This is a genomic window from Vibrio iocasae, from assembly GCF_042245395.1.
Taxonomy (GTDB): domain Bacteria; phylum Pseudomonadota; class Gammaproteobacteria; order Enterobacterales; family Vibrionaceae; genus Vibrio; species Vibrio iocasae.
In genome coordinates, this window is sequence record NZ_CP145311.1 from 402,079 (window position 1) to 459,142 (window position 57,064).

Genomic DNA, 57,064 nt, shown 5'->3' on the forward strand with positions numbered 1-57,064 from the left:
GAGCAAACTTTAACTCTATAGATATCTATATGCTTAATAGAATTAACCTCAATCTTTTGCGATCTTTACATGTGCTGCTTGAAGAGTGCCATGTCAGCAAAGCTGCCCAAAGATTGAATGTTACTCAGTCAGCAGTCAGCAGACAGCTTTCTCAGTTAAGGGACTTATTTGGGGATCCTCTCTTATTAAGAGAGGGGAATAGGTTAATTCCAACTTCGAAAGCGCTAGAGATTAAAACAAAGCTGGATTCACTTTTTGAAGAGTTTGATCACCTTCTTGAAGATCAAGCTTTTGATCCTTTTGAGTGGGAAGGCGAAATGGTCTTTTCTTCTAGTGATTATGTTGCCCAGTATATTTTCCCTGGGCTCGTAGCTGAGAGCTCTAAGCTTGCTCCAAAGGCTAACTTTAGGTATGTCATGTGGGAGAGAGATTTTTTAGCTGACCTGTCCAAGTCCGATATTCATCTGGCATCTACCATGATGCCTGAAGAGCCAGAAGGCTTATCCAGTATTTTGCTGGGTGAAGATAAATCTGTGGTTGTCATGAGGGAGCAGCATCCTCTGGCAGATAAACAGACTCTAACTCCAGAAGATATTCTGAGTTTTCCTCATGTTCTGATCACCGGTGGGGGAGACAAAAACTCCCACATTGAAAAAGTACTCACTGAATATGGAGCAAAAAGGCGAATAGGACTGAAGGTTCCGTTTTTTTCAGCTGCATTCGATACACTAACCGTTTGTGACTATCTTCTGGTTATTCCGGAGCATGTTGCAAAAAAAGTGTCTGAATCCGTCGATATTACTTACCGAAAATTCCCACTAGAGTTAGAGAGCCATAAGTATTGGCTTATTTGGCATCCTAAATATGACAGAGACCCTGCACACCGCTGGATGAGAGCTCAGGCAAGCAGAGCGATTAGAGGTTCGATGTATTCAATTGCTTATGATCTAGAATCATAGTCTTGATGAGTTTATTTGATTTCAATTGATGTCTTTTAGTTGATATTCTGATCTCATTGAACGGGAGATATTATGACTTTAACTGTATGGCTTTCACTTTTTACTATTTGCCTTTTAGGAGCAATGTCTCCTGGGCCTAGCCTGGCAATAGTCGCTAAACATAGTTTGGCTGGTGGACGAATGAATGGTATTGCAACGGCCTGGGCGCACGCGACGGGTATTGCGATTTATGCACTTATCACTTTGGTTGGATTAGCGGCAATTCTTCAGCAGTCACCTTTATTATTTAAAGGTATTAGCATTATTGGTGCAGTTTATCTGGCCTATCTCGGTGTCAATGCATTGCGCTCTAAAGGCGGAATTGCTGCAAAGCTGGAATCGGGTGAAAAAGTCAGTGTTTTTCATTCTGCAAAAGAGGGATTTTTGATCTCTTTGACCAGCCCTAAAATCATGATGTTTTTTACGGCGTTGTTTAGCCAGTTTATTACAACAGGCAATGAAGTGAGTACGAAAGCGATCATTGTAGCCACGCCTTATATTATTGATGGGCTTTGGTACACCTTAATTACCATCATGCTTTCTTCCCCGATTTTCATTGCTCGATTGCGTTCTAAAGCGAAGTTGATTGATCAACTATCTGGACTTGTTCTTATTGCACTGGCATGTAGAGTGATTTGGACTATCTGATTTGCGAGAGGGGATAATAAATCCCCTCTATATTGCCAACTAGTATATGTTGATGACTTTCAACTGATACCATCTATCGTGATACACGCCTTTATTTTTAAGCATAATTTTAGCTGAATCTGTTCCTGGCTCTACCAACCCTATATCAAGATAGTAACTGCCATCTTCAATGTCTGAAGGTATGGTTATGCTGTTTTTCTCAGTAAATACCTCTGGAGTGTCATATAGCTCATCCGATGGCATCCATTTCTTTATATCTACATTGGTAGGGTAGGTGGCGAGAATATTGCCCTCAGAATCCCGAATTCTATAACTTATTGGATAATCCAAATAAGAAGGAGCAACACCTTTGTTTATCCAGTGTGTTTTAATTTCGTATGTTTGGCCTTTCGCGAGATCTGCTTCCATGTCCAGGCCAACAATTTCAAACTGGTAGCCAAGCTTGTTCAATACATCCTGAATCAGAGACTGGTAAGTATCTGGTATCGGAGCAGATTTGGCATTAATTAATGAGGCGTGGTGCTCTAATGCCCATTCAAAAGTTTCAACAACTTCATCATAGTGCAGTTGATCCTGTAGTTGCTCCATGCTTTGCCAGCAGATTTCAAAATCTACAGGTTCTGTTTTCCAACGTTCATCAAATTCAGGATCAGGGTATTCGTTCTCGTATGGGCCTAATCCCTTCGCGTGCTCAATTGCATCAGGGTATCCGTGCCTCATATGACTCCACTTTCCGTGCCAGTCTCCCAAACAGTCTGCACGCCAGCCCATTCCTTTAGATGTTGCGTAGCTGAGCATGTCGTCCAAGGTTGAACCTATTAACATTGTCTTCTGAGTAGTAGGAAATGCGTTATCTACCATATCGACATATGGTTTGAGGTCATCATTGTTCAAGTCAATCTCTTTTGAACCGAGGTTGGAGCTTCGATAGTCCCAACCAGACATATGCCACTCTCCCCATGAGCCAACCATTCCGACATCGACCCGCAAAAGTTCCTCTTGTTCATCGTATCTCCGGCCCATCTCGTTGATGAAGTTTTCTGCGAGTTGCCTGAACAACGGATCTTTGTACATATCTCTAGCAGTCCGGGAGTCCATGTCGCATGAGGATGAGTTGTTATTATATTGGTCAGAGTCCACTTTTACTTTTGCCCAGCAAGGAGTGCCGTTACGGTTAGAGTAACTATCAGCAAGTGTCATAAATCTCAAAACGACTTTTTTATCCAGCGCTCTTGCTTGTTCAAATACTTCATCAATTTTGGATGTATCAAAAACACCGGGAGAGGTTTCAATATCTTCCCAGTAAAATCGAAAATAAATGACGCTGGTTTTTGGGTATGACGTGTGTCGATAGTATTGGTCATTATTGACTTCATAAGTATGAAAATCAGTAAAGCCCATACCAGGGTTCACAATTTGATTGGTTTGATCCCAGTGATTGTATTCTGTTTTATTCGTTGTAGCGCTGCTTTCAAAGCTAGCGGTTAATGCTGTGGTTATCAGAGATGATGTAAATATGGTACGTAATACTCGAGCTAACAAAGCCTGTCTCCTTTAAAAATATCAGCTTGAGTATAGGTGTTCTTGCTCATGACCCAACTAGGGTGGATTGGTATTGACTAACTTATTACAACTAGTCAACTTAAACGTAAATTCTCTGACTGTTTATCCAAACTCTCCTTGATTTCTATTGATTTTTTGCTGTCCAGGTCGTATTCCCTATTTCTATAGAATCAAACTTGATCTCTTAAGCTTTCCCGAATACAACTCTTACCTTATAATTTGATGTTATCTATATTTATGGCGAATGAGGTTCTGTTTCGTTGCAGTATGCGATGATGAGTACGAACGCTTGTTTGTTCAATCGAAAGAGCATGATTTAAGGGTAAAGTGGCTAGTATCAAGATTACTGTAGACAGAATCAGACCGGGGCTTCACGTTCGTCTACCAGTAAAGTGGAATGAGCACCCGTTTCTTTTCAATAGCTTCAAACTAAAATCTCAGGAGCAGATCAATCTGATCAAGCACCTTGGGATTCAGCACGTCTATATTGATCCTAATCAGAGTGATACCACACCTTTGCCTGTAGCAGAATCTATTGGAGTTCAGGAAACTAAAGAAGAATCCGCAGCTATAGATAAAGAAGCTCAAAAAATGTGGGATGAAAAACAAGCCCGCATAGATAAGCTGAATAACTATAGAAGAAGAGTGATTGCGTGCGAGAAAGAGTTCGAACGTTCACTCTCTCAGTTGCGCTCAGTTATGAGTAAGATTCGTAATCGTCCTGATACTGCTGTGGAAGAAGCATCAGCAATGGTTGATGATATCGTAGAGAAACTGCTATCTGATGATAACGTTACGCTCCACCTGATGAATGGTAAGAGCGAATTTGAGGATATTTACTTCCATTCTCTAAACGTTTCTATATTGGCGATGATGATAGCTAAGAGCAAAGGCTTGTCGAGTCGGCAGATTAAAGAAGTCGCATTTGGTGCGTTGTTCCATGATATTGGGAAGATAAAAATTCCTACTGCGATTTTACGAAAGACAACACCATTATCTGAACCTGAAAGCAATTATCTTAAGCTCCATACCAAATATGGGTTTGATATGGCCGAAGGTATCGATGGTTTCCCGGCAAGTGCAAAAAACATTATTACCCAGCACCATGAGCTTACAGATGGCTCTGGCTACCCAGATGGTAAAAAAGAGAAAGATATAGATGAGTTGGCTCAAATAGTTGCTGTCGCCAATGCGTATGACAACCTATGTCATACTAACATTATCGCTGAACAAAAAGTGCCGTATACCGCGTTATCTCACTTATATAAGAACTGTCAGCATCAATATAACTCTGAGAACTTAAATATCTTAATTAAGTTCATGGGCGTATACCCACCAGGAACGGTTGTTCACTTATCTAATAAAATGGTGGGCTTGGTCATTTCGGTTAATGCAACCAATATTCTTTGCCCGAATGTTCTTCTATACGATCAGAACGTACCACGTACTCAAGCTCCTATTGTCGATCTGGCCGATAAAGATATAAAGATAGAAGGGGCGATTGTTCCTGCTAAGCTGCCAGATAATGTCCGGGAGTACCTGAACCCAAGATCTCGCATCTCTTATTTCTTTGATAGTGATGATTAATCAAAATGAGCAGTTATCCACAAGTATTTGTGAATAACTTGTTCCTTTTTAGTGCTTAAGTCTGTATATGACGAAAACCCTAAAAAAATTCATTTTTTTTAAATAAAAGTGTTGCCAAAGAGAATTAGCTCCCTATAATGCGCTCCTCGTTGGCACGGAGAACTTCGAAAAAGAAACTTCTTCTACCAGCAGGCGGAAATGAGAAATAAAAAACTTAAAAAAGTGTTTGACACATTAAGTTATCTCGCTAAAATGGCCGCCCACTTCAACGGAAAAGCTGAAAGGCTTAAAACTGAAAGTTTTAGTTGAAGTTGCTCTTTAACAATTTAAACCTATCAATCTGTGTGGGCACTCGTTGATGATAATCTAAAAGATTTATCAATGAACTGAGTGACCAAACGAAATAACTTTATGTTATTCGGCACAGTCAATTCAACATTACATGTAATGTTATCAGTATTCATTGAGCCGTTTCTTCGGAAACACAAAAACTTTAATTGAAGAGTTTGATCATGGCTCAGATTGAACGCTGGCGGCAGGCCTAACACATGCAAGTCGAGCGGAAACGACTTAACTGAACCTTCGGGGAACGTTAAGGGCGTCGAGCGGCGGACGGGTGAGTAATGCTTAGGAAGTTGCCCGGTAGAGGGGGATAACCATTGGAAACGATGGCTAATACCGCATACTCTCTTCGGAGCAAAGTGGGGGACCTTCGGGCCTCACGCTATCGGATACGCCTAAGTGAGATTAGCTAGTTGGTGAGGTAAGAGCTCACCAAGGCGACGATCTCTAGCTGGTCTGAGAGGATGATCAGCCACACTGGAACTGAGACACGGTCCAGACTCCTACGGGAGGCAGCAGTGGGGAATATTGCACAATGGGCGCAAGCCTGATGCAGCCATGCCGCGTGTGTGAAGAAGGCCTTCGGGTTGTAAAGCACTTTCAGCAGTGAGGAAGGTGGTGAGTTTAATACGCTCATCATTTGACGTTAGCTGCAGAAGAAGCACCGGCTAACTCCGTGCCAGCAGCCGCGGTAATACGGAGGGTGCGAGCGTTAATCGGAATTACTGGGCGTAAAGCGCATGCAGGTGGTTAATTAAGTCAGATGTGAAAGCCCGGGGCTCAACCTCGGAAGGCCATTTGAAACTGGTTAACTAGAGTACTGTAGAGGGGGGTAGAATTTCAGGTGTAGCGGTGAAATGCGTAGAGATCTGAAGGAATACCGGTGGCGAAGGCGGCCCCCTGGACAGATACTGACACTCAGATGCGAAAGCGTGGGGAGCAAACAGGATTAGATACCCTGGTAGTCCACGCCGTAAACGATGTCTACTTGGAGGTTGTTCCCTTGAGGAGTGGCTTTCGGAGCTAACGCGTTAAGTAGACCGCCTGGGGAGTACGGTCGCAAGATTAAAACTCAAATGAATTGACGGGGGCCCGCACAAGCGGTGGAGCATGTGGTTTAATTCGATGCAACGCGAAGAACCTTACCTACTCTTGACATCTACAGAAGCCAGCGGAGACGCAGGTGTGCCTTCGGGAACTGTAAGACAGGTGCTGCATGGCTGTCGTCAGCTCGTGTTGTGAAATGTTGGGTTAAGTCCCGCAACGAGCGCAACCCTTATCCTTAATTGCCAGCACTTCGGGTGGGAACTTTGGGGAGACTGCCGGTGATAAACCGGAGGAAGGTGGGGACGACGTCAAGTCATCATGGCCCTTACGAGTAGGGCTACACACGTGCTACAATGGCGCATACAGAGGGCTGCTAGCTTGCGAGAGTCAGCGAATCCCAAAAAGTGCGTCGTAGTCCGGATTGGAGTCTGCAACTCGACTCCATGAAGTCGGAATCGCTAGTAATCGTAGATCAGAATGCTACGGTGAATACGTTCCCGGGCCTTGTACACACCGCCCGTCACACCATGGGAGTGGGCTGCAAAAGAAGTAGGTAGTTTAACCTTCGGGGGGACGCTTACCACTTTGTGGTTCATGACTGGGGTGAAGTCGTAACAAGGTAGCCCTAGGGGAACCTGGGGCTGGATCACCTCCTTAACGATATAGATTGTGCATTGATGAGTGTTCACACAGATTGATTAGGTTTAATAAAAAGAGTATCTTAGGAGTTCTTCAACAAACTCCTATCTGGATTGCTCTCGTTGAGCAGTCACCTATAGTGGGGCTATAGCTCAGCTGGGAGAGCGCTTCGCTGGCAGCGAAGAGGTCATCGGTTCGATCCCGATTAGCTCCACCATTATTTCTCTGAAATAAAAAACAAACATCATTAAAGGTTTCTCTAACGAGAAGTTTTTCATGATGTTTTTTACATCTAGCTCTTTAACAATTTGGAAAGCTGACGAATAACAACAATCCCCATATCTTTAGATATGCGTTGTTATTCAATTAAAAGTTCTCAAATCCTAAAACTTTGTTTTAGGTACCAACACACATTCAAGTGTTCTTGGAATTTGAGTCCGGCAAAATCGAGTCTGCATCATGTATAAAAATTGCAGACAACTTTGGTTGTTTGATTAAACAATCTTAAAGGTTTCTTGGAAACTCTTTGGGGTTGTATGGTTAAGTGACTAAGCGTACACGGTGGATGCCTTGGCAGTCAGAGGCGATGAAGGACGTATTAACTTGCGATAAGCGTAGATAAGGCAGTAAAAGCCACTTGAGTCTACGATTTCCGAATGGGGAAACCCAATTGCATAAGCAATTATCATTAACTGAATACATAGGTTAATGAGGCGAACCGGGGGAACTGAAACATCTAAGTACCCCGAGGAAAAGAAATCAACCGAGATTCCGAAAGTAGCGGCGAGCGAAATTGGATTAGCCCTTAAGCTTTTAATGGTTCAGGTGAACATGCTGGAAAGCATGGCAATAAAGGGTGATAGCCCCGTAACCGACAAACCATTTTCAGTGAAATCGAGTAAGGCGGGACACGTGATATCCTGTCTGAATATGGGGGGACCATCCTCCAAGGCTAAATACTCCTGACTGACCGATAGTGAACCAGTACCGTGAGGGAAAGGCGAAAAGAACCCCTGTGAGGGGAGTGAAATAGAACCTGAAACCGTGTACGTACAAGCAGTAGGAGCCTCCTTTGTGGGGTGACTGCGTACCTTTTGTATAATGGGTCAGCGACTTATATTCAGTGGCAAGGTTAACCGTTTAGGGGAGCCGTAGGGAAACCGAGTCTTAACTGGGCGTTCAGTCTCTGGATATAGACCCGAAACCAGGTGATCTAGCCATGGGCAGGTTGAAGGTTGAGTAACATCAACTGGAGGACCGAACCGACTAATGTTGAAAAATTAGCGGATGACTTGTGGCTAGGGGTGAAAGGCCAATCAAACCTGGAGATAGCTGGTTCTCCCCGAAAGCTATTTAGGTAGCGCCTCGGACGAATACTACTGGGGGTAGAGCACTGTTAAGGCTAGGGGGTCATCCCGACTTACCAACCCTTTGCAAACTCCGAATACCAGTAAGTACTATCCGGGAGACACACGGCGGGTGCTAACGTCCGTCGTGGAGAGGGAAACAACCCAGACCGCCAGCTAAGGTCCCAAATTATTACTAAGTGGGAAACGATGTGGGAAGGCTAAAACAGCTAGGATGTTGGCTTAGAAGCAGCCATCATTTAAAGAAAGCGTAATAGCTCACTAGTCGAGTCGGCCTGCGCGGAAGATGTAACGGGGCTAAGTAATAAACCGAAGCTGCGGCTGCAATCTTTGATTGCGGGGTAGGGGAGCGTTCTGTAAGCCGTTGAAGGTGAATCGTAAGGTTTGCTGGAGGTATCAGAAGTGCGAATGCTGACATGAGTAACGATAATGGGGGTGAAAAACCTCCACGCCGGAAGACCAAGGGTTCCTGTCCAACGTTAATCGGGGCAGGGTAAGTCGACCCCTAAGGCGAGGCCGAAAGGCGTAGTCGATGGGAAACGGGTTAATATTCCCGTACTTCTTACAATTGCGATGGGGGGACGGAGAAGGCTAGGTGGGCCTGGCGACGGTTGTCCAGGTTCAAGTGCGTAGGCTTAAGAGTTAGGTAAATCCGGCTCTTTTTAAGGCTGAGACACGATGTCGAGCTACTACGGTAGTGAAGTCATTGATGCCATGCTTCCAGGAAAAGCCTCTAAGCTTCAGATTGTAAGGAATCGTACCCCAAACCGACACAGGTGGTCGGGTAGAGAATACCAAGGCGCTTGAGAGAACTCGGGTGAAGGAACTAGGCAAAATGGTACCGTAACTTCGGGAGAAGGTACGCTCTTATTGGTGAAGTCCCTTGCGGATGGAGCTGACGAGAGTCGCAGATACCAGGTGGCTGCAACTGTTTATTAAAAACACAGCACTGTGCAAAATCGTAAGATGACGTATACGGTGTGACGCCTGCCCGGTGCCGGAAGGTTAATTGATGGGGTTAGACTTAGGTCGAAGCTCTTGATCGAAGCCCCGGTAAACGGCGGCCGTAACTATAACGGTCCTAAGGTAGCGAAATTCCTTGTCGGGTAAGTTCCGACCTGCACGAATGGCGTAATGATGGCCACGCTGTCTCCACCCGAGACTCAGTGAAATTGAAATCGCTGTGAAGATGCAGTGTACCCGCGGCTAGACGGAAAGACCCCGTGAACCTTTACTACAGCTTGGCACTGAACATTGAGCCTACATGTGTAGGATAGGTGGGAGGCTTTGAAGTGTGTACGCCAGTATGCATGGAGCCATCCTTGAAATACCACCCTTGTATGTTTGATGTTCTAACTTAGCCCCATTATCTGGGGTGAGGACAGTGCCTGGTGGGTAGTTTGACTGGGGCGGTCTCCTCCCAAAGAGTAACGGAGGAGCACGAAGGTGGGCTAAACACGGTTGGACATCGTGTGGTTAGTGCAATGGCATAAGCCCGCTTGACTGCGAGAATGACAATTCGAGCAGGTGCGAAAGCAGGTCATAGTGATCCGGTGGTTCTGAATGGAAGGGCCATCGCTCAACGGATAAAAGGTACTCCGGGGATAACAGGCTGATACCGCCCAAGAGTTCATATCGACGGCGGTGTTTGGCACCTCGATGTCGGCTCATCACATCCTGGGGCTGAAGTCGGTCCCAAGGGTATGGCTGTTCGCCATTTAAAGTGGTACGCGAGCTGGGTTTAGAACGTCGTGAGACAGTTCGGTCCCTATCTGCCGTGGGCGTTGGAGAATTGAAAGGGGCTGCTCCTAGTACGAGAGGACCGGAGTGGACGAACCTCTGGTGTTCGGGTTGTCATGCCAATGGCATTGCCCGGTAGCTAAGTTCGGAATCGATAACCGCTGAAAGCATCTAAGCGGGAAGCGAGCCTTGAGATGAGTTCTCCCTGGCACTTTAAGTGTCCTAAAGGGTTGTCGTAGACTACGACGTTGATAGGCAGGGTGTGTAAGCGTTGTGAGGCGTTGAGCTAACCTGTACTAATTGCCCGTGAGGCTTAACCATACAACACCCAAAGGGTTTTGTGGACTCGAATAAGAACGTTGAATGTGTATAGAACAGTTAATTAACATCAGTTTTCCGAATTAAAGAATTTGCTTGGCGACCATAGCGTTGTGGACCCACCTGATTCCATGCCGAACTCAGAAGTGAAACGCAATAGCGCCGATGGTAGTGTGGGGCTTCCCCATGTGAGAGTAGGACATCGCCAGGCTTTAAATTTAGACTTAAGGTCTAACCAGTGCGGAGCGGTAGTTCAGTTGGTTAGAATACCGGCCTGTCACGCCGGGGGTCGCGGGTTCGAGTCCCGTCCGCTCCGCCACTTCTTCTGAAGCCTTGTCTTACGACAAGGCTTTTTTAATGCCCGTCATTTACGTCCTTTAATTAATACCAATTCCATTAATTTTGTGATCTAATGAAGGCTCTTAAAGGAGCCCTCATGAAGCACGATTTCCCCAGCCTTATCAACTCCACGTCTAACGCTCGGCTTAGAATACGTTACCTTGCTGTTTCCCACTTTGTTGATGGTAATACCAATTCCATTAATTTTGTGATCTAATGAAGGCTCTTAAAGGAGCCCTCATGAAGCACGATTTCCCCAGCCTTATCAACTCCACATCTAACGCTCGGCTTAGAATACGTTACCTTGCTGTTTCCCACTTTGTTGATGGTAAAAGCCGTACAGAGATCGCTCAGTTCCTCAAAGTCAGCAGAGTTAGCGTTAACAAATGGGTTAAGGCCTATCTCGATCACGGCCTTGAAGGACTGCAAGAAAAGCGTCATTCAGGGAGGCCTCACCGCTTAACCGAAGAGCAAAGGCAACAGCTCAAAGAGTATGTCACCGAACACGCTGTTAATGCTGATGGGGGCCGCCTTCAGGCAAGGGAGATCGGCCTCTTTATAGAAAGCAATTTTGGTATTACCTATCAACAGTCAGGGATATATCGCCTGCTACACGATATTGGCTTGAGTTGGATTACGACTCGCTCCAAGCATCCTAAGCAATCAATAGAAGCCCAAGAAACTTTTAAAAAAATTCCCAATAGAAACGATCCTTAAGATCCCCGGGCATGTCGCACTAAAAGATGTTCAGATATGGTTCCAGGATGAGGCCAGGTTTGGTCAGCGCAACACGACAACCCGAATATGGGCTCCCAAGGGCACTCGTCCGAGGGCGGTACAACAGCAGCAATTTGAATATGCATACTTGTTTGGAGCCGTATGCGTTACCACTGGTGATGCGGAAGCCATTGTTGTGCCTGTTAGTAATATGGAGGCAATGAAGGAACAACTTCGGCTTATCTCACATGCCACACCAACAGGTAAGCACTCTGTTGTCATTATGGATCAAGCGAGTTGGCACCAAAGCTATCTTGCAGATGATTTTGACAACCTCAGTATCATTCATATACCGCCATATTCCCCGGAACTGAACCCAATAGAGCAGGTGTGGAGTTGGCTTCGTCAAAACGAACTCGCAAATCGATGTTTTGAAAACTATGGCGATATTGTCGACAAGCTTTGTCGTGCCTGGAATAAGTTCTGTTCAGAGAAAAGCAGAGTTATCTCACTCTGCTTTAGAGATTGGGTTAACCTGATAACTTAATTAATGGAATTGGTATAAAAGCCGTACAGAGATCGCTAAGTTCCTCAAAGTCAGCAGAGTTAGCGTTAATAAATGGGTTAAGGCCTATCTCGATCACGGCCTTGAAGGACTGCAAGAAAAGCGTCATTCAGGGAGGCCTCACCGCTTAACCGAAGAGCAAAGGCAACAACTCAAAGAGTATGTCACCGAACATGCTGTTAATGCTGATGGTGGCCGCCTCCAGGCAAGGGATATCGGCCTCTTTATAGAAAGCAATTTTGGTATTACCTATCAACAGTCAGGGATATATCGCCTGCTACATGATATTGGCTTGAGTTGGATTACGACTCGCTCCAAGCACCCTAAGCAAGCAATAGAAGCTCAAGAAGCTTTTAAAAAAATTCCCAATAGAAACGATCCTTAAGATCCCCGGGCATGTCGCACTAAAAGATGTTCAAATATGGTTCCAGGATGAGGCCAGGTTTGGTCAGCGCAACACGACAACCCGAATATGGGCTCCCAAGGGCACTCGTCCGAGGGCGGTACAACAGCAGCAATTTGAATATGCATACTTGTTTGGAGCCGTATGCGTTACCACTGGTGATGCGGAAGCCATTGTTGTGCCTGTTAGCAATATGGAGGCAATGAAGGAACAACTTCGGCTTATCTCACATGCCACACCATCAGGTAAGCACTCTGTTGTCATTATGGATCAAGCGAGTTGGCACCAAAGCTATCTTGCAGATGATTTTGACAACCTCAGTATCATTCATATACCGCCATATTCCCCGGAACTGAACCCCATAGAGCAGGTATGGAGCTGGCTTCGTCAAAACGAACTCGCAAATCGATGTTTTGAAAACTATGGTGATATTGTCGACAAGCTTTGTCGTGCCTGGAATAAGTTCTGCTCAGAGAAAAGCAGAGTTATCTCACTCTGCTTTAGAGATTGGGTTAACCTGATAACTTAATTAATGGAATTGGTATGAGGAGTTTAAGGTTAGATATTCAAGCCCTGAGAGCCATACTCAAGGCTTGAATAGGAATAACTAAGGTCGGTACTCTGCCCACGTTTTAGGGGTCTCAGAAACGGCTACAGCAGCGATCTCTGGCCAGCGTGACTTACACCATTCGTAAAGATGTTTAGCAATCCTTTCAGCAGTGGTGTTATCTTCTCCCAGAACATCATTTAGATGCCTGTGATCCAGAGTCCCATCGATATACTCTTTAAGCTCAGAAAGCTCGCGATAGTCTCTTACAAAGCCGGTTTGGTTCAGTGTTTCTGAGGCAAGTTCGACAATAACTTCATAGTTGTGGCCATGCAGGCGTGTACATGGATGATCGTCTGGTAATCCCATTAATTGGTGAGAAGCAGAGAACTGAAAAGATTTACGGATTCGGTACATAGCGCATTGTCCTATGGGTATTTATATACAATGCAGCACTACATCCCCATTATTTCTGGAGACGGTGTTTTTTACCTGGTGCTACGACAGGGCACAAAGAGTTTGTGCGGCGCGAAGTTTATCATTTATTCGCGTTTAAAACGAAAAAAGCTGCAGCAAATGCTACAGCTTTTTTCTTAAAGATGGCTCCCCCTGCGGGACTCGAACCTGCGACATACGGATTAACAGTCCGCCGTTCTACCAACTGAACTAAGGGGGAACAAATTTTTGTCTCTTACGAGAAATAAGTGGTGCCGACTACCGGAATCGAACTGGTGACCTACTGATTACAAGTCAGTTGCTCTACCTACTGAGCTAAGTCGGCACACTAAATAGTGGCTCCCCCTGCGGGACTCGAACCTGCGACATACGGATTAACAGTCCGCCGTTCTACCAACTGAACTAAGGGGGAACAAATTTTTGTCTCTTACGAGAAATAAATGGTGCCGACTACCGGAATCGAACTGGTGACCTACTGATTACAAGTCAGTTGCTCTACCTACTGAGCTAAGTCGGCACACTGTATTTTGTAATCTGATGTCTAAAAGCTTTGAACACCAAATATAAAATATGGTGCCCGGAGGCGGAATCGAACCACCGACACGAGGATTTTCAATCCTCTGCTCTACCGACTGAGCTATCCGGGCGTGGGGTGTATTAAACGGTTTTTCTGGCTGGAGGTCAATAGAAAAAATAGAAAAAAATGCCTGTTTGATGCTTTTCTATACTCAACGGATGATTTCTGATAGTTAATAGTGTCAGAGCCAACTCTGACAACGTATAGAAGATAGAGGGATTTGAGTTATGGAACTGTTAATAAGCCCTATTGGGTTATAGAAACAGAAGAAAAAGGTAAATTAAGTGCTACTTAAAAGAGTTTAGTGATGAAGTAATCGATTGCAGCTTAGCATGAGACTCAGCCTCTTACTAAGTATTCAAAAGAGCGGCTTTTCTAAAACCAAAAAAGCCAAGTCTTGCGACCTGGCTTTTGTAAAAGTGGCTCCCCCTGCGGGACTCGGACGGGGACGCCTAGTTCTGAGACATTTGCTTGGAACAAGCAAGTCGCAGCTAAAACGAAAAACGCTGCAGCAAATGCTACAGCTTTTTTCTTAATGATGGCTCCCCCTGCGGGACTCGAACCTGCGACATACGGATTAACAGTCCGCCGTTCTACCAACTGAACTAAGGGGGAACAATTTTTTGTCTCTTTCGAGAAATAGTGGTGCCTCGAGGCGGAATCGAACCACCGACACGAGGATTTTCAATCCTCTGCTCTACCGACTGAGCTATCGAGGCAAAAGAATGGTGCCGACTACCGGAATCGAACTGGTGACCTACTGATTACAAGTCAGTTGCTCTACCTACTGAGCTAAGTCGGCACACTTTATTCTTTTACTATTGTTCGTGACAAGCACCAACAACAAGAAATTGTGGTGCCCGGAGGCGGAATCGAACCACCGACACGAGGATTTTCAATCCTCTGCTCTACCGACTGAGCTATCCGGGCGACGGAGCGCTATTAAACGGATTTTCAGGCTTCCCGTCAACTTGTTTTTGAAAAAAATAGCAAATTTGTGACTGTTTGGTGCGAATTTAGCCACTTTGACTAAATTCAGCTCTTTCCGTTATTAAAATCCTTCTTATATCGAGTTACTTTTTTAAGATAGTTCCTCGCTTCGGCATTGGAGTGTTTATTGGTTAAAGCCCAATAAACCTGATTTGGTTGCAGAGAGTTCAGCTTCCTCATCGCATTTGAACGGCTATTTCTGTCAAAGGTGTTCAATACTCCACCAGTACCACCGTTGTAAGCAGAGATCATGCTGTACTCTAATGAAAGAGAATGGTTTACATCTTTTAGGTAGCGATTTTTTAGGATATAGAAGTATGCAGTACCAGTATCTATATTGTTTTCAGGGTTAAAAAGATACTCAGGTGTCGGTATTCCAGAACGTTTTTTCACCAGCTTAAACACATCGGCTCCGGCAGTTTTAGGAACAACCTGCATCAGCCCATAGGCGTTAGCCCAACTTACGGCATAGGGGTTAAAGCTACTTTCAGTTTTAATGATGGCGTAGATTAAATCTTCTGGAATGTCATAGCGCTTCGAAGCTCTTCTTACGATATCTGCATATTTGTAACTACGAAGTTCGTAGTGTTCTTTAACCATAGGTATCTGAACATAATAGGCTTTTTTATAGTCTACAGTTTTAGTCTTTAACTTATTCGCTATCAGGTAGTCGGCATATCTATTTGCTCGCCAAGACCATTGAATGGCTTTGTTATCCTGATCGACCACCTGTTGATAGAGAAATGGCTCACCCTCTAACTTAATATCTTTGGACGAAAACAAGTCTACGTGAGCTGGATCGTCCGGCGTTAGAAGTGTCGTGACAATCGCTGTTTTTAGGTGTCCTTTAGGATCTGTTGGCGAAACGGTTTCGATGGTAATCATACCGTTCGAGAAGTTGACTTCGGCTCGGCTGAGATAGTTGTCTATGTACTTAACGTAGTTGGACTTACCTGCAATGCGGATTTCACCTCGGCCCCATTTTTTCTCGATAGAGCCTGAAAAACTGTTGATAAGCGCGTCGAGAGCAGCGGTGTCTTTTTGAAATTGGCCCGGTAGTTGTGCAAGATTCTTTGCGAATCGGTTTGTTGGTTCGTAATCGGGGCTGTAGATATGCTCTTCTATAAACTCACGACTGCATCCAGTGAGAATTAAAGGAAGAAAAATATAGATAAGTTTTTTCATAGTACGGCTATAAACAGAAAAGATGGCACTAATGCCATCTTTTATAAGGAGAATTACTCAGAAGGAGGTGTGTAACCATCGATAATAACGTCCTTTCCTTCAAACAAAAACTGCTCCATCTCAGTTTCTAATAGTTTGCGGTGTTCAGGGTCCATCATGTTTAGTTTCTTTTCATTAATAAGCATTGTTTGCTTGCTTTGCCACTGAGCCCAGGCTTCTTTAGAGATATTGTCAAAAATCTTTTTGCCTAATTCACCTGGATATAGTTGAAAATCCAGACCTTCTGCTTCTTTTTGAAGGCGTGCACAAAATACGCTGCGGCTCATAATTATTCCTTTAGTTCAATTCAAAGGGTAGGGCTTCAATTAACTGCTTCACGGGAGCAGCTAAACCTATTGTTTTTGGCTGAGATAAGTTATACCAGAGACCTTCCGTTCCTTCCATTATCATATTGGGCTGTTTGTGGAGTTTGACCAAAACAGGTGTGATATCCAGGTGATAATGACTAAAGGTGTGTCTGAAAGTGATAAGTGTTTGAATAGACTCAACACCATTATCTGGTATTAAACGCTTATCCAGCTGAGTTTGAATGTTGTTGTCTTCATTTTGAGGAAAACAAAACAAACCTCCCCAAATGCCTGACTGTGGTCTTTGCTCCAACCAAACCTGATTCTCGTGATAGAGCATTACAAACCAGGTTTCGCGAACAGGCTTCTCTTTTTTGGGCTTCTTACCGGGGAAGTCCAGTTGTCTATCCTGTTTTTTAGCATCACACGATGCTTCAATTGGACAAAGCCCGCATTTAGGTTTGCTTCGAGTGCAAACCATAGCCCCCATATCCATCATAGCTTGATTGTACTTATCTACATCCGTATCAGGAGTATGTTCTTCAGCTAGTTCCCAAAGCCTGTTTTCGACAGTTTTTTTTCCAGGCCAACCTTCGACCGCAAATGCTCGGGAGAGAGTCCTTTTTACGTTTCCATCTAAAATGGCGTGAGGTTGCCTGAGTACCGATGAAAGTACAGCCGCTGCGGTAGAACGTCCAACACCGGGTAAAGCATTCACCTCTTCAATTGTGGTTGGAAAGTTGCCTTGATGTTGATCTCGGACGACCTGAGCTGCCTTGTGAAGGTTTCTCGCTCTGGCGTAGTAACCCAGCCCAGTCCAAAGGTGAAGAACCTCATCCTGATGAGCATTGGCAAGATCTGAAATAGTCGGGAATCTTTTCAGAAACCTCTCAAAGTAAGGAATTACAGTGGCTACTTGAGTTTGCTGGAGCATGATTTCAGATAGCCATACTTTGTATAGCGTTTTATCTTTTTGCCACGGGAGCTCTTTACGACCGTAGTCTTCATACCAGGTTAGTATTGCCTTTGAGAATGGTGTCACGACTTACTCTGTATTGGTTTTATTTTGGTTGGAAATTGCACCACAATTATCTCGCTGTGTAAAACCGATAAACTATAAGGGTATTAAGAGCGATTAAAGCTTGCACAGAAAGCAGATCTTTGGATAATTCCCGCTCTGACTAAAATCTCACTCAATTAAACAGGCAAAATTCATGAGCGAAGTGACCACAAACGAATATAACGAAGATGGCAAATTAATACGTAAGGTGCGTAGTTTTGTACGTCGGGAAGGACGTTTAACCAAAGGTCAGGAAAAAGCGATGAATGATTGCTGGCCAACAATGGGTATTGATTACAAAGAAGAGCTACTGGACTGGAAAGAAGTGTTCGGTAACGATAACCCGGTAGTTCTTGAGATTGGCTTTGGTATGGGCGCATCTCTGGTTGAAATGGCAAAGAACGCTCCGGAGAAAAACTTCATCGGTATTGAAGTTCACAGTCCGGGTGTTGGTGCTTGTCTAAGCTCTGCACAGGAAGCAGGTGTGACGAACCTAAGGGTGATGTGTCACGATGCGGTTGAAGTATTCGCAAATATGATTCCAGAAAGCAGCCTTGCAACACTGCAACTGTTCTTCCCTGACCCGTGGCATAAGAAGCGTCACCACAAGCGCCGTATTGTCCAGCTTGAGTTTGCTGAGATGGTTCGTACTAAGCTTATTCCTGAGAGCGGTATCTTCCATATGGCTACTGACTGGGAGAACTACGCTGAGCACATGATTGAAATTATGAATCAGGCGCCGGGTTTTGAAAATATCGCGGAAGACGGGGATTACATCCCTCGTCCTGAAGAACGTCCGCTAACCAAGTTTGAGGCGAGAGGGCACAGACTTGGACATGGTGTCTGGGATATAAAGTTCAAACGCACAGCTTAAGTTTCCAGAGGGCCAACGATTGTTGGCTCTTTTTATTTAGGGAGGTCCTTCGGGATGCCTACTCATGAAATGTTGTCGGAAATTCTGGATGAAGTTCGACCGTTAATTGGACAAGGAAAGGTTGCAGATTATATTCCTGCATTAGCTAAAGTCTCCGGCAATAAGCTCGCGATGGCGATTTATACCAATGATGGAACAATATATAAGGCAGGTGACGCTGATGAGGCTTTTTCTATTCAATCGATTTCAAAGGTACTCAGTCTTACGCTAGCTATGGTGGTTTATGAGTCTGATGAAATTTGGAGCCGAGTTGGTAAAGAACCGTCTGGTCAGGCATTCAATTCACTAATCCAGCTAGAAATGGAGAAGGGCATACCACGCAATCCTTTTATTAATGCTGGCGCAATTGTAATTGCAGATATGCTGCAAAGCCGCTTCTCTGCGCCTAAACAGAGGTTGTTGGAGTTTGTAAGGAATCTTTCTGGTGATACGCATATTGTCTACGACAAGATAGTTGCTGCGTCTGAAATGATGCACAGCGACAGAAATGCGGCCATTGCTTATCTGATGAGGTCATTTGGTAATTTTGATAATGATGTTATCCCTGTTCTGAATAACTACTTTCATGCCTGTGCGCTAAAGATGAGTTGTGTTGATTTAGCTAAAACTTTTAGCTACCTGGCAAATCAGGGAGTTTCTGTGGAAACTGGTCGTCAGATTATTACTGCGCAGCAAAGTAAGCAGTTAAATGCATTATTGGCTACCTGTGGCCTTTATGATGGGGCTGGTGAGTTTGCTTACAGAGTTGGTATGCCGGGCAAATCTGGTGTTGGCGGTGGCATTATTGCAGTGATACCGGGAGAGATGACCATTGCTGTCTGGTCCCCAGAGCTAGATCAATCGGGGAACTCTCTTGCAGGAACCGCTGCGTTAGAGTTGTTGACGACTAAGCTAGGCCGTTCGATCTTTTGATATGTAAGGGGCTCTCCCCTTACATAAACCCTTCAAGCAGATCATTGAGGAATAATTTACCTTTTTGGGTGATCAGCCATTCTGTGTCATTTTCTTCAAGATAACCTTTGCTAAAGGCCCAGTTTAACTGCTCTTCAATTGCCTCAAAACCAAGCCCAGTTCGTTCGATAAACTCCTGTTTAGGACACGCTTCCATTAGCCTAAAACGGTTCATAAAGAACTCGAAAGGACGATCTTCTGCAGTTACGTCTGTTTCAGTATCGAGGTAGGGTTTTAATAGATTCAGATAGCCTCGCGGGTGTTTTACCTTGGTGGTCCGGATTATTCGACCATCTTCGAAACTAAGTTTCCCAGCTGAACCGCAACCAATGCCCAAGTAGTCTCCAAAGCGCCAATAGTTCAGGTTGTGCTGACATTGATATCCCGGTTTGCTGTAGCCAGATATTTCATACTGTACATAACCTGCTTCTGCGAGTTTCTCATGGCCTTTATCGAAGATATCCCAAAGATCATCATCATCGGGCAGCTCAGGTGGTTTGAAGTAGAATAGGGTATTGGGTTCTATTGTTAGCTGATACCACGACAAGTGAGGAGGGTTAAGCTCTATGGCTTTATCCAGATCCTCAAGGGCCTGCTCAACAGATTGATCGGGTAGGCCATGCATAAGATCCAGATTAAAGCTTTTTAGGCCGATGGTATGAGCTAGTTTTGCTGCATTAACGGCCTCGCCCTCTCCGTGAATACGTCCCAGGCTTTCAAGCTTGCTTTGCTCAAAACTTTGCACACCAATAGAGATACGACTTACACCATGTTTTTGATACTGAGAGAAGCGCTCAGCTTCAATCGTTCCTGGATTGGCTTCCATGGTGATTTCGATACCATCTTTAAATGGAATTCGCTTTTGTACACCATCTAATAAACGACCAATCTCTTCAGGAGAAATCAGGCTGGGAGTACCACCACCGATAAATATCGAATGCAGCTTTCTGCTATTACTCTCTAGCTGGTACTTCTCAATATCCGTATCTAAATCTTCCAAAAGAGCATCGATGTACTGTTGCTCCGGGATCTCCGCTTTTAGAGCATGAGAGTTAAAGTCGCAGTATGGGCATTTCTGGACGCACCATGGAATGTGGATGTAGAGACTTAGTGGTGGTGGGGTGATTTTCATATATTAGTTTTATTGAAGTGCTTTTGGGAGTACTTGGTTATGTTGGCATATCACTGCAAACAAGAACTGCATTTACAGGATATGCTCTATTCCACTAACCGCACAATAGGTTTTGATTATTCTATTCCATCTAAAGTACTTAGCATGTTTGTTCCATAGAGCATAACCAGCAAATACTACCTACTGATAGTGTAGTTTAATTAACGTAAAGCCTGAAATAGCTGCTTAAGCGCTTTGCCACGGTGTGAAAGTTTCTTTTTCTGAGCGCCTTCGAGTTCAGCAGAAGCACACTCTTTTTCAGGAACCCAGAACACAGGGTCGTAACCAAAACCGTTGGTACCGTGAGCCTCAGTAAGGATTCGGCCTTCCCATTTACCATGACAAACAATTGGTGTTGGATCGTTCTCGTGGCGCATTAGTACTAATACGCAATGGAATCGAGCCGTACGTTCTTCTTCAGGTACGCCTTCCATCTCTACCAGAAGCTTTTCCAGATTTTTCTGGTCAGTCGCACCTTCGCCTGAATAGCGAGCAGAGTAGATGCCCGGTGCACCTTTTAGATAATCCACTTCAAGGCCGGAGTCATCGGCAATGGCTGGAAGACCTGTCTCTTTTGCTGCATGGCGCGCTTTGATAATCGCGTTTTCAATAAAAGTCGTGCCAGTCTCGGCTACTTCTGAAACATTAAATTCGCTTTGTGCCAGTACTTCAAAACCGAAATCAGACAGTAAGTCAGCCATTTCACGAACTTTACCCTGATTGCCTGTCGCTAAAACTATTTTGCTCATGTTTGTTCTCTTTATTCATTTAAGGCCTTATTACAACGCTCTGCGTGTTAACGGATGCCTTATTCTGAGAGGTTATGTTGTCTAATTATGTATTCCCACGGAGGACCGTGAGGAACGAGATATAGCTGGAGTATGAGGTAAATGTGTTTGATGGAGCAAACATACAAAAACATGGATGTTCTTGTTTAAGCGCACAGGGATGTTCCCAAGCGGTTTGCGGAATCAAATGCATTTGCCGGATATGCTACCTAAGGTCTAATTATAGTAGGCTCTTAATGGAGTCTGGGATCAAAACAGGCGAATGAATGCGTACCTGTTTATGCCTTCCCAGTTCTCCCTTCTCAATATCTATCTGCCCTTTGGCAACCTTAAACTGCTTACTCAACACCTTAGTTAAGTGGGCATTGGCTTTCCCATCTACTGGTGGTGCAGTAATCGCAATCTTTAGCTCATCACCATGCAGACCAACGATCTTATCTCTGCTTGCTTTGGGCTGAATATAAAGGCGAAGCACTAAGTCTTCGCCTTCCATAATTGCCGCTGACATTATAGCTGGTGCCAAATAGGACCAATCAGATCCGCCATCAGGAAGTTAGCAAACTGAAGACCGATAAACAGTACAAGAACACTCAAATCGAGGCCGCCCATAGCTGGAATGAAGCGACGAATTGGACCAAGCATAGGTTCCGTCAACTGGTGGAAAACGTATTCGATTGGACTGCGGCCCTGACTTACCCAACTCATTATTGCTCTTAGTAGCAGCACCCAGAACAACAGACCACCTGCAGCTTTAACCAGAGATAGCAGAGCAAGCAGTGGGAAGCTTGCATCAAAAACAACATTACCGCCCGAAGCGATTGCGATCAATGCAACAAACTTAATGGTACAAAGTACATAGGCAAACAGGATTGTAGCTAAATCTATGCTGCCTATCGAAGGGATAGTTCTGCGCAATGGGGCCACAATTGGTTGAGTTGCTTTAACTATAAACTGAGAAAACGGGTTATAAAAATCAGCCCTTGCAGCCTGAAGCCATACCCTTAGTAATACCACCATGATATATAAATCAAACAAGGTGGAAATAAGAAAACTCATTGAACTCATTATTAAACCTTTTATTAGTTTAGGAGAATTTGTTTAGAATAATTTTTCCATTTCTTCAGCTCTCTCCACCGCAGCATTCATGGCTTTGGATACAATTTCTGTGAGCTGATTTTCGTTAAATACTCTTAATGCCTCGGCGGTTGTTCCGCCTTTAGAGGTAACTTGCTCGCGCAATGTTGAAAGCTCAGTATCAGCGTTGGCAATTACCATTTCAGCAGCACCTAAGGCCGATTGCTGAACTAGCTGGCGAGCTGTATCTTTATCGAAACCTTGAGCGATGGCTTCTTTTTGCATCGCTTCCATAAACAGAAAGAAATAAGCTGGGGCGCTACCTGCGGCAGCGATAACACCATTAATACCAGATTCTTCTTCAACCCAGCAAACTTCACCCACGGCTTCCATTAACTTTCCGGCAAATGTTTTATCTGTTTCTTCTACTGAATCTGCGGCAAATAGTCCGCTCATTCCTTTGCCAACAAGAGCTGGGGTGTTTGGCATAACACGCACAAGCTTCAGGTCAGTTTCCAGTAGCTCATTTAATCTTGAAGCAGAGATCCCTGCAGCTATTGAAATAACGAGTTTGTCGGAAAAATCCACGCCTATCAGGCCACCACAAACAAGCTCCATTAGCTGAGGTTTTACAGCCAAAACAATGACGTCAGCGTCCTGTGCAGCTTCTAAATTTTCTCTAGTGGTATTTACACCGTATAAATGATTAAGCAGCTCTCGTTGTTCTTTATTTGGATCCGTCGCTGTGATGCTTTCTGCATCGTAGCCACTTGAAACAAGTCCAGCGATGATAGAGCGGGCCATGTTACCTGCTCCGATAAATACGACTTTTCTGTTTTCCATATTTCTTCCTTAGGGTGTGCTGCTTGTTATTTTTTGTTGGAGTAATCCCTTGCACCAAAGATAGCAGTGCCGATCCTAACCATAGTGCTTCCTGCTTCAACAGCGGCATCTAAATCTCCGCTCATTCCCATAGAAAGCGTATCCAAGCCTTCATATTTTTCATCCAGCTTGCTCTTAAGATTAGCTAAATGATTGAAGGCTGCTAGCTGGGATTGATAGTCAGATACATTGGCAGGAATTGACATCAATCCTTTTAAAGTGAGGTTTGGCAGGGAAGAAATCAACTCAGCAAGAGCAAAAACTTCCTCTTCACCAGTTCCAGACTTCGACTCTTCCCCACTGGTATTTACCTGAATAAGTACTTTAAGAGGAGGAAGTGAACCAGGACGCTGATCGTTCAAACGTTGGGCGATTTTCCCTCGGTCAACGGAGTGCACCCAGTCGAAGCTTTCAGCAACAAGCTTTGTCTTGTTGGATTGCAATGGACCAATAAAGTGCCATTCAAGCTGTGTATCTGCATGTTGCGCTGCAAAATATGCGATCTTTTCTACACCTTCCTGAACATAATTTTCGCCAAATGCGCGTTGTCCGGCTTCGATCGCCTGCTCAATGGCTTCTACTGGCTTAGTCTTACTTACTGCGAGTAGTTGCACGGAATTTTGTTGTCTACCACACTTAACTTCAGCATCGTGGATTTGTTTGATGACCTGTTCGATATTTTGTTGAATACTAGACATAAATAACTTTTTAGGAAAATGAAATGGATATCGCCGAATTACTGCAATTTAGTGTAAAGCATAATGCGTCAGATCTACATCTTTCTGCAGGTGTACCTCCTATGATAAGGATAGATGGTGATGTAAGAAAGCTCGGAGTTCCAGCATTTAGTCATTCAGACGTCCATAAGTTAGTGTTTGATATTATGAATGATGCACAAAGAGCAGAATATGAGGAAAAATTGGAAGTCGATTTCTCGTTCGAGTTGCCTCAGATTGGGCGCTTTCGTGTCAATGCGTTTAACCAGAGCAGAGGCTGCGCAGCGGTATTCAGAACGATTCCTACCCGTATTCCATCTCTTGATGAACTGGAAGCACCAGATATTTTTAATGAAATTGCTAATTATGAAAAAGGGTTGGTTTTAGTTACAGGTCCCACAGGCTCAGGCAAATCAACTACATTAGCTGCGATGGTGGACTACATCAATCAGCATCACAACAAGCATATTCTGACTATTGAAGACCCTATTGAGTTTGTGCATGAAAACAGCAAATGTCTGATAAACCAAAGAGAAGTTCATAGAGACACTCATAGCTTCAAAGCGGCCCTTCGTTCAGCCCTTCGAGAAGATCCGGATGTTATTTTGGTGGGAGAGCTTCGTGATCAGGAAACGATCAGTCTGGCACTGACAGCCGCTGAAACAGGGCACCTGGTTTTCGGTACTTTGCATACCAGCTCTGCAGCAAAAACCATTGATCGAATTATTGATGTATTTCCTGGTGAAGATAAAAATATGGTTCGCTCTATGCTTTCTGAATCCTTGCGGGCCGTTATCGCTCAGAAACTGTTAAAGCGTATTGGGGGAGGCCGTGTCGCGTGTCATGAAGTCATGATTGCTAATAGTGCTATTCGAAACCTTATTCGGGAAGATAAAGTTGCTCAAATGCAGTCAATCATTCAAACCGGAGCAGCAACTGGTATGAAGACTATGGAGCAGGGAGCAAAACAGCTTCTGGCTCAGGGTCAGGTAGAGCAACAGGAAGTGAACAAGAAAATAGAAACAACCACCTTATCTGTTACCGGCTTCTAGAGGACGTTGAAATGCTACTGGATTCTGCGCTCAATCAAATGATCGAAAACAAGGCGTCTGATCTTTATATCACTGTTGGTGCACCATGCTTTTTACGTATCGATGGTGAGTTAAAAGAGATTAGTGCATCCATGGACGAAGAGCATGTGTTTCAGGTTCTTGACTCTTGTATGGATACCGAGCGTAAACAAGAGTTTTTGGGCACGAAAGAGGCGAACTTCGCCATTGTTCGTGATAATGGCCGATTTCGGGTCAGCGCTTTTTTCCAGCGAGAACTTCCCGGTGCAGTCATTCGTCGAATTGAAACAGAAATTCCGACGATTGAACAACTTCACCTACCTGCAACAATGAAAGATTTGGCAGTAGCTAAACGAGGACTGGTGTTGGTAGTCGGGGCGACAGGCTCGGGTAAGTCGACAACCATGGCTGCTATGACTGGGTACAGGAATGAGCAGAGAAGCGGTCATATTCTGACGGTAGAAGACCCTATTGAGTTTGTGCATCAACATAATAAGTGCATTGTGACTCAGCGTGAGGTTGGGCTTGATACGGAGAGCTTTGAAGTTGCATTAAAGAATTCGCTAAGGCAGGCTCCGGATATGATTCTGATTGGTGAAATTCGTACTCGTGAAACCATGGAGTACGCAATGAACTTTGCTGAAACAGGTCACCTCTGTATGGCTACTCTGCATGCAAACAACGCTAATCAGGCGTTAGAGCGAATTTTGAATCTGGTTCCTAAGGATGCCAGAGAGCAGTTTCTGTTTGATCTTTCGGTAAATTTAAAGGGCATTATCGGCCAACAGCTTATTCGTGACAAAAATGGTAAAGGGCGTCACGGTTGCTTCGAGTTGCTGCTGAACACACCTCGTGTATCTGATTTAATTCGACAAGGTAATTTACATGAGATTAAAGCGGCAATGAGTCGTTCAAATGAGAGTGGAATGATGACGTTTGATCAGTCACTTTATCAGCTTGTGTCGAAAGATAAGATCTCTGAAGAAGATGCTCTGCATAATGCAGATTCTGCAAATGACTTACGTATGATGTTGAAAATTAAGCGTGGGGATATTGCTGGTGGAAATTCGCTAGATCATGTAACGATAGATATGGATTAGCAAATAATAGTAGTGGGGGCTTACCCCCACTGTGCTTCAAACCAGCTTTCAAGAATGACAACGGCTGATTGACAGTCGATGTTTCCTTTACTCAAAGCCTTATAACCGCCCATTTCAAAAAGTTCAGCGCGAGCTTCTGCTGTGGATAAACGTTCATCATGCAGTTCAACCTGTAATCCAAACCTTCCATGCAGACGATTGGCAAATTTCTTAGCTCTAGGGGTAATTGCTTCAAGATCTTTACCGTATAGGTCTGTTGGCAGACCGACAACCAGAAGATCCGGTTTCCATTCTTTAATCTGCTTTTCGATTTCATCCCAGTTCGGTATGCCATCATTGGCTTTGAACGCCTTTAAAGGAGAGGCTGTTCCCGTTATTTCCTGACCTATGGCACTACCAATACTCTTGGTACCGTAATCGAAAGCCATAATTGTTTTACTCATCACGCATGTCCTGCATCTGTTGAAAGCTGCGCGGCATCAATACCCAGCATTTCAACTGCTTTACTCCAGCGTTCCTGAACCGGGGTGTCAAAGATAACGCTTGGGTCTGCTTCCACAGTTAACCAGGAGTTATCAGCGAGCTCGTTTTCAAGCTGTCCAGCAGTCCAACCGGAGTAGCCCAATGCTACGATGTAGTCTTTTGGTTCCGCTTCTGTGCCGAGGACACCAAGTATATCTTTAGAAGTGGTTACCGAAAGATCGTCGGTCATATTGACGCTGGAGTGGTACTTATCTTTAGGTCTGTGAAGGATGAATCCTCGATCCTCAGAGACAGGACCACCACTCAACACCTGTTTAGTCAGACTGTTTTGGTTGACCTGAGGGTGAGCAGATTCAACATCAACCTGTTTTAGCATGCCACCCACAGTAATATCGATAGGGGCGTTGACGATAAGTCCCATCGCCCCTTCGTCGTTGTGTTCACAGATATAGATAACAGATCGTTTAAAAAACGGGTCCTGCATACCAGGCATCGCTACAAGAAAATGATTAGCTAAATTCATGTTATCTCTCCCGTGCTAAGACTTGTTATTTGCCAAGTCTTCTCTCAATTGCATCCATCAGCTTACCTGTAATAGACACGTCAAACGCAGCTTCTATTTCACGAATACAGGTTGGGCTGGTTACATTTATTTCTGTTAGCTTGTCGCCGATAACATCAAGACCTACAAAGATAAGGCCTTTTTCTTTTAGTGTAGGTGCAACTGCTTGCGCAATTTTGAGATCAGTCTCACTTAATGGTCTTGCTTCGCCTGTACCACCTGCTGCCAAATTGCCTCGGGTCTCTCCCTTAGCAGGAATACGTGCTAAGCAATATGGCATTGGTTCACCATCGACGACTAAAATACGCTTATCACCATTACTGATATCAGGAACAAATGTCTGAGCCATTGCATAGTTCTGACCGTGGTTAGTTAGTGTCTCGATTATTACCGATACATTTGGGTCGTTTTGCTTAACACGGAAGATAGAAGCACCACCCATACCATCAAGAGGCTTCAGGATGACATCACCATGCTCTGCCTGAAATTCGCGGATCTTCTCAGCTTTGCGGGTAACGATAGTTGTTGGGGTCAGCTCTGGGAACCATGCTGTAAATAGCTTCTCGTTGCAGTCACGCAGACTCTGAGGTTTGTTGACAATAAGAGTACCTTTTTCTTCTGCACGTTCCAGAATGTAGGTTGCGTAGATGTACTCAGTATCGAACGGAGGATCTTTACGCATCAGAACGGCATCAAGCTCAGAAAGCTCGATGGTTTGCTCAGACTTAAACTCGTACCAGCCGTTTGGGTCTTCTTTTAGCTCAACAACTTTGGTATCTGCTACAGCTGTGCCCTGATCAAGATGAAGGTCATTCATCTCCATATAGTGAATTTCGTAACCGCGTTTCTGTGCTTCAAGCATCATGGCAAAACTTGAATCTTTTTTGATGTTAATGGACGAAATCGGGTCCATTACTATGCCTAGCTTAATCATTGTTTTCTCCAAATTAACCAAGGTCGCCAAAACGAACTTGTAATGCTGTAATTGCAGTGAGTGCTGCGGTTTCTGTTCTCAGGACACGAGGTCCTAAAAGTGTTTCTTCAAACTTGTGTTCTTCGGTCATTTGGATCTCTTCTGATGAGAGACCGCCTTCAGGGCCAATTAACAAACGTACTTTTTCAACTGGCTCCGGAAGAGTATTGATTGAGTATTTTGCTCTTGGATGCAAATTGAGTTTTAGAGCATCATCCTGCTCGGCACACCAGTCTTCCAGTTTCATCAGTGGTCTTACTATAGGCAATCGGTTCCGGCCACACTGTTCGCAAGCTGCAACAGCGATCTTTTGCCATTGAGCAAGCTTCTTCTCAAATCTCTTTGGGTCGAGTTTTACACCACAACGTTCTGAGATCAAAGGTGTAATAGTATTGACGCCAAGTTCCACTGATTTTTGTATAGTGAACTCCATTTTTTCACCACGAGAGACAACTTGGCCCAGGTGGATATCTAATGGAGATTCAATGTCTTTCTCGATTTTCTCAAGGATTTCTACCTGCACATTCTTTTTGGTGACTTCTGTGATTTTGGCTGGAAACTCCGCACCACTTCCGTCAAATAAAAGCACTTCTTGTTCAGGTTTCATTCGAAGAACTCGCCCAACGTGTCCGGCTGCATCTTCACTAAGAAAAACTGCGCCTAGCTGGTTGATTGTCTCCGGGTGATAAATACGTGGAACTCGCATGCCAGTTGTATCCTGAAAGAAAATAAATAACTTTCCATAACATGGATGCAGAGGATTAAAAAAACAAGGGTTCTGTATGCTTTAGGTTCAGGTTAGTTGCTTGCCAGTGAATACCAAGGGTTGTCTGCAGCTTTTGCACATATAGTTGGCTTGTTGTCTGAGAACCTTGTTGTGACGTCTTATAGAGAGCGGATAGCATTCACAGCGGCATTTATATTCGAAGGTTTTTCCCTGAACAGAAGCAACTTCAAAGCTGTGGGTAGTCTTGGCTGGAATGCGAAACACTTTTTCCATCACCATTTTCCACTCATGACCATGGGGACGCACTTTGCCAAAAATCTGATAAGTGACTAGGTGGGCTATCTCATGTGGAATGACTTCATCGATAAATGCCTGATAGTTTTCCTGAAACAAGACAGGGTTTAGACGAACTTGGTTTGTTTGCAAATAAGCCTTTCCAGCCGCCTTGCCGCGAAGCTTGAAGCTTATCTCTGGTTGAGAGAAAGCCCGTTGAAAAGCGATTTCAGCCCGGTGAATGCACCAGGCTGCTTTTTTTTGAATATCTTCTTCAAAAGCTGAAGGAAATTCAGTCATGTTCCGTTTACTTTTTCTTAGGACGGAAAGGCTTGATCACTTCTTCATTGCACTCAAGGTATGGGCCTTCCATAAGGTCTATGCAGTATGGGATCGCAGGGAATACTGCATCCAAACATTCGCGGATAGACTTTGGTTTACCTGGAAGGTTTACAATTAAGCTATCTTCTCGCAACCCAGCGGTTTGACGAGAAAGAATGGCTGTTGGAACAAATTTCAAGGACTCTGCACGCATCAGTTCACCAAACCCTGGCATCATGCGATCACATACCGCTTCAGTGGCTTCCGGAGTTACATCGCGTTTCGCTGGACCAGTACCACCAGTCGTTACGATCAGGCTGCAGTTTTCCTCGTCAGCCATCTTAATTAGAGTTGCTTCAATAACGTCTTGCTCATCAGGAATAACCTCATATACAGGCTCCCATTCAGATACAAGATAGTCGTTTAGTGTCTCGATAATGGCTTTGCCAGAAATATCTTCGTAAACACCAGCGCTTGCACGGTCGCTAACGGTAACAATACCAATCTTCGCTTTTGTCATTATTATGTTGTCCTATAAAAAACGGGGTGCAGAATGCACCCCGATTATCTGTCTTTAAGCTAAGAAAATCTATTTGCTTATTTTAGACCTGCGAACTCACGAATCAGAGCTGCTTTGTCTGTTGCTTCCCATGGGAACTCTTCACGGCCAAAGTGACCATAAGCAGCTGTCTTCTTGTAGATAGGCTGAAGCAGGTTCAGCATCTCTTGCAGACCGTATGGGCGAAGATCGAAGAACTGACGTACCGCTTCGATGATGATGTCGTGAGATACTTTTTCAGTACCGAAAGTTTCAACCATGATTGAAGTTGGATCAGCAACACCAATCGCGTAAGAAAGCTGAATTTCACAGCGGTCAGCAAGACCAGCAGCTACTACGTTCTTCGCTACATAACGTGCTGCGTATGCTGCAGAGCGGTCAACTTTTGATGGATCTTTACCAGAGAAAGCACCACCACCGTGACGAGCTGCACCACCGTAAGTGTCAACGATGATCTTACGACCAGTCAGACCACAGTCACCCATTGGGCCACCGATTACAAAACGACCGGTTGGGTTGATGAAGTACTTAGTCTCTTTGTTTAGCCACTCAGAAGGAAGAACGGGCTTAATGATCTCTTCCATTACTGCTTCACGCAGGTCTGGAGTAGAGATTGAATCGCAGTGCTGAGTTGAAAGAACAACGGCATCGATACCGACAATCTTACCCTGGTCGTACTGGAAAGTTACCTGAGATTTTGCATCAGGACGTAGCCAGTCAAGACCACCTTTACGTACTTCAGCCTGCTTTTGCACAAGTAGGTGAGAGTATGTAATTGGTGCAGGCATTAGTACGTCAGTTTCGTTTGTTGCGTAACCGAACATGATGCCCTGGTCACCAGCGCCTTGCTCTTTAGGGTCTGCTTTATCAACACCCTGGTTGATGTCAGGAGACTGCTTACCAATGGTGTTCAGTACTGCACAAGAGTCCGCATCGAAACCCATGTCAGAGTGTACATAACCGATTTCACGAACAGTTTCACGAGTGAGTTCTTCGATATCAACCCATGCAGAGGTAGTGACTTCACCACCAACCATAACCATGCCGGTTTTAACGTAAGTTTCACATGCAACACGAGCTTTAGGATCTTGCTCAAGGATTGCATCTAGTACTGCGTCAGAGATCTGATCCGCGATTTTATCCGGATGGCCTTCTGATACAGATTCAGAAGTAAATAGGTGCTTAGCCATGATAGTCAGCTCCAATTAAGAGTGAAAAAGGATGCAACTAGCACCCTCTAAATAATAGTTTATGGAAACACCATACGTTTGGGTGTTTCGACATCTGGACGTCTATTTTAGTTTCAGATTACATAATTACAAGAAAAATTTGTGTATTGGGGCCACATTTATGTGTTGAAAATCCATATGAAAAATAGGGTTTCAGCTCGAAAGTAACGTATTTTCTATGGGGAAAACGATTGCAGTCAAAAGGGGGCTTTGAGAGAATAGGCGCGCTAAATTACCGGATAAAATTTAGTAATTACGAATAACACGAATTTTATCGTTATTTATACCCTTTATACGAATTCGCTTATCTATTCAGGAGCAGACATGCCGTCTCAAAAAGAACTAGCCAATGCAATCCGTGCACTAAGCATGGATGGTGTTCAACAAGCTAACTCAGGTCACCCAGGTGCACCTATGGGTATGGCTGATATCGCCGAAGTACTTTGGCGTGGCCACATGAACCATAACCCACAAAACCCAGAGTGGGCTGACCGCGACCGCTTTATCCTTTCAAACGGCCACGGCTCAATGCTGATATACTCTCTGCTTCACCTGACTGGTTACGAGCTGTCTATCGATGACCTGAAGAACTTCCGTCAACTTCACTCGAAAACTCCGGGCCACCCAGAGTACGGCTATGCACCAGGTATCGAAACAACAACCGGTCCGCTGGGTCAGGGTATTACTAACGCAGTCGGTATGGCGATGGCAGAGCGTGCTCTTGCAGAGCAGTTCAACAAAGAAGGTCACGACATCGTTGACCACTACACCTATGCATTTATGGGTGACGGCTGTCTGATGGAAGGTGTTTCTCACGAAGCATGTTCTCTGGCGGGTACACTGGGTCTTGGCAAGCTAATCGCATTTTGGGATGACAACGGCATCTCTATCGATGGTCACGTTGAAGGCTGGTTTGCAGACGACACGCCTAAGCGTTTCGAAGCTTACGGCTGGCATGTTATCGCTGACGTTGATGGTCACGATGCAGCAGCAATCGACGCGGCAATCATCAGAGCGAAAGCAGACCCTCGTCCAACACTTATCTGTACTAAAACTATCATCGGTTTTGGTTCTCCTAACAAGTCTGGCTCTCACGACTGTCACGGTGCACCACTGGGTCACGAAGAAATCGCAGCTGCTCGTGAATTCCTGGGTTGGGAACATGGTCCATTTGAAATCCCTGCTGATATTGCAGCGCAGTGGGATGCAAAAGAAGCAGGCGCAGCGAAAGAAGCAGACTGGAATGCGAAGTTTGAAGCATACGCAGCCGCTTACCCTGAGCTGGCAGCTGAATTCAAGCGTCGTGTAAACGGTGAACTACCTGCTGAGTGGGAAGAGAAGACATCAGCCATCATCGCTGACCTTCAGGCAAACCCTGCAAACATCGCATCACGTAAAGCCTCTCAGAACGCTCTAGAAGCGTTCGGTGCTATGCTACCAGAGTTCATGGGTGGTTCTGCTGACCTTGCACCTTCTAACCTGACTATGTGGTCTGGTTCTAAGTCGCTGACTCGTGAAGACTTCTCTGGTAACTACATCCACTACGGTGTACGTGAGTTCGGTATGACGGCTATCATGAACGGTATCGCGCTTCACGGTGGCTTTGTTCCTTACGGTGCAACCTTCCTAATGTTTATGGAATACGCTCGTAACGCAATGCGTATGGCTGCGCTAATGAAAGTTCAGAACATTCAGGTTTACACGCACGACTCTATCGGTCTGGGTGAAGATGGTCCTACGCACCAGCCTGTTGAGCAAATGGCTTCTCTACGTGTGACGCCAAATATGAGTACATGGCGTCCATGTGACCAGGTTGAATCAGCAGTTGCCTGGAAATACGCTATCGAGCGTAAAGATGGCCCGACTTCTCTTATTTTCTCTCGTCAGAACCTTGCACAGCAAGAGCGTGATGCAGAGCAGGTAGCGAACATTGCGAAAGGTGCTTACATCCTGAAAGATTGTGATGGCAAGCCAGAGCTTATCTTCATCGCAACAGGTTCAGAAGTTGAGCTAGCAGTAGAGGCAGCAGCAGTACTAACGGCTGAAGGTAAGAAGGTACGCGTCGTATCTATGCCTGCAACGGACGTATTTGATGCGCAAGACGCTGAGTACCGTGAATCTGTACTGCCTTCTGATGTGACAGCTCGTGTTGCTATCGAAGCAGGTATTGCTGATTACTGGTACAAGTACGTAGGTTTCGACGGTCGCATTATCGGTATGACAACCTTCGGTGAATCTGCACCAGCAGGTGAGCTATTCAAGATGTTTGGCTTCACTGTTGAAAATGCAATTGAGACAGCGAAAGAGCTACTTGCTTAATTGAACTAAGCAATCACTACTATCAGAGCCGGGCTATAAATGCCCGGCTTTTTCTTATGCATCGTAAAGATATAGGTGGAAATGATTCCACAAACCGCTGCAAGTCATCCCTGAGCGCTTAAACAAGGGCATCCATGCCCTTGAATGTTTGTTCCATCACAACCACCTATATCAAAGTGTTTTCCTCTTTAGTTCTAATTAAAGTAATATCCTTATCCTGAATACAAAAGAGATAATAAATAAAATGCTTAGAGTCGCTATTAACGGGTTTGGTCGTATAGGTCGTAATGTTCTTCGTGCGTTATATGAAAGTGGAAAGCGAGAGCAGATCCAGGTTGTTGCAGTTAATGAACTGGCTCAGCCGGATGCGATGGCGCATCTTCTTCAGTACGATACTAGCCATGGTCGTTTTGGTAAGAAAGTAACCAACGATCAGGAACACCTGTTTATCCATAACGACGATAACAGCTTTGACTCGGTACGCATCCTTCATCTGGCGGATATTGAGTTATTACCGTGGCGCGATTTGAACGTTGATATTGTTTTTGACTGTACAGGTGTCTTTGGCAATAAAGCCGATGGTGAGAAACATATCGCGGCAGGGGCTAAAAAAGTTCTATTTTCTCACCCCGGTGCGAATGATCTCGATAATACGATCATCTACGGTGTTAACCATGAAACACTTAAGCCTGAACATAATATCGTTTCCAACGGCTCCTGCACCACAAACTGTATTGTTCCTATCATCAAAGTTCTTGATGAAGCCTTTGGTATTCAGTCTGGCACTATTACCACCATTCACTCATCAATGAACGATCAGCAGGTTATTGATGCTTACCACTCAGATTTAAGACGAACTCGTGCAGCCAGCCAATCTATAATTCCGGTGGATACAAAACTTCACAAAGGAATTGAAAGAATTTTTCCGAAATTTTCCAACAAATTTGAAGCAATTTCGGTTAGAGTACCAACCGTTAACGTCACTGCGATGGATTTGAGTGTAACAATCAATACAAATGTGAAAGTTAATGACGTAAATCAAACCATCATAGAGGCGTCTCAGTGTACATTACGTCACATTGTTGACTATACTGAATCTCCTCTGGTTTCGATTGATTTTAACCACGATCCGCATAGTGCGATTGTCGATGGTACGCAGACCAGAGTAAGTGACGGTCATCTGGTAAAAATGCTGGTTTGGTGTGACAACGAATGGGGTTTTGCCAACCGGATGCTGGATACCGCATTAGTTATGTCTAAGTAACATATTTATTAAGTCTATGTTTTCTTAGCATACTTTAACTACCATTGAGCCGTAGGTAGAACAGGGATGAAAATATTTATTTCAAGTCTTGAAAAAAATATCAATATCCCCAAAATAAATAGCAGTAAAGAATTTAATGGTCTGGCATAAAGCCAGGCTAATCAAACTTTCTAAATTTATAAATCGAGAGGACGAACCATGTCTGTAATCAAGATGACTGACCTGGACCTAGCAGGTAAACGCGTATTTATCCGTGCTGACCTTAATGTGCCAGTAAAAGATGGCAAAGTAACTTCTGATGCACGTATTCTTGCATCTCTTCCAACTATCAAGCTATGTCTTGAAGCTGGTGCAAAAGTAATGGTTACTTCTCACCTAGGTCGCCCAACTGAAGGTGAATACGCAGAAGAGTTCTCTCTACAGCCTGTAGTTAACTACCTAAACGACGCTCTAGACTGTGGCGTTAAACTGGCTAAAGATTACCTAAACGGTCTTGAGCTAAACGCTGGTGAGCTAGTTGTTCTTGAAAACGTTCGCTTCAACAAAGGCGAGAAGAAGAACGAAGAAGAACTTTCTAAGAAATACGCTGCACTATGTGATGTATTCGTAATGGATGCATTTGGTACAGCTCACCGTGCACAAGCTTCAACTCACGGTGTTGGTATGAACGCTCCTGTAGCGTGTGCTGGTCCTCTACTTGCTGCTGAGCTTGAAGCTCTAGGTAAAGCAATGGATAACCCAGAGCGTCCACTAGTAGCTATCGTTGGTGGTTCTAAGGTTTCTACTAAGCTGACTGTTCTTGAGTCTCTATCTAAAGTTGCTGACCAGCTTGTAGTTGGTGGTGGTATTGCAAACACATTCATCGCAGCTGATGGCCACAATGTTGGTAAATCTCTATACGAAGCAGACCTTGTTGAGACTGCTCAGAAGCTAATGAAAGAGTGTTCAATCCCAGTTGCAACTGACGTAGCTTGTGCAAAAGCATTTGATGAAAACGCTGAAGCAGAAATCAAGAACGTTGCAGACGTAGCTGACGATGACATGATCTTCGACCTTGGTCCTGATTCAACAGCGGCTCTTGCTGAAATCATCGGCAATGCTAAGACTATTCTTTGGAATGGCCCTGTAGGCGTATTCGAATTCAAGAACTTCGAAGCTGGTACAGCTGGCATCTCTAAAGCAATCGCAGAATCAGCTGGCTTCTCTGTAGCTGGTGGTGGTGACACTCTAGCTGCTATCGACAAGTTCGGTATCAAAGCAGACGTTTCTTACATCTCTACAGGTGGCGGTGCTTTCCTTGAGTTTGTTGAAGGTAAAGTACTACCTGCAGTAGCAATGCTTGAAGAGCGTGCTAAAGCTTAATTAATTGATTTATAAGGCGGGAAATTTTTTCCCGCTTTCTTGTTTGCTGAGGTTGCCATTTTGTTGCTAAAATGCCGCACGTTGTAAGCAAACGATTGCAAAATTCGATTGTAATTTTTAATTTTATACGACAGAAAATAGGACTTATTCCATGTCTAAGATCTTCGATTTCGTAAAGCCAGGTGTTATCTCTGGTGATGACGTACAAAAAGTATTTGAAGTTGCTAAAGAAAACAACTTCGCTCTACCAGCAGTAAACTGTGTAGGTACTGACTCTGTAAACGCAGTACTAGAAGCAGCTGCTAAAGTTAAAGCTCCAGTAATCGTTCAGTTCTCTAACGGTGGTGCAGCTTTCTTCGCTGGTAAAGGTCTAAAACTAGAAGGTCAGGGCAACCAGATTCTTGGTGCTGTAGCTGGTGCTAAGTACGTTCACGCTGTAGCTGAGTCTTACGGTGTACCTGTAATTCTTCACACTGACCACGCAGCTAAGAAACTTCTTCCTTGGATCGACGGTCTTCTAGATGCTGGTGAAGAGTTCTTCGCTCAAACTGGTAAGCCTCTATTCTCTTCTCACATGATTGACCTTTCTGAAGAGTCTCTAGAAGAGAACATCGAAATTTCTGCTAAGTACCTAGAGCGCATGGCTAAAATGAACATGACTCTAGAAATCGAACTAGGTTGTACTGGTGGTGAAGAAGATGGCGTTGATAACTCTGATATGGACGCATCTGAGCTTTACACTTCTCCTGAAGACGTTGCATACGCTTACGAGAAACTAAACGCTGTAAGCCCACGTTTCACAATCGCAGCTTCTTTCGGTAACGTACACGGTGTATACAAGCCAGGTAACGTTGTTCTAACTCCAACTATCCTACGTGACTCTCAGGCATACTGTGCAGAGAAGTTCGGTATTGCACCTAACGCTCTAAACTTCGTATTCCACGGTGGTTCTGGTTCTTCTCAAGAAGAAATCCAAGAGTCTATCGGCTACGGTGTAATCAAAATGAACATCGATACTGATACTCAGTGGGCATGTTGGGATGGTATCCGTGCATACGAAGCGGAAAACCGTGACTTCCTACAAGGCCAGATTGGTAACCCAACTGGTGACGACGCACCTAACAAGAAGTACTACGATCCTCGCGTATGGCTACGTGCTGGTCAGGCTTCTATGGTTACTCGTCTTGAGCAGGCGTTCGCTGACCTTAACGCTGTAGACGTACTATAATTCGTCTCTAGCTAAGAGTTGATAAACCGCTCTTCGGAGCGGTTTTTTTATACCTGCAATTTCTTAGATTTAGAGCAAATGCTAAATTGTTATTATTTATTGGTTAAGAATCTGGATCTTACCCTTAAGTGTGCGTTATTTTAAATCCATTAAGTGCCCATCTACTTAATTAATATATAACTACAGCTCTAAGGGAAAATAACATGGCCGTTGAAGAAAAAGTGGCAGAAACTGTCACAGAGGTAACGGAAAGTATCTCAAATATGGAAGCCTGGCTTACCAACAACTCAGAACTGCTTATTCAATATGGTGTGAATATCCTTTCTGCGGTGATTATACTGTTTATCGGTAACATTATTGTTAAGACGATAGCGGGTAGTGTCGCCAAAGTTCTTGAAAAACGCGAAATGGATAAAGCGGTTGTTGATTTTATATCCGCCCTTGTTCGTTACTTGTTGTTTGTTATTGTTCTGATTGCTGCGTTAGGGCGAATTGGTGTCCAGACAGCATCCGTGGTAGCGGTAATCGGTGCCGCAGGTTTAGCCGTCGGTCTGGCTTTGCAGGGGTCATTATCAAACTTTGCTGCGGGTGTGCTAATTGTTGCGTTTCGTCCGTTTAAATCGGGTGACTATGTAGAAATTGGTGGGGTTGCCGGCTCTGTTGAATCTATTCAGATTTTCCAGACCGTACTGAAAACACCAGATAATAAGATGATAGTTGTACCAAACGGCTCCGTTATCGGTGGTCCTATCGTGAACTATTCTCGTCATGATACTCGACGCATAGATTATGTTATCGGTGTTTCATATAGCGCGGATCTTCAGAAAACAAAAGAGATTATTGAAGCGACGCTAAAGGCTGATAGCCGTATTCTAAAAGAGCCAGGAATTCAGGTTGGTGTGGTGGAGCTTGCGGATTCTTCAGTAAACTTTGTCGCTCGACCATGGGTAAAAACTGAAGATTACTGGGCAGTATACTTTGATGCTCTACAGGCGATGAAAGAAGCGCTGGATGACGCTGGAATTGAAATACCTTTCCCACAAATGGATGTTCATCTAGATAAGGTGAATTAATCGATACTGATCTACTACTAGCGCAGGGCTTTAATCCCTGCGCTTTTTGATACTAGATAAAATGAACGGTATTTAATGTGTGTTCGAGAAGTGGTTTCAGATCACTACCATTAAAACCGAAGGTAAGCTCTGGATGCCCAGGTGTATAGAGAATTTCGTCTTTTTCCAGAAGCTCTTTGTCTACAACTATCTGAATATTTTGTGGTAAGCCAAATGGACACACCGCTCCTGGTACACAACCTATCTCTGCTGTCATCTCCTCATTACTGCAAATAGAGACTCGTTTGCCTAGTGCTTTCTGAACAGGTTTTCTGTCCAGTCGTTTATCTTTCTCTGTCAGGTAAAGAGCAAAGCCCCCACTTTTCATTTTAAGGAATAGACTCTTGCTGTGTGTACCTGTCCAGCCTAATTTTTTTGCTACTTTCTCATCTGTTTCAAAGTCCAGAATAGGTTCGTGCTCCCATGAGTTATAGGAGATCCCTGTCTGATCAAACAGAGATAAGTTCTTTTGATAGATTTCTTCCAGCAGTTTCATTTACACACTCACAGGTATTGCAGCCAAAGCTCTTTTATAAGTGAGCCAGCAATGATAAACATGATTATAGCCACAACTATATCAATGGCTTTTTTTACCGATGGCCTGGAAAGCATAGGGGCTGCTTTTGCTGCACCAATTGAGAGGCCGAAGAACCATACAACTGACGCAATCATCGTCCCAAGTGCAAAAGCGATTCTATCGTTGCTTTCAAACTGCCCACCAATGGACCCAAGAACGACGACCGTATCCAAGTAGACATGAGGGTTGAGAACGGTAACGGCTAAAGCGCCCAAGATAACGGCTTTTCGGCCTTTAGTTACATCGCTTAACTCTAGCTCGTCATCATTATTGCTAAAGGCGCTTTTCAATGAGAGGTAGCCATAATACGAAAGAAAGGCGATACCACCCAGAGTCACCAGCGTTAGCAAGACTTCGTTTTGAGATAGCAGAGCACCGCCACCGAATATGCCCAAAGAGATAAACAGAATATCCAGACTACTGCACAGTGTCGCTGTGGTCAGGTGGTGGTTGCGCTTTATTCCCTGATTAAGCACATAAGCATTTTGTGCACCAATAGGAATAATCATGCTGGCTCCTAAGCTGAAGCCCTGAAGTAATATCCAAAAGTTCAAATTGATACCGTAATGTTGCGTTGAGTTGAAATTAAGTTTAATGAAATCCATTTTATAAATTAAACTAATAATATTAATCTATAATAAGTTTAACTTATGTGATGGTAAAAAATGCGTGGATTAGACTATCGATGGATAGAAGCATTGGAGGCGGTAATCACCTATCGCAGCTTTGAGCGCGCGGCACAGAAACTTTTTATTTCTCAGTCTGCGGTGTCTCAGAGAATTAAACAGCTTGAGAAGTGGTCTTCTCAGGCCGTACTGATCAGAGAGCAGCCACCAAGAGCTACCCTGACTGGGCAAAAACTACTTGGGCTATACAAGCGAGTGCGTTTGTTGGAACAGGACTTGTTACCCGATCTGGATATTAATGATAGTGAGCAGGTATTGGATGTTTCCATTGCTACTAACGCGGACACGCTGGCGACCTGGTTGCTGTCAAGTCTGGCAGAACTATTGAAGCACTCTAATTTGGCTATCAACCTGAATGTCGATGATGAACATCGAACATTAGAAAAGCTACGAATTGGCGAAGTGGTAGGAGCGGTCAGTATTGAGCCGGAGTCTATTCCTGGTTGTGTGGCAGATTATCTCGGGACAATGGAATACATTTGTGTCGCTAGCCCTGAATTTTGTGAAAAATATTTTGCGTATGGCATATCTAAAGATGCGTTGTTGCAAGCGCCAGCCGTTGTATTTAACCAGTATGACCATATGCACGAGAAGTTTATCCAGCAGCATTTCGGGCTTTCGATTAGTCATGTGGTAAAGCATACCGTCAGGAGCTCGGAAGCATTTGTACAGATGGCGACTTTGGGGATTGCGTACTCTTTGATCCCTAGGCCGCAAATAGAAAAAGAGCTAGATAGTGGACAGCTGATCAATATCACTCCTCATCTTAGTATTCCTCATAAGTTATACTGGCACCATTGGCAACTGGAGAGTGGCGTTTTGAAAAAACTCTCAGAGACTATTACCAACTACGCTCGCGAATACCTTCCTCAATGATATGTATCTTGGTGTACAAATTGACTGAGTCAAAGTTTGGTCAAATGTATCGTATGAGTCATTCAAATTATGGGGCATGGAGATAAGATAGGTAGGCTAAATTAATAAGGTCTAAGAAAATGAACAAGTTAAAAATACTATTGGCCATCGCTTCTGTCGCATCTGCCCCTTTGATTGCTGCAACCCCAGATTTCGCACACATTGAAACAAGTGGTTATGGGGAAGTAGTGGCTAAACCTGATATCGCTGAGTTTAAGGTTCAAGTTGTTGAGTCTGCTTTAAATGCTGAGCAGGCTAAAAAAGCAGTAGATCGCGTTGTTGCCGCATTCAATAAAAGATTGATGGATTCGGGAGTTGGGCGAGACCGTATCAAATCCACGAACATCCATCTTGCACCGCAATACCATTACCCTAAGTCAGGGCGTTCAGAGCTTGTAGGTTATCGAGCATCAAGGCAGATAACCGTAACGATCGAAGATCTATCTAAGCTCAATGATTTTCTCGATAAAGCGCTTGGTGATGGCATTAACCGAATTGATAGTGTTCAGCTTAAAGTAAAAGATCGAGAGAAGTACCAAGATCAGGCTCGATTACTTGCAATTAAAGATGCAAACCACAAAGCCAAATCTTTAGCTGAAGGCTTTGGTGGCATATTAGGTGGGGTCTGGAAGGTGAGTTATCAGGCCAGAAACAACCAACCCGTTATGCGAGCTATGGCTATGGACTCAGCTTCGGGTACAAAAATAGGCTATCAGGACACGTCTATAACGATCAGCGATAGTGTCAATGTTATCTATCGTTTTGAGCAGAAATAAAAGCGGACGACATAAACGGATAAAGCCCTCTTTTGAGGGCTTTATGGTATATAGGCCGTTACTTGTTAGTGAAGTAGACGTGCACGGATAGTTCCGTCAATGCCTTTCAGCTTAGCAAGAGCCTCCTCAGAACGCTCAGCTTCGATATCCAGAACAACATAACCGATTTCAGCGTTAGTTTGCAGGTACTGACCCGCGATGTTAATGCCGTCTTCAGCGAAGATGGTGTTTATCTGATTCAGAACGCCAGGACGGTTCTCGTGAATGTGAAGAATACGAGATGTACCGCTGTGAACAGGAAGCGATACTTCCGGGAAGTTCACACTTGATAGTGTTGAGCCATTGTCAGAGTATTTAGCCAGTTTCCCAGCGACTTCAACACCGATGTTTTCCTGTGCCTCCTGAGTTGAACCACCAACATGAGGAGTCAGAATAACATTATCGAACTTCATCAATGGTGATTCGAACGGATCCGCATTTGTTTTTGGTTCCGTAGGGAATACGTCTACAGCAGCACCACCAAGGTGACCTGATTCCAGTGCTTCACAGAGTGCAGGAATATCAACAACTGTACCGCGAGCAGCGTTGATAAAGATAGCGCCTGGTTTCATGCGAGAGAACTCTTCAGTACCCATCATATTTTTTGTACCGTCTGTTTCTGGTACGTGCAGGGTAATCACATCACACTTGTTCAGTAGCTCACTCATCGTATGAACCTGAGTGGCATTACCCAAAGAAAGTTTGTTTTCGATATCGTAGAAGTAAACCTTCATACCCAGGTTTTCAGCAATGATACCTAGCTGGGTACCGATATGACCGTAACCGATAATACCTAGACGTTTACCACGAGCCTCGAATGAGCCATCAGCGCTCTTCTTCCAGATACCACGGTGTGCAAGAGCATTCTTTTCTGGGATGCCACGAAGTAGGAGCAGAATTTGACCAAGTACAAGTTCAGCAACGCTTCGTGTGTTGGAGAATGGTGCGTTAAACACTGGAATACCGCGTTTTGCTGCTGCAGGCAGATTAACCTGATTGGTACCAATACAGAAACACCCAACTGCAACCAACTTGTTTGCTGCCTGAATAACTTCTTCTGTCAGGTTAGTTCGGGAACGAATACCAATGAAGTGCACGTCTTTAACTGCCTCAAGAAGTTCTTCTTCTGGTAGGGAGCCTTTATGATATTCAATATTGGTGTAGCCAGCCGCTTCTAAAACTTCTACTGTAGAAGGGTGAAGTCCTTCTAAAAGCAGTATTTTAATCTTATCTTTTTCCAGTGATACTTTCGCCATCTCTTCTCATCCTTAAAATAAAAGGTAACCGACGCACGGAACTGAGTATTTATGCGTCAAATATGGATTAAACTTATCAAAAAAAAAGCGAGTTGGGTAAGAAATTTACGGAATAAGCAATAAAAAACGGCGCTTATATGCACCGTTTGTTATTAAATCACTAAAATATGAGTAGTTTGTGTTTTTACTCTTCGATTTTTGCACCTTCTGGAGTGCCTGTGATGACAACATCAGCACCACGATGGGCAAACAAACCAACCGTTACAACACCCGCGATGCTATTGATCTTATCTTCCATTTCTTTTGGATTGGTGATTTCAAGACCATAAACGTCAATGATGATGTTGCCGTTATCAGTAACTACACCTTCACGGTATGCAGGGTCACCGCCCAGTTTCACCATTTCACGGCCAACGTATGAGCGAGCCATTGGGATAACTTCTACTGGTAGCGGGAAATTGCCAAGAACATCAACTGCTTTAGTGCCATCTACGATACAAATAAACTTGTCAGAGATAGCAGCAACGATTTTTTCACGAGTAAGTGCAGCACCGCCACCTTTAATCATGTCTTTTTCAGGGTTGATTTCATCAGCGCCATCAACGTAAACATCCAGCTTATCAACTTCATTACAGTCGAAAACTTCTATGCCAAGGGCTTTCAGTTTTTCGGTCGAATCAACAGAACTCGATACTGCACCTTTGATTTCTTCCTTCATAGTTCCTAGTGCATCAATGAAGTGCTTCACTGTTGAACCAGTACCTACGCCTACAATGCTATCTTTCTCAACGTACTTTAGTGCAGCCCAGCCAGCTTCTTTCTTCATTTCATCTTGAGTCATGCCATTCTCCAGAGTCGGTTCCAAGGGGTAAATTCGGCTGGATTATAACGGTTTATTTATCTCTTTCCCATCGCCATGTTTTATTCGGAGTTATAATTGCGGGCAGAGGTATATCCCAGGGTTCTACTGGTACATGGTCAATTTGCTGGCAATTGTGTGCGATGCCTATAGGAGTAGGACCTTTTCCGGTTTTAAACCATTTCTCAAGAGTTCTGTCGTAATAGCCACCACCCATCCCCATTCGATTTCCTGTAGAGTCAAAAGCAACCAAAGGGGTGAAAACAATGTCTAGCTGAGAAACCGGTACGATCTGAGTTTGGTCCAGCACGGGCTCCTGGATATTAAACTTGTTTTCACACATTGGAGTATTGTGCGAATAGCGCAGAAATAAGAGGTGCCCCTTTGAGAAAGGGTGCAGAACAGGAAGTGTGACTTCTTTTCCTTGCTGCCAGAAATAGTCGATAATTGGACGAGTATCAATTTCACCATCGGCAGAGAGATAAATAGCGATTCGCTTCGCTGCGTCAATTTCAGGTAGAGATTGGAGTTTTTGCAGTGCTTCCTCTGCGGCCAGAGTTTGCTCTAGTGCGCTAAGGGATTGCCTTTTGCTTCGGATAGATTTGCGGATATCGGTTCTGCTTTCCATAAGAACCCCTTAATGAGAAGACTCATTGAATAGAAACCCCAGAGTGCCGTTGCGGATTTTGACCCTTGAACCAGCTGGTTCAAGGCGGATCAGCAATGGTAACCGTAGGCTTCTCGGTACATGCCGAGCTTGCTCAATAGCTACCAAGTACTAACCCTTAGGTATTGCTTATCGGCTCAGGGACGTAATCCTACTGACGAACACCCCAGGGTAATTTTTAATTCTTTGATTGTTCTTGCGTTACGTTACTTAAAGCACCTTCTAGAGACGCATTGAGCAGTTCCATTCGCTCTTTAACTTGTCTTTGGCTTTCTTCATCAGCTTTAAACTGATTAAGCTCATAGCATACATTTAATGCAGCAATAGTCAGCAACTTTTCAGTATTGGCTACATTTGTTTTTTCAGCCATCTCTTTCAAGCGATTATTAAGGTCTTTCGCTGCGTTCAGCAAAGATTGCTCCTGACCAGGAGGGCAATTTACCCGGGTTATTTTTCCGAGAATTTCAATTTCTACCGCTTGATGACCCATAGTGACTGAACTCTTAATATGTAACATAGATGGAATAATGCCACCGAAGGTGGAACTATAGGTAAAGCCTAAATAAGATTCAAGGGGATCTCCCGCAATTCTCTTTTTTTGACAGAACAATAACTCATTAAAGAAGCAAATCGAGTAAATGCTACACAAAAAGTAGATTAACCCAGCGTAAAGTTTTCGACATATAAAGGAAATGTTAGGATGGGGAATCATTCTTATTTTAAGTGAGTCATCATGAGCGAAATTACGCTTCCTGAATACCTTAGTGTGGAAACTGAACTGCAATCTTCCGACCTATCTGTGAGCCCAGCTGAACTGCATGGGCTACTTACCGGTATGCTAAGTGGAGGTTTGTCGTTGAATGACCAAAGCTGGCAACCCCTGATTTTTGATTACACCAATGATGGTATGGGGTGGGGAACTCGTGCATTGGCTGTAGCTGAAACTATTTTGAAGACGACAACGACGGAACTCACAGGAACTGGTATGGATATTTCCATTCTTCTTCCTGATGAAGAAAGTAACTTGCTTGATCTTGCTGATGCCTTATCTGAGTGGGTGAATCACTTTATTTCTGGTTTGGGGCTTATCAACGTATCACTTAAAGATATGCCAGAAGATGTTAAAGAAGCTCTGACGGATCTGGAAGAGATTGGCAAGCTGGGTATCGACGAAGATGATGACATGGAAGAGCAGGCGGATCTGCTCGAACAAGTTATTGAACATGTGAAAGCATGTGTGCTTACTATTCATGCCCAGTATGGTAAGAAACCAGATAGTGAAGAAGCACCTCAGACCGTTCATTAATAAAGAATAAACAGGGACGAACAGATGGCAGAGAAGCATTACGATATTGTAATTGCTGGTGGAGCGATGGCTGGTGCAACTCTCGCGCTGGCGCTCAATAAACTCAATAGCTCATTGTCTATTGCAATAATAGAACCTTTTCAGGTGGGCGATGATGAACATCCTGGGTTTGATTCCCGTTCTATCGCGCTTTCCTACGGTACTACTCAGATACTTGAAAAGTTTGAGCTATGGCGTTTGCTTAAACCTGACGCGACACCGATAAATACCATACATGTTTCTGATAAAGGACATGCTGGTATGACCGATATCAACCGCAAGGACTATGGGGTTGATGCATTAGGTTATGTGGTCGAGTTAGCGAATGTCGGGCATGTTTACAATCAACGTATTGAACAGGCGCCTAACATCGATTTCATCTGTCCTGATTCTGTTGTTGCTGTTGATTCTCAACAATCTAAAAACACAATTACACTCGAAAGTGGTGAGAGAATAGAGTGTTCTTTGCTGGTCGCCGCTGATGGAGCAATATCCAGATGTTGTGAGCTAATGAAAGTTGATAACTCACAACTGGATTTTGAACAAGTAGCAGTTATCGCGAATATTCAGGTTTCTCAGCTACATCAAGGCAGGGCTTTTGAGCGATTTACCTCCAGTGGCCCTTTAGCTCTTTTACCAATGACTCAAAACAGAATGTCATTGGTATGGTGCCTTACTCCAGAGAGAGCAGAACAGTTAAGCAGCGCTTCTGAAGCGGAATTTATTGCGGATTTGCAAACCGAGTTTGGCTGGCGATTGGGGGCAATCACACAGGTTGGTGAAAGAGCGAGCTACCCTTTGATTCTGCATAAGAAAGGTCAAATTACTTCCCATCGGTTTGCTACGGTGGGGAATGCAGCACAGGCCCTACATCCTATTGCAGGTCAAGGGTTTAATCTGGGTATAAGAGATGTCGCTTCGTTGGCTGAAGAGATTTCAGAAGCAACCGATCCGGGAAGTTTTTCAGCATTAAGTCAGTATCAAAAAAGAAGAGAGTCTGATAGACGTTCTACAATTAATCTAACAGCGGGGTTGGTTCATATTTTTTCCAATGAATGGTTTCCTATGGTTATCGGACGAAATTTATCACTAATGGCAATCGATAATGTTACCTCGCTAAAGAAACCTCTACTTAACAGAACCATGGGATTGGTTAGAAGATAGTTATGATGCAAAGTTTTGATATCACCATTATTGGTGGTGGGATGGTCGGGCTAACACTGGCGGCCGCTCTGGAAAATACGGATTTACGAATCTCTGTAATAGAAGGTATGAAGCCTTCCGAGGATTTAGACCTTCTGCCAGATGTCAGAGTGTCGGCTCTGAGTCGTGCCAGTGAGTTGATTCTTAGAAACGTTGGTGCATGGAAAGGCATCGAGCGACGACGCCTTTCTCCATACAACGCAATGGAGGTTTGGGAACAAGATAGCTTCGCGCGCATCGAATTTAACGCGAATAATCTGGGGCAGCCAAACCTGGGTCATATTGTTGAAAATCGTGTTATTCAGCTAGCTCTGTTGGAGCAAGTTTCCAGACAACAGAATGTCACAATGTTTATACCTGCCAAATGTCAGTCAATGGTGATGGGAGAGAGTGAGGCCTGGTTAACGCTTGATAATGGCCAGTCGATGACAACCAAGCTTGTTGTGGGAGCTGATGGGGCGAACTCCTGGGTGCGCCAGCAGTCGGATATACCCTTAACAAACTGGGATTATGGGCATACGGCAGTGGTTGCCAATATTAAGACGGAGAAACATCATGATGGTGTTGCACGTCAGTCCTTCTCACCAATGGGGCCACTGGCATTTTTGCCAATGTCTGAGCCTCATATGAGCTCTATTGTATGGTCTACAGATCCGAATCGTGCTGAACAATTAATCGCAATGCCGGATGATGAGTTTAACAAGCATCTGGCTGCAGAGTTTGATATGAAGCTGGGTCGTTGCAAGGTGATAGGGGAAAGACAAGCATTTCCTCTTAAAATGAGGTACGCAAGAGATTTTGCTCTCAATCGTGTGGCTCTTGTTGGAGATGCTGCACATACCATTCATCCGTTAGCTGGGCAGGGTGTCAACTTAGGTTTGTTGGATGCAGCTTCTCTCGCTCAGATTTTGTTTGGTTTATGGAAAGATGGCGAAGATATTGGGCTTCGATCTAACCTAAGAGACTATGAACGCTGGAGAAAAGCTGAAGCCGCGAAAATGATTGCTGCCATGCAAGGGTTTCGTGATTTATTCGATGGCGATAATCCAGCGAAAAAGCTATTTCGTGGTATTGGTATGAAGTTAGCTTCTCAATTGCCAGGAGCTAAGGATGAAATCATGAAAAGGGCGTTAGGTCTAAAGGGGGAGCTTCCCGAGCTCGCAAAAGTTACTAACCTCAGTCATGAACTGTAGCTAGACATAAAGTACCAGAATAACAAAAGGGTTGGATAACCAACCCTTTTTGTTCCTCAGAATTCAATTGTATTAAATGTGATTAATTATGCGAGATGAATTTATGCGTAGGAGCAGCGTAATCTCATAACTTCCTTATTTATTTCTTTAACCGCTTGAAAATGACGCTTTTCTGCTCTGTCCGGTAGGATAAGTTTTCCATTATCAAACTCAAACTTACCAATTCCGTAAATATAAATTCTCCCTTTAAAAAGCCGACTTACATGTTTCGCTATCATACCTGGTGAGTAGCGTTTAAACAGCCTCATACTTGAATCCTTGTTTCCTATACAGCGCGGTAAATTATAAATAATTGATCGCGTTATTTTTGTGACTCAAACCGACTAAAAGTCTTCTTTTGATTTTCAATAAAGATTTTTGTGCTACAAACAACACTATAGGTATTGCAATCTGTTTTCCTTGTGACGTTATACTCAAAAATCTAAATTGGATATTTATTCTTTGTTTCGAATACAACTTCTCATATAACTGAGATTAATCAATCAAAGGTACTATATAAGAGTAGACTAATTTTTGAGTTCTCACCGGAAAGTTTGTGTTGGTGAAATAAAAAACTGCCCGCCAAAAAAGCGGGCCAATAGTCACAGATGCATTACACAAAAGTGGATATGACTGAAGAAATCAGTGGATTCACTTTGTACTACCGATTGAAATATCTCTTAATTTAGAGAGAAAAACGGCTCAACCGAGTAGGTGTTCAATAGTACACATTAAATTTATATTTGAATAATTATTTATTTAAATTGATTATAAATTCATGAATTTCAATTAATAAGTGTGATCTGGATCTTGTTTTTGAGGTTTAAGTAACTTGAGGTGGGAGATTATCGAGTGATATCAGCAAAAATTGGCTTGCATAGTTTTATCAAGTCGGCTGTTTTCATTGCGACCCCAGCCATATTACTGCCACTGCTAATTGTGATGTTGTCTAGAGTTTGAAAGCGTCTATCGAAAAAGATGTTCATATTTGAGGAGAGCAACACCGGAGCTATGGTTCCAGGAGTATAGCCAGTAATTTCGGGTACCTCAGAAAGAGCCACGCAGGTCATTCTCCTGCATTTCAATATTGCTCTTACTTTCTTAGGGTCAGCTTGCTGATCTCCGGGTACACAGGCGAGGGTGTAGTTGTTGTCCATATCCCTTAGCAGAATAGACTTAACCATTTGGCGAGGAGATATGCCACGCTGGTTCGCAGCATCTTCTATGGTCACTGCAGGAGTTTTGTGATGCAGAAGTTCAAAAGGAACGTTCTGCATCTCCAAATATTCAGTAACTTTTGTTGTAGTGACTCTTTCTGTCATTACTCGCTGGTCTCGAGAGAGTATGGCATATCAGCAAAACTAAAGCTTGAGTCGGGGTCACTTGCAAGTCTGAACCTAGTCTCCATTTCAAGATTGTTAGGCAGGATCACTAGACCATATACTGTGTTGTCAGAAAACTGATAACTTGCCAGAAACTCCCCTGCCGAACGCCAATTTTGGCCTACGCTTCGTTCCAACTCATCTGAGTCTTTGAGTTCTATATGAGCACTGCCTTTGACTAAATACATTGCGCGTTTGTTTGTACCGCGATACTTAGCTCTGGCAACGGTTTCCTGACCTGTATAGCATCCCTTACTAAAACTTACACCTTCAAGTAAGTGCAGATTCAGAGCTTGTGGAATATGCGTATTTTGTTGGCTTTCGGTTACTCGTGGTAAAGCGGCTTTAATATCATAAAGATCCCACAAGCACTCATCAGAGGGTGTGCCTTCAAACTTATTGGTAATCGATTCTGCTTCTGCATCATTTAGCAGCAATATCCATTGCTGCTCGTTCACTTTTACAGCTGTACCACCATCAATCGATCTTACATCGCCTTTATCCGTGCTTCTCTTATCAATAAAGCTTTCAGCCAGAGTACCCGTTACACCTAAAATGACTTCTTCGGAAATATCGATGTCGACCTTTGAAAACACAGAGTATTTTTTTATCTCTGTTAAGGCTTTATCTATGCCAGATGCATGTTGAAACAGTGCATAGCTACCGTTGTGATTAAATAGTCGGAATGAACTCCAGACTTTACCTTTTGCATCACAATGCGCGCCTAACGTTGTCGCATCTTCAGCTAAGGTCACCACATCACAGGTAATTTGACCTTGTAGATACGACTTTTTGTCCTCTCCGGATACAGTGATCACTTTCCATGAACTGAGAAGTGAAAGGGCCAGCTCAGGCAGAGCATCATTTTCTTTTAGAGTCAGAGAAGTAAATTTATTTTGCCATGTCATCGTTTAGTTACTCTTAGCAAATGGGCGAGTAGATATGCGTTATGTTAATCGGCTTACAAAAATTTGTCAGCTATCAGATGTTTTCTTCATTCTAACAGGATTAAAAGGCTAATATAGAAACCGAAAATTTAAATCGTTAGAGGTAGTTTAATGTACACGCCAGAAGAAAAGGCAAGAATTAAGTGGGCATGTCGTAGAGGAATGCTGGAACTTGATGTGGTTATCATGCCGTTTTTCGAAGAGTGCTTTGAATCTTTAAGTGAAACGGAACAGCAGGACTTTGTCGCTCTTCTAGAATGTGATGATCCTGATTTGTTTACCTGGGTGATGCAGCATGGCAGAAGTGAGAACGAAGCTCTGGCAAACATGGTAGATAAAATCGTTGCCCACAACCTCAGTAAGGTCCGCTAGGCTTGTTCTAAAGCCGTCATTGATTGCTCAGATACTGGAATGGTTTATTACTCTGTTCCTTGTCTGGGCACTGCTTATCTCTCCAGTTCCAATTGTTGCATCTGTATACCTGATTTTTACTTATTGCCTGTTTATCGAAAAACTCCCCAAGACGCATTCATCGGGTGTACTCAAAGTCTCTCAAGATGGCACTTTCGAGTTAAACCAGCAGACTTATACATTTAAAGTTGCTGATATCACGTTTAAACCGTTACTTATTGTTATCTATAGTGACTCTGGTAAGAGAGTTAAAGTTTGGCGAGACTCATGCCCGGAGCCGGAATACAGGCATTTGCTGGTGGTATTGGATTTATTGCGGAAAAAGAAGAGGGGTGAACAAACATCACCCCTATGAATTTTATGTTTTACTGAAAATCTTTTGGACTTAGTACGGTTGGTTTAGGCGAATCCAACATATCAGGGTAATCGAGAGTATAGTGAAGACCGCGGCTCTCTTTACGTTGCATTGCACATCGAACCATAAGTTCTGCGACCTGAAGAAGATTACGCATTTCCAATAAGTTGTTTGATACGCGGAAGTTGCTGTAGTACTCATGAGTTTCTTGCTTCAGCAACTGAATTCTACGTAATGCTCGTTCTAGTCGCTTATCTGTTCTCACGATGCCCATGTAGTCCCACATAAACAGGCGAAGTTCATGCCAGTTGTGCTGTAGTACAACTTCTTCATCAGAGTTACAAACCTGGCTTTCATCCCATGCAGGTAGCTCAGGTGGCAGTTCACAAGTCTCAAGCCTCTTAAGAATATCTTTAGCTGCTGAACGGGCGTAGACCACGCATTCAAGAAGCGAGTTTGAAGCCATACGGTTTGCTCCGTGCAGACCGGTGTAACTCACTTCACCAATAGCATAAAGATTATCAAGATCGGCCTGACCTTTCTGGTTTACCATGACACCGCCACAGGTGTAATGTGCGGCAGGAACAATAGGAATTGGCTCTTTAGTCATGTCGATGCCAAGATCCTGAAGTCGCATGTGAATCGTAGGGAAGTGCTTTTCGATAAACTCAGCTGGCTTATGACTAATGTCCAGATACATACAATCCGCACCCAAACGCTTCATTTCAAAGTCGATAGCACGAGCAACAACATCACGTGGCGCGAGCTCTTCGCGTTTGTCGAAGTCTGGCATAAAACGGGTGCCATCAGGACGTTTCAGATATGCCCCTTCACCTCGAAGCGCTTCTGTCAGTAGGAAGTTTCTTGCTTCCGGGTGATACAGACACGTCGGGTGGAATTGGTTAAACTCCATGTTAGCGACACGACAACCTGCACGCCACGCCATTGCGATGCCATCACCTGAAGATACGTCTGGATTTGACGTATACTGGTAAACTTTTGATGCGCCACCTGTAGCTAGAACAACGAATTTTGCTCTTACTGCTTCTACATGTTCTTCGTTACGGTTCCAGATATAAGCACCGACGACTTTGTTTTTGTCACCACCAATTTTATCTTCAGTGATTAGGTCAAGCGCATTGTGGCGTTCGAAAATTGAGATATTCGGGTGATTGTGAACGTTGTCTTGCAAAGAGGTTTGCATTGCCATTCCAGTTGCATCAGCAGCATGCAGAATTCGACGATGGCTGTGACCACCTTCTCTTGTCAGGTGGTATTTCGGGTCTTCATCAGTGTCATCTTCGATGCGATCAAACGGAACCCCGCCATCGATAAGCCACTGAACACATCGCTTGCCATTTTTTGCAATAAACTCAACGGTATCTTCTTCGCAAAGTCCTGCACCTGCGATAAGTGTATCTTCAACATGGGATTCTATGCTGTCTGACTCATCAAACACGGCAGCAATACCACCCTGAGCATAGTATGTCGAACCTTCACTACGCGGCCCTTTACTGAGGACAATAACTTTGGCGTACTTAGCGATACGTAAAGCCAGCGACAGGCCCGCTGCGCCACTTCCCACAACCAACACATCGCACTGATGTTCCTGATTTCCGTTCATAAAACTTTTTAATTTCCCGAACTATAGTAGAGCGATTTGAGCTCTACGCTGATTATCAGCTACTCTCAAAAATGACACTTCCTGATAAATGAGTTGCATTTATCCCTATGCGCCCCCACTATGCTTGTGGAAGCCAAAAATGTCTTATCCATCACATTATCAAATTATTAGATAAAATGTTCAGAAAGTTTTGAACTTTCTATTTTTTACATAGTCACAATAGTGCTCATGTAAACAGTGGTGTCAACACTACATTTTGCATAATTAGTGCTCATATCTGAGAAGGTACGGGCGATAACATAGGAGTATGTGCTCGAATGAACGAGCAGTTGACCGATCAAGTATTAATTGAGCGAGTACAAAACGGGGATAAACAAGCATTTAACCTTCTGGTAATGAAGTACCAGAATAAAGTTTGTAATCTGATTTCGAGATACGTCAGTAATTCGGGAGATGTACAAGACGTTGCGCAGGAAGCTTTTATTAAAGCCTATCGTGCAATCCCTGGTTTCAGGGGCGAAAGTGCATTTTATACCTGGTTATACCGAATTGCCGTTAATACTGCTAAAAACCACCTTGTTGCGCAGGGCAGAAGACCGCCAGCGAATGATGTGGATGCTGAAGAAGCTGAATATTACGAAACAGGAAGTGCGCTAAAAGAAATTTCGAACCCTGAGAACTTAACGTTGTCCAACGAGTTGAAACGAGTAGTTTTCAGTGCAATTGAAGCACTTCCTGATGATTTGAAGACAGCAATGACTTTGCGCGAGCTAGACGGCTTGAGCTATGAAGAAATTGCTGAAGTGATGGATTGCCCGGTAGGGACAGTACGTTCGCGTATTTTCCGTGCCAGGGAAGCGGTTGAAAAGAAAATTCAGCCGTTAATCGAGAGATAACCTCAGAGACATATATGGTGAAAAACATGTCTGACAAAGAACTGCTTTCAGCTCTCATGGATGGAGAAACGGTCGATAAGGCCTTGATTGCTGAGCTTGAACAGAATCTGGAAAGCCAAGAAACCTGGCAAAATTATCACCTTATTGGTGATGTCATGAGAGGTGAAGCTCCAGAGACACCAAGCTGGAATATTGCTGGAAGTGTTGCGACAGCATTGGAAAATGAGCCAACCCATTCTACTGTTACCCCTTTTGTGGAAGAAGCTCAGCCAACACCGAAAGAAGCTAAGCGTTATCTGCCTTCTTGGTTAACTCAGGTGGGTCAGGTTGCAATGGCCGCTTGTGTATCGTTAGCTGTCATTGTTGGTGTTCAACAATACGGTGGTGGTGATGCGGAACAGCCTCAATCAGAGATCCCTGTACTGCAAACTATTCCAATGGCGGGTAGTGTAGAGCCTGTGAGTTTGACTCGTGAGTCAGTATCTCCAGCTAGTCAGCAAGTCAAAGAGGCGCAGTTGTTAGAACAGCGTCGTAGAGTTAATGCAATGCTGCAGGATTATGAATTGCAACTTCGTTTAGCAAATGATGCAGCAGAAGATGAAATACAACCGGTAGTTGAATGAAAAAATTTCTGATCAGTGCGCTGACACTGTTCAGTTTGATACAACCGCAAGCCTCAGCAGAGGAGATCTCAGCTGAGGCTTTGTTGCATCAAATGAACCAATCAGGTCAGCAACTCAATTATGAACTCTCTTACATCCTGATTAAGAAAAACAGTATAGAACCAATCTTATATCGTCATGCCAGTGTTGACGATCGTACATTCGCCCATCTGGTTTACTTAAGCGGTCCTGTCCGTGAGGTAATACGCCGAGGTGAAGAAATCAGTTATATCGAACCTGGTGTTGAACCTTTCTCTATCAAATCTGGCAACATGGTTGCTCCGATTGTTCCTCTTTTAGAAAACGATATTGATGTCCTGAGTGAGTATTATGACTTTGTTCTGATGGGCAGAGCTCGTGAAGCAGGTTCTGCTGCTCAGGTGATTCGAGTGGTGCCAAAAGATGGACAGAGATACTCATATGTTATGTGGGTAGATGAGAAGTCTAATCTGCCTTTAAGGGCGGATCTGGTAGATCGTGATGGAGAAGTTTTAGAGCAATATCGAGTTATTTCATACTCAGTAAATGACAGAATTGCCGAGATGATGAAAGGTCTGGAAAGCGCACGTTTGCCAGATGTTCTGAGCTTACCCAAACAAGAACCAACAACGTCTTTCTGGAAGGTTTCCTGGATTCCTGATGGTTTTAAACCTCACAACCTGAACCGCTATAAGATGCTGATGACGCAGAAAGTAGTTGAAAGTCAGATGTATAGTGATGGTCTGTTTAGCTTCTCTGTGTATGTATCGGAGCTAGATGATGCCTCTTTGAAAGGTCAGCTAGTAAGGCAAGGACGAAGAACGCTGCATAGCTTTGTTAAAGCCGATAAGGAAATTACTGTCGTTGGTGATATTCCACCTTCCACTGCAAAACAAATTGCACAATCTGTCGAGTTTAAAGCGACGGAAGCACCAGCCAGTAACTCGCAATGATTACCGCACTAGCAACTGTCGTCTCTGTTGAGACGACAGAAAAGGGCAATAAAATTGAGCTAAGTTGTGAGCAACAGACTAGCTGTAATCATTGCTCTTCTCAGAAAAGTTGCGGAACAGGCCTAATTTCAAAAGCGGTAGGCAAAAAATCTCACCGTTGGGAACTGACAACGGATAAAGACATTAAAGTTGGTCAAACTGTCGAAATTGGCTTGTCTGAACAAAACCTGATTCGATATGCTTCAATTGTTTATCTCCTGCCCATACTGGGTTTGATTCTTGGAGCGACATTAGCAGAATTATTTCTTGTGCCTATACTACAAGCAGGAGAGGGGCTTACTATCGCCCTTTCTATTGGATTTATGGGGTTGGGTATATTGTTAGCAAAGCATTTATCTAAACGCCTGCAAGCGCGTTCTACTAAGTCGGTATCGTTGATTCGAGTATTCGGTGAGGCTATAGAGATACAATAATCTCTATGGCTTTCAAAAATGAAGATAGCGACAAAGCGTGAAATTGGGTAGAATCGCGCAACTTGATCGAAATATCATCATTAGATGGGTATTTCTTCCATTCATTATTTAGCAAGAGTTAAGTCACACCAACCTATGAAGCACATTCGTAACTTTTCGATTATCGCCCATATCGACCATGGTAAGTCGACCCTTTCTGACCGTCTGATCCAAGTTTGTGGTGGATTAAGTGAACGTGAAATGGATGCCCAGGTTCTGGATTCCATGGATCTTGAGCGTGAACGCGGCATTACAATTAAAGCTCAGAGTGTGACTCTCGATTATAAAGCGAAAGATGGTGAGACATACCAGCTTAACTTTATCGACACTCCGGGGCACGTTGACTTCTCATACGAAGTATCTCGCTCATTAGCAGCATGTGAAGGTGCGCTATTGGTGGTAGATGCGGGTCAGGGTGTAGAAGCTCAGACTCTCGCTAACTGTTACACCGCTATTGAAATGGATCTGGAAGTAGTGCCAATTCTGAACAAGATTGACCTTCCAGCAGCAGACCCTGAGCGTGTATCAGAAGAAATTGAAGAGATCGTTGGTATCGATGCTCTGGAAGCAACACGTTGTTCAGCAAAAACAGGTGTAGGTGTGGATGATGTATTAGAAAACATCGTAACTTCTATCCCGGCTCCAGAAGGTGATCCAGATGCACCTCTTCAGGCACTAATTATTGACTCCTGGTTCGATAACTACCTTGGTGTTGTTTCTCTTGTACGTATTAAGAATGGCGTACTGAAGAAGAACGATAAAATTAAGGTAATGAGTACGGATCAGGTTTGGGGTGTGGACCGTATCGGTATCTTTACGCCTAAACAAATTGATACAACTGAACTAAGAACTGGTGAAGTAGGCTGGGTAGTTTGTGGTATTAAAGATATTCTGGGTGCACCTGTAGGTGATACCCTGACTCTTGCGAAACACGGCTGTGAAGAAGCACTACCTGGATTCCAGAAAGTAAAACCACAGGTTTATGCAGGCCTGTTCCCTGTTTCTTCTGATGATTATGAAAGCTTCCGTGACGCTCTAGGCAAACTAAGCCTGAATGATGCCTCACTGTTCTATGAGCCAGAGAACTCAGCAGCTCTAGGTTTTGGTTTCCGTTGTGGTTTCCTTGGTATGCTACACATGGAAATCATTCAGGAACGTCTTGAGCGTGAATACGATCTGGATCTGATTACAACAGCACCAACCGTAGTTTACGAAGTAGAGCAAACTAATGGTGATGTTCTGTATGTAGATAGCC

53 protein-coding genes, 11 tRNA genes, 3 rRNA genes, 1 other RNA gene and 1 pseudogene (1 of these 69 cut by a window edge) are annotated in these 57,064 nt (G+C 44.0%); 31 read left to right on the forward strand and 38 right to left on the reverse strand.

Going from position 1 to position 57,064, the window contains the following annotated elements; genetic code table 11:
- The first annotated feature begins 29 nt into the window (after window positions 1–29).
- Together SNR28_RS11385 and SNR28_RS11390 are read left to right on the forward strand one after the other, a co-directional pair.
- The gene (locus SNR28_RS11385) at window positions 30–959 is read left to right on the forward strand and encodes a LysR family transcriptional regulator (protein ID WP_375752520.1); all 930 of its coding nucleotides are present in this window, start codon (window positions 30–32) and stop codon (window positions 957–959) included.
- Between the two features lie 72 nt (window positions 960–1,031).
- Window positions 1,032–1,646 carry a LysE family translocator gene (locus tag SNR28_RS11390; RefSeq protein ID WP_375752521.1) on the forward strand — a complete coding sequence of 205 codons (615 nt, stop codon included), beginning with the start codon at window positions 1,032–1,034 and terminating at the stop codon, window positions 1,644–1,646.
- A 39-nt stretch (window positions 1,647–1,685) separates the two neighbouring features.
- Here SNR28_RS11390 and SNR28_RS11395 read toward each other — a convergent pair whose 3' ends face one another.
- Window positions 1,686–3,188: a DUF4832 domain-containing protein gene (locus tag SNR28_RS11395; RefSeq protein ID WP_375752523.1), complete on the reverse strand. Its 1,503-nt coding sequence runs from the start codon at window positions 3,186–3,188 to the stop codon at window positions 1,686–1,688.
- A 348-nt stretch (window positions 3,189–3,536) separates the two neighbouring features.
- Between SNR28_RS11395 and SNR28_RS11400 the strand changes: the two genes are divergently transcribed.
- The 8 genes and pseudogenes from SNR28_RS11400 to SNR28_RS11435 form a co-directional block, all read left to right on the forward strand.
- Window positions 3,537–4,796 (forward strand): HD-GYP domain-containing protein, encoded by a 1,260-nt coding sequence (locus SNR28_RS11400; protein WP_375752525.1) that lies wholly within the window; start codon window positions 3,537–3,539, stop codon window positions 4,794–4,796.
- A 494-nt stretch (window positions 4,797–5,290) separates the two neighbouring features.
- Window positions 5,291–6,842: ribosomal RNA gene (locus SNR28_RS11405) — 16S ribosomal RNA — on the forward strand.
- Window positions 6,843–6,965: 123 nt separating this feature from the next.
- Window positions 6,966–7,041, forward strand: a tRNA-Ala gene (locus tag SNR28_RS11410).
- 321 nt (window positions 7,042–7,362) lie between these two features.
- Window positions 7,363–10,252, forward strand: a 23S ribosomal RNA gene (locus tag SNR28_RS11415).
- A gap of 92 nt (window positions 10,253–10,344) precedes the next feature.
- Window positions 10,345–10,460, forward strand: a 5S ribosomal RNA gene (gene rrf, locus SNR28_RS11420).
- The 16S, 23S and 5S rRNA genes sit together here with 2 tRNA genes alongside, the layout of an rRNA operon.
- A gap of 31 nt (window positions 10,461–10,491) precedes the next feature.
- Window positions 10,492–10,568, forward strand: a tRNA-Asp gene (locus SNR28_RS11425).
- Window positions 10,569–10,828: 260 nt separating this feature from the next.
- Window positions 10,829–11,852, forward strand: a protein-coding gene (locus tag SNR28_RS11430; RefSeq protein WP_375751544.1) for an IS630 family transposase whose coding sequence is annotated in 2 segments (ribosomal slippage) — window positions 10,829–11,283 and window positions 11,282–11,852 — 1,026 coding nt in all. Because the reading frame shifts where the segments join, the coding sequence is not laid out codon by codon here.
- Between the two features lie 19 nt (window positions 11,853–11,871).
- Window positions 11,872–12,802 (forward strand): annotated as a pseudogene (locus SNR28_RS11435) (IS630 family transposase); the annotation flags it as partial.
- Window positions 12,803–12,880: 78 nt separating this feature from the next.
- Here the strand turns inward: SNR28_RS11435 and queD are convergent.
- From queD to mutY, 13 genes are all read right to left on the reverse strand, one after another.
- Window positions 12,881–13,237 (reverse strand): 6-carboxytetrahydropterin synthase QueD, encoded by a 357-nt coding sequence (gene queD, locus SNR28_RS11440; protein WP_375752527.1) that lies wholly within the window; start codon window positions 13,235–13,237, stop codon window positions 12,881–12,883.
- A 183-nt stretch (window positions 13,238–13,420) separates the two neighbouring features.
- Window positions 13,421–13,496 (reverse strand) — tRNA-Asn (locus SNR28_RS11445).
- Between the two features lie 29 nt (window positions 13,497–13,525).
- Window positions 13,526–13,601 (reverse strand) — tRNA-Thr (locus SNR28_RS11450).
- Window positions 13,602–13,612: 11 nt separating this feature from the next.
- Window positions 13,613–13,688: transfer RNA gene (locus tag SNR28_RS11455), tRNA-Asn, on the reverse strand.
- Window positions 13,689–13,717: 29 nt separating this feature from the next.
- A tRNA-Thr gene (locus SNR28_RS11460) sits at window positions 13,718–13,793 on the reverse strand.
- Between the two features lie 54 nt (window positions 13,794–13,847).
- A tRNA-Phe gene (locus SNR28_RS11465) sits at window positions 13,848–13,923 on the reverse strand.
- A 469-nt stretch (window positions 13,924–14,392) separates the two neighbouring features.
- A tRNA-Asn gene (locus tag SNR28_RS11470) sits at window positions 14,393–14,468 on the reverse strand.
- A 28-nt stretch (window positions 14,469–14,496) separates the two neighbouring features.
- A tRNA-Phe gene (locus SNR28_RS11475) sits at window positions 14,497–14,572 on the reverse strand.
- Window positions 14,573–14,579: 7 nt separating this feature from the next.
- Window positions 14,580–14,655: transfer RNA gene (locus SNR28_RS11480), tRNA-Thr, on the reverse strand.
- Between the two features lie 52 nt (window positions 14,656–14,707).
- A tRNA-Phe gene (locus SNR28_RS11485) sits at window positions 14,708–14,783 on the reverse strand.
- Between the two features lie 105 nt (window positions 14,784–14,888).
- A complete protein-coding gene (gene mltC, locus SNR28_RS11490; protein WP_375752528.1) occupies window positions 14,889–16,028 on the reverse strand; it encodes a membrane-bound lytic murein transglycosylase MltC in 1,140 nt (379 codons plus the stop codon).
- A 53-nt stretch (window positions 16,029–16,081) separates the two neighbouring features.
- Entirely contained in the window at window positions 16,082–16,354 is a 273-nt protein-coding gene (locus SNR28_RS11495) for an oxidative damage protection protein (RefSeq protein WP_375752529.1), read from the reverse strand.
- 10 nt (window positions 16,355–16,364) lie between these two features.
- Window positions 16,365–17,417 carry an A/G-specific adenine glycosylase gene (gene mutY, locus SNR28_RS11500; RefSeq protein WP_375752531.1) on the reverse strand — a complete coding sequence of 351 codons (1,053 nt, stop codon included), beginning with the start codon at window positions 17,415–17,417 and terminating at the stop codon, window positions 16,365–16,367.
- Window positions 17,418–17,589: 172 nt separating this feature from the next.
- Here mutY and trmB point away from each other — a divergent pair, with 172 nt between their 5' ends.
- On the forward strand, window positions 17,590–18,309 hold the full coding sequence (trmB, locus tag SNR28_RS11505; RefSeq protein ID WP_375752533.1) for a tRNA (guanosine(46)-N7)-methyltransferase TrmB: 720 nt from the start codon (window positions 17,590–17,592) through the stop codon (window positions 18,307–18,309).
- Between the two features lie 54 nt (window positions 18,310–18,363).
- On the forward strand, window positions 18,364–19,281 hold the full coding sequence (gene glsB / locus SNR28_RS11510; RefSeq protein WP_375752535.1) for a glutaminase B: 918 nt from the start codon (window positions 18,364–18,366) through the stop codon (window positions 19,279–19,281).
- A gap of 19 nt (window positions 19,282–19,300) precedes the next feature.
- Here the strand turns inward: glsB and hemW are convergent, their stop codons facing one another.
- The 6 genes from hemW to SNR28_RS11540 form a co-directional block, all read right to left on the reverse strand.
- The gene (gene hemW, locus SNR28_RS11515) at window positions 19,301–20,452 is read right to left on the reverse strand and encodes a radical SAM family heme chaperone HemW (RefSeq protein WP_375752536.1); all 1,152 of its coding nucleotides are present in this window, start codon (window positions 20,450–20,452) and stop codon (window positions 19,301–19,303) included.
- A gap of 200 nt (window positions 20,453–20,652) precedes the next feature.
- Window positions 20,653–21,240 (reverse strand): XTP/dITP diphosphatase, encoded by a 588-nt coding sequence (locus SNR28_RS11520; protein WP_375752538.1) that lies wholly within the window; start codon window positions 21,238–21,240, stop codon window positions 20,653–20,655.
- 259 nt (window positions 21,241–21,499) lie between these two features.
- The gene (gene yggU / locus SNR28_RS11525; RefSeq protein ID WP_375752539.1) at window positions 21,500–21,787 is read right to left on the reverse strand and encodes a DUF167 family protein YggU; all 288 of its coding nucleotides are present in this window, start codon (window positions 21,785–21,787) and stop codon (window positions 21,500–21,502) included.
- Complete coding sequence (locus SNR28_RS11530) at window positions 21,787–22,344, reverse strand: YggT family protein (RefSeq protein ID WP_375752541.1); 558 nt, start codon at window positions 22,342–22,344, stop codon at window positions 21,787–21,789. Before SNR28_RS11530 ends, yggU begins: the two co-directional genes overlap by 1 nt.
- Window positions 22,345–22,377: 33 nt before the next feature.
- The gene (gene proC / locus SNR28_RS11535; protein ID WP_375752543.1) at window positions 22,378–23,196 is read right to left on the reverse strand and encodes a pyrroline-5-carboxylate reductase; all 819 of its coding nucleotides are present in this window, start codon (window positions 23,194–23,196) and stop codon (window positions 22,378–22,380) included.
- A gap of 26 nt (window positions 23,197–23,222) precedes the next feature.
- Window positions 23,223–23,933: a YggS family pyridoxal phosphate-dependent enzyme gene (locus tag SNR28_RS11540; protein ID WP_375752544.1), complete on the reverse strand. Its 711-nt coding sequence runs from the start codon at window positions 23,931–23,933 to the stop codon at window positions 23,223–23,225.
- A 23-nt stretch (window positions 23,934–23,956) separates the two neighbouring features.
- On the opposite strand from SNR28_RS11540, the gene SNR28_RS11545 reads away from it, so the two are divergent.
- Window positions 23,957–25,003, forward strand: a complete 1,047-nt coding sequence (locus SNR28_RS11545; RefSeq protein ID WP_375752545.1) for a type IV pilus twitching motility protein PilT — start codon at window positions 23,957–23,959, stop codon at window positions 25,001–25,003.
- An 11-nt stretch (window positions 25,004–25,014) separates the two neighbouring features.
- Window positions 25,015–26,121, forward strand: coding sequence for a PilT/PilU family type 4a pilus ATPase (locus SNR28_RS11550; protein WP_375752546.1), 1,107 nt, complete (start codon window positions 25,015–25,017; stop codon window positions 26,119–26,121).
- A 20-nt stretch (window positions 26,122–26,141) separates the two neighbouring features.
- Here the strand turns inward: SNR28_RS11550 and ruvX are convergent, their stop codons facing one another.
- The 7 genes from ruvX to metK form a co-directional block, all read right to left on the reverse strand.
- Entirely contained in the window at window positions 26,142–26,564 is a 423-nt protein-coding gene (gene ruvX, locus SNR28_RS11555) for a Holliday junction resolvase RuvX (RefSeq protein WP_375752547.1), read from the reverse strand.
- Window positions 26,564–27,127 (reverse strand): YqgE/AlgH family protein, encoded by a 564-nt coding sequence (locus SNR28_RS11560; RefSeq protein ID WP_375752548.1) that lies wholly within the window; start codon window positions 27,125–27,127, stop codon window positions 26,564–26,566. The genes ruvX and SNR28_RS11560 overlap by 1 nt, the downstream gene beginning before the upstream one ends.
- A 25-nt stretch (window positions 27,128–27,152) precedes the next feature.
- Window positions 27,153–28,100, reverse strand: coding sequence for a glutathione synthase (gene gshB / locus SNR28_RS11565; protein WP_375752550.1), 948 nt, complete (start codon window positions 28,098–28,100; stop codon window positions 27,153–27,155).
- 13 nt (window positions 28,101–28,113) lie between these two features.
- A complete protein-coding gene (rsmE, locus tag SNR28_RS11570) occupies window positions 28,114–28,845 on the reverse strand; it encodes a 16S rRNA (uracil(1498)-N(3))-methyltransferase (RefSeq protein WP_375752551.1) in 732 nt (243 codons plus the stop codon).
- 87 nt (window positions 28,846–28,932) lie between these two features.
- Window positions 28,933–29,439 (reverse strand): SprT family zinc-dependent metalloprotease, encoded by a 507-nt coding sequence (locus SNR28_RS11575; RefSeq protein WP_375752553.1) that lies wholly within the window; start codon window positions 29,437–29,439, stop codon window positions 28,933–28,935.
- A gap of 7 nt (window positions 29,440–29,446) precedes the next feature.
- Window positions 29,447–29,980: a molybdopterin adenylyltransferase gene (gene mog / locus SNR28_RS11580; RefSeq protein WP_375752555.1), complete on the reverse strand. Its 534-nt coding sequence runs from the start codon at window positions 29,978–29,980 to the stop codon at window positions 29,447–29,449.
- Between the two features lie 77 nt (window positions 29,981–30,057).
- Window positions 30,058–31,209, reverse strand: coding sequence for a methionine adenosyltransferase (metK, locus tag SNR28_RS11585; protein ID WP_375752557.1), 1,152 nt, complete (start codon window positions 31,207–31,209; stop codon window positions 30,058–30,060).
- Between the two features lie 363 nt (window positions 31,210–31,572).
- Between metK and tkt the strand changes: the two genes are divergently transcribed.
- The 5 genes from tkt to mscS all read left to right on the forward strand — a co-directional run bounded on the left by tkt (window position 31,573) and on the right by mscS (window position 38,494).
- A complete protein-coding gene (gene tkt, locus SNR28_RS11590) occupies window positions 31,573–33,567 on the forward strand; it encodes a transketolase (RefSeq protein ID WP_375752559.1) in 1,995 nt (664 codons plus the stop codon).
- Between the two features lie 244 nt (window positions 33,568–33,811).
- Window positions 33,812–34,831: an erythrose-4-phosphate dehydrogenase gene (gene epd, locus SNR28_RS11595; protein ID WP_375752561.1), complete on the forward strand. Its 1,020-nt coding sequence runs from the start codon at window positions 33,812–33,814 to the stop codon at window positions 34,829–34,831.
- Between the two features lie 198 nt (window positions 34,832–35,029).
- Window positions 35,030–36,193, forward strand: a complete 1,164-nt coding sequence (locus tag SNR28_RS11600) for a phosphoglycerate kinase (protein ID WP_375752562.1) — start codon at window positions 35,030–35,032, stop codon at window positions 36,191–36,193.
- 151 nt (window positions 36,194–36,344) lie between these two features.
- A complete protein-coding gene (fbaA, locus tag SNR28_RS11605; RefSeq protein ID WP_375752564.1) occupies window positions 36,345–37,421 on the forward strand; it encodes a class II fructose-bisphosphate aldolase in 1,077 nt (358 codons plus the stop codon).
- Between the two features lie 203 nt (window positions 37,422–37,624).
- Window positions 37,625–38,494, forward strand: a complete 870-nt coding sequence (mscS, locus tag SNR28_RS11610) for a small-conductance mechanosensitive channel MscS (RefSeq protein WP_375752565.1) — start codon at window positions 37,625–37,627, stop codon at window positions 38,492–38,494.
- Between the two features lie 52 nt (window positions 38,495–38,546).
- Here mscS and SNR28_RS11615 read toward each other — a convergent pair whose 3' ends face one another.
- Both SNR28_RS11615 and SNR28_RS11620 read right to left on the reverse strand, forming a co-directional pair.
- Window positions 38,547–39,029, reverse strand: a complete 483-nt coding sequence (locus SNR28_RS11615; protein WP_375752567.1) for a YbaK/EbsC family protein — start codon at window positions 39,027–39,029, stop codon at window positions 38,547–38,549.
- A gap of 8 nt (window positions 39,030–39,037) precedes the next feature.
- Window positions 39,038–39,664 (reverse strand): LysE/ArgO family amino acid transporter, encoded by a 627-nt coding sequence (locus tag SNR28_RS11620; protein WP_375752568.1) that lies wholly within the window; start codon window positions 39,662–39,664, stop codon window positions 39,038–39,040.
- Window positions 39,665–39,775: 111 nt separating this feature from the next.
- Between SNR28_RS11620 and SNR28_RS11625 the strand changes: the two genes are divergently transcribed.
- Both SNR28_RS11625 and SNR28_RS11630 read left to right on the forward strand, forming a co-directional pair.
- Complete coding sequence (locus SNR28_RS11625) at window positions 39,776–40,672, forward strand: LysR family transcriptional regulator ArgP (protein ID WP_375752569.1); 897 nt, start codon at window positions 39,776–39,778, stop codon at window positions 40,670–40,672.
- Between the two features lie 119 nt (window positions 40,673–40,791).
- The gene (locus SNR28_RS11630; RefSeq protein ID WP_375752570.1) at window positions 40,792–41,487 is read left to right on the forward strand and encodes an oxidative stress defense protein; all 696 of its coding nucleotides are present in this window, start codon (window positions 40,792–40,794) and stop codon (window positions 41,485–41,487) included.
- Window positions 41,488–41,552: 65 nt separating this feature from the next.
- Here the strand turns inward: SNR28_RS11630 and serA are convergent, their stop codons facing one another.
- From serA to zapA, 5 genes are all read right to left on the reverse strand, one after another.
- On the reverse strand, window positions 41,553–42,782 hold the full coding sequence (serA, locus tag SNR28_RS11635) for a phosphoglycerate dehydrogenase (RefSeq protein WP_375752571.1): 1,230 nt from the start codon (window positions 42,780–42,782) through the stop codon (window positions 41,553–41,555).
- 184 nt (window positions 42,783–42,966) lie between these two features.
- A complete protein-coding gene (gene rpiA, locus SNR28_RS11640; RefSeq protein WP_375752572.1) occupies window positions 42,967–43,623 on the reverse strand; it encodes a ribose-5-phosphate isomerase RpiA in 657 nt (218 codons plus the stop codon).
- A gap of 52 nt (window positions 43,624–43,675) precedes the next feature.
- Window positions 43,676–44,269, reverse strand: a complete 594-nt coding sequence (locus SNR28_RS11645; protein ID WP_375752574.1) for a 5-formyltetrahydrofolate cyclo-ligase — start codon at window positions 44,267–44,269, stop codon at window positions 43,676–43,678.
- Between the two features lie 31 nt (window positions 44,270–44,300).
- Window positions 44,301–44,484, reverse strand: a non-coding RNA gene (ssrS, locus tag SNR28_RS11650) — 6S RNA.
- Window positions 44,485–44,486: 2 nt separating this feature from the next.
- Entirely contained in the window at window positions 44,487–44,798 is a 312-nt protein-coding gene (gene zapA, locus SNR28_RS11655) for a cell division protein ZapA (protein ID WP_375752576.1), read from the reverse strand.
- Window positions 44,799–45,041: 243 nt separating this feature from the next.
- Here zapA and SNR28_RS11660 point away from each other — a divergent pair, with 243 nt between their 5' ends.
- From SNR28_RS11660 to SNR28_RS11670, 3 genes are read left to right on the forward strand one after another with little or no spacing between them, the layout of a single operon-like run.
- Window positions 45,042–45,614 carry a YecA family protein gene (locus SNR28_RS11660; RefSeq protein ID WP_375752577.1) on the forward strand — a complete coding sequence of 191 codons (573 nt, stop codon included), beginning with the start codon at window positions 45,042–45,044 and terminating at the stop codon, window positions 45,612–45,614.
- 24 nt (window positions 45,615–45,638) lie between these two features.
- Entirely contained in the window at window positions 45,639–46,817 is a 1,179-nt protein-coding gene (gene ubiH, locus SNR28_RS11665; protein ID WP_375752579.1) for a 2-octaprenyl-6-methoxyphenyl hydroxylase, read from the forward strand.
- A gap of 2 nt (window positions 46,818–46,819) precedes the next feature.
- Window positions 46,820–48,049 carry an FAD-dependent 2-octaprenylphenol hydroxylase gene (locus SNR28_RS11670; RefSeq protein ID WP_375752580.1) on the forward strand — a complete coding sequence of 410 codons (1,230 nt, stop codon included), beginning with the start codon at window positions 46,820–46,822 and terminating at the stop codon, window positions 48,047–48,049.
- 101 nt (window positions 48,050–48,150) lie between these two features.
- Here SNR28_RS11670 and SNR28_RS11675 read toward each other — a convergent pair whose 3' ends face one another.
- The 3 genes from SNR28_RS11675 to ygfZ form a co-directional block, all read right to left on the reverse strand.
- On the reverse strand, window positions 48,151–48,357 hold the full coding sequence (locus SNR28_RS11675) for a DUF1107 domain-containing protein (RefSeq protein WP_375752582.1): 207 nt from the start codon (window positions 48,355–48,357) through the stop codon (window positions 48,151–48,153).
- Between the two features lie 576 nt (window positions 48,358–48,933).
- Complete coding sequence (locus SNR28_RS11680; protein ID WP_375752584.1) at window positions 48,934–49,410, reverse strand: aminoacyl-tRNA deacylase; 477 nt, start codon at window positions 49,408–49,410, stop codon at window positions 48,934–48,936.
- Window positions 49,410–50,378: a tRNA-modifying protein YgfZ gene (ygfZ, locus tag SNR28_RS11685; RefSeq protein ID WP_375752585.1), complete on the reverse strand. Its 969-nt coding sequence runs from the start codon at window positions 50,376–50,378 to the stop codon at window positions 49,410–49,412. The genes SNR28_RS11680 and ygfZ overlap by 1 nt, the downstream gene beginning before the upstream one ends.
- A 150-nt stretch (window positions 50,379–50,528) precedes the next feature.
- Between ygfZ and SNR28_RS11690 the strand changes: the two genes are divergently transcribed.
- Together SNR28_RS11690 and SNR28_RS11695 are read left to right on the forward strand one after the other, a co-directional pair.
- A complete protein-coding gene (locus SNR28_RS11690) occupies window positions 50,529–50,789 on the forward strand; it encodes a succinate dehydrogenase assembly factor 2 (protein ID WP_375752587.1) in 261 nt (86 codons plus the stop codon).
- Window positions 50,761–51,183, forward strand: coding sequence for a protein YgfX (locus tag SNR28_RS11695; RefSeq protein WP_375752589.1), 423 nt, complete (start codon window positions 50,761–50,763; stop codon window positions 51,181–51,183). The genes SNR28_RS11690 and SNR28_RS11695 overlap by 29 nt, the downstream gene beginning before the upstream one ends.
- 10 nt (window positions 51,184–51,193) lie before the next feature.
- On the opposite strand, the gene nadB is transcribed toward SNR28_RS11695, so the two are convergent.
- On the reverse strand, window positions 51,194–52,807 hold the full coding sequence (gene nadB, locus SNR28_RS11700) for an L-aspartate oxidase (protein ID WP_375752590.1): 1,614 nt from the start codon (window positions 52,805–52,807) through the stop codon (window positions 51,194–51,196).
- Window positions 52,808–53,124: 317 nt separating this feature from the next.
- On the opposite strand from nadB, the gene rpoE reads away from it, so the two are divergent.
- From rpoE to lepA, 5 genes are all read left to right on the forward strand, one after another.
- Complete coding sequence (gene rpoE, locus SNR28_RS11705; protein ID WP_375752592.1) at window positions 53,125–53,703, forward strand: RNA polymerase sigma factor RpoE; 579 nt, start codon at window positions 53,125–53,127, stop codon at window positions 53,701–53,703.
- Window positions 53,704–53,717: 14 nt separating this feature from the next.
- Window positions 53,718–54,326, forward strand: coding sequence for an RseA family anti-sigma factor (locus SNR28_RS11710; protein ID WP_375752594.1), 609 nt, complete (start codon window positions 53,718–53,720; stop codon window positions 54,324–54,326).
- Entirely contained in the window at window positions 54,323–55,297 is a 975-nt protein-coding gene (gene rseB / locus SNR28_RS11715; protein ID WP_375752596.1) for a sigma-E factor regulatory protein RseB, read from the forward strand. The genes SNR28_RS11710 and rseB overlap by 4 nt, the downstream gene beginning before the upstream one ends.
- A complete protein-coding gene (locus SNR28_RS11720; protein WP_375752598.1) occupies window positions 55,294–55,770 on the forward strand; it encodes a SoxR reducing system RseC family protein in 477 nt (158 codons plus the stop codon). The genes rseB and SNR28_RS11720 overlap by 4 nt, the downstream gene beginning before the upstream one ends.
- Before the next feature lie 135 nt (window positions 55,771–55,905).
- Window positions 55,906–57,064, forward strand: partial view of a translation elongation factor 4 gene (gene lepA / locus SNR28_RS11725; protein ID WP_375752600.1) — the 5' portion only. 635 nt of this gene lie beyond the right edge of the window; the window shows 1,159 of its 1,794 coding nt (coding positions 1–1,159); its start codon is at window positions 55,906–55,908; its stop codon lies off the right edge, out of view.

Bases quoted from the DNA above. Each gene is read 5' to 3' on its own strand.
- rpiA (WP_375752572.1), bottom strand. From the start codon at position 43,623: ATGACTCAAGATGAAATGAAGAAAGAAGCTGGCTGGGCTGCACTAAAG.
- queD (WP_375752527.1), bottom strand. From the start codon at position 13,237: ATGTACCGAATCCGTAAATCTTTTCAGTTCTCTGCTTCTCACCAATTA.
- SNR28_RS11690 (WP_375752587.1), top strand. From the start codon at position 50,529: ATGTACACGCCAGAAGAAAAGGCAAGAATTAAGTGGGCATGTCGTAGA.
- trmB (WP_375752533.1), top strand. From the start codon at position 17,590: ATGAGCGAAGTGACCACAAACGAATATAACGAAGATGGCAAATTAATA.
- SNR28_RS11600 (WP_375752562.1), top strand. From the start codon at position 35,030: ATGTCTGTAATCAAGATGACTGACCTGGACCTAGCAGGTAAACGCGTA.
- mog (WP_375752555.1), bottom strand. From the start codon at position 29,980: ATGACAAAAGCGAAGATTGGTATTGTTACCGTTAGCGACCGTGCAAGC.
- rpoE (WP_375752592.1), top strand. From the start codon at position 53,125: ATGAACGAGCAGTTGACCGATCAAGTATTAATTGAGCGAGTACAAAAC.
- SNR28_RS11550 (WP_375752546.1), top strand. From the start codon at position 25,015: ATGCTACTGGATTCTGCGCTCAATCAAATGATCGAAAACAAGGCGTCT.
- ruvX (WP_375752547.1), bottom strand. From the start codon at position 26,564: ATGAGTAAAACAATTATGGCTTTCGATTACGGTACCAAGAGTATTGGT.
- ygfZ (WP_375752585.1), bottom strand. From the start codon at position 50,378: ATGACATGGCAAAATAAATTTACTTCTCTGACTCTAAAAGAAAATGAT.
- SNR28_RS11670 (WP_375752580.1), top strand. From the start codon at position 46,820: ATGATGCAAAGTTTTGATATCACCATTATTGGTGGTGGGATGGTCGGG.
- SNR28_RS11720 (WP_375752598.1), top strand. From the start codon at position 55,294: ATGATTACCGCACTAGCAACTGTCGTCTCTGTTGAGACGACAGAAAAG.
- zapA (WP_375752576.1), bottom strand. From the start codon at position 44,798: ATGGGTCATCAAGCGGTAGAAATTGAAATTCTCGGAAAAATAACCCGG.
- SNR28_RS11560 (WP_375752548.1), bottom strand. From the start codon at position 27,127: ATGAATTTAGCTAATCATTTTCTTGTAGCGATGCCTGGTATGCAGGAC.
- SNR28_RS11545 (WP_375752545.1), top strand. From the start codon at position 23,957: ATGGATATCGCCGAATTACTGCAATTTAGTGTAAAGCATAATGCGTCA.
- yggU (WP_375752539.1), bottom strand. From the start codon at position 21,787: ATGTCAGCGGCAATTATGGAAGGCGAAGACTTAGTGCTTCGCCTTTAT.
- SNR28_RS11680 (WP_375752584.1), bottom strand. From the start codon at position 49,410: ATGACAGAAAGAGTCACTACAACAAAAGTTACTGAATATTTGGAGATG.
- SNR28_RS11540 (WP_375752544.1), bottom strand. From the start codon at position 23,933: ATGTCTAGTATTCAACAAAATATCGAACAGGTCATCAAACAAATCCAC.
- mltC (WP_375752528.1), bottom strand. From the start codon at position 16,028: ATGAAAAAACTTATCTATATTTTTCTTCCTTTAATTCTCACTGGATGC.
- tkt (WP_375752559.1), top strand. From the start codon at position 31,573: ATGCCGTCTCAAAAAGAACTAGCCAATGCAATCCGTGCACTAAGCATG.
- SNR28_RS11630 (WP_375752570.1), top strand. From the start codon at position 40,792: ATGAACAAGTTAAAAATACTATTGGCCATCGCTTCTGTCGCATCTGCC.
- proC (WP_375752543.1), bottom strand. From the start codon at position 23,196: ATGGAAAACAGAAAAGTCGTATTTATCGGAGCAGGTAACATGGCCCGC.
- ubiH (WP_375752579.1), top strand. From the start codon at position 45,639: ATGGCAGAGAAGCATTACGATATTGTAATTGCTGGTGGAGCGATGGCT.
- SNR28_RS11520 (WP_375752538.1), bottom strand. From the start codon at position 21,240: ATGAGCAAAATAGTTTTAGCGACAGGCAATCAGGGTAAAGTTCGTGAA.
- SNR28_RS11710 (WP_375752594.1), top strand. From the start codon at position 53,718: ATGGTGAAAAACATGTCTGACAAAGAACTGCTTTCAGCTCTCATGGAT.
- gshB (WP_375752550.1), bottom strand. From the start codon at position 28,100: ATGATTAAGCTAGGCATAGTAATGGACCCGATTTCGTCCATTAACATC.
- SNR28_RS11625 (WP_375752569.1), top strand. From the start codon at position 39,776: ATGCGTGGATTAGACTATCGATGGATAGAAGCATTGGAGGCGGTAATC.
- SNR28_RS11645 (WP_375752574.1), bottom strand. From the start codon at position 44,269: ATGGAAAGCAGAACCGATATCCGCAAATCTATCCGAAGCAAAAGGCAA.
- SNR28_RS11675 (WP_375752582.1), bottom strand. From the start codon at position 48,357: ATGAGGCTGTTTAAACGCTACTCACCAGGTATGATAGCGAAACATGTA.
- SNR28_RS11615 (WP_375752567.1), bottom strand. From the start codon at position 39,029: ATGAAACTGCTGGAAGAAATCTATCAAAAGAACTTATCTCTGTTTGAT.
- SNR28_RS11660 (WP_375752577.1), top strand. From the start codon at position 45,042: ATGAGCGAAATTACGCTTCCTGAATACCTTAGTGTGGAAACTGAACTG.
- glsB (WP_375752535.1), top strand. From the start codon at position 18,364: ATGCCTACTCATGAAATGTTGTCGGAAATTCTGGATGAAGTTCGACCG.
- SNR28_RS11575 (WP_375752553.1), bottom strand. From the start codon at position 29,439: ATGACTGAATTTCCTTCAGCTTTTGAAGAAGATATTCAAAAAAAAGCA.
- SNR28_RS11390 (WP_375752521.1), top strand. From the start codon at position 1,032: ATGACTTTAACTGTATGGCTTTCACTTTTTACTATTTGCCTTTTAGGA.
- rsmE (WP_375752551.1), bottom strand. From the start codon at position 28,845: ATGCGAGTTCCACGTATTTATCACCCGGAGACAATCAACCAGCTAGGC.
- mscS (WP_375752565.1), top strand. From the start codon at position 37,625: ATGGCCGTTGAAGAAAAAGTGGCAGAAACTGTCACAGAGGTAACGGAA.
- fbaA (WP_375752564.1), top strand. From the start codon at position 36,345: ATGTCTAAGATCTTCGATTTCGTAAAGCCAGGTGTTATCTCTGGTGAT.
- serA (WP_375752571.1), bottom strand. From the start codon at position 42,782: ATGGCGAAAGTATCACTGGAAAAAGATAAGATTAAAATACTGCTTTTA.
- nadB (WP_375752590.1), bottom strand. From the start codon at position 52,807: ATGAACGGAAATCAGGAACATCAGTGCGATGTGTTGGTTGTGGGAAGT.
- SNR28_RS11385 (WP_375752520.1), top strand. From the start codon at position 30: ATGCTTAATAGAATTAACCTCAATCTTTTGCGATCTTTACATGTGCTG.
- metK (WP_375752557.1), bottom strand. From the start codon at position 31,209: ATGGCTAAGCACCTATTTACTTCTGAATCTGTATCAGAAGGCCATCCG.
- rseB (WP_375752596.1), top strand. From the start codon at position 54,323: ATGAAAAAATTTCTGATCAGTGCGCTGACACTGTTCAGTTTGATACAA.
- epd (WP_375752561.1), top strand. From the start codon at position 33,812: ATGCTTAGAGTCGCTATTAACGGGTTTGGTCGTATAGGTCGTAATGTT.
- SNR28_RS11530 (WP_375752541.1), bottom strand. From the start codon at position 22,344: ATGAGTTCAATGAGTTTTCTTATTTCCACCTTGTTTGATTTATATATC.
- hemW (WP_375752536.1), bottom strand. From the start codon at position 20,452: ATGAAAATCACCCCACCACCACTAAGTCTCTACATCCACATTCCATGG.
- SNR28_RS11495 (WP_375752529.1), bottom strand. From the start codon at position 16,354: ATGAGCCGCAGCGTATTTTGTGCACGCCTTCAAAAAGAAGCAGAAGGT.